Genomic DNA, 54520 nt, shown 5'->3' on the forward strand with positions numbered 1-54520 from the left:
CATCCTTGTCCTATCGAAAAACGGCGCACGTCCTGTGCGCCGCCCTCCGGGTCTACTGTTGACCGGCAAAGCGGCAAAGCAGATCAAAATCTTGGCAACTGCAACTGCAACTGCAACTGCAACTGCAACTGCAACTGCAACTGCAACAACGACGCCGTTCTTGGGTGGGAGCGGCGCGAGCCGCGACCAAACGAAGAGGTTTAACGCCACGTCGCTGTCCGAAGCCCTGCTGAGCAGTGCGGAGCCGGAATGTCTCGGTTCCGGTCATTGCGCTTGCGCTCGTCGCTTCGTTCTGTCGCGGCTTGCGCCGCTCCTACCCCTAAAGGCAGCGCCGCCCAAGCCGACTGCCTGGAGCCGCCGAGCAAGATCAGCCGTGCTGCTTCTGCGCGGCCTCGAATGCGGCCAGTTGTTCCGGGGTGGCGTCCTTCTGATGCTGGGCCTTCCACTGCGCGAACGGCATGCCGTACACGGCCTCGCGGGCTTCGTCCTTGCTCATGGCGATGCCGCGCGCGTCGGCGGCTTCGCGGTACCAGTCGGCCAGGCAGTTGCGGCAGAAGCCGGCCAGGATCATCAGGTCGATGTTCTGCACGTCGCTGCGCTCGTGCATCAGGTGGGCGATCAGGCGCCGGAAGGCGGCGGCCTCGATCGCCAGGGTTTCGTGGTCCTGAGGGGGATGGTCGGGGGGCGGGGTGTGGCTCATGGCGGCGCTCGCGGTGACCCGGCAAAAAACGCGGGTGGGAATAGGGGATAATGCGCGGCCTCGACTCTACCGCAGCGCATCCGACCTCGCATGACGTCCACACCCCATTCGGCGCATCCGGCCCGCATCCTCGACGGCAAGCGCATCGCCGAGGATCTGCTCGACAATCTCAAGGCCCAGGTCGATGCGCGCATCGTCGCGGGCCAGTCGCGGCCGGGTCTGGCGGTGGTGCTGGTCGGCAACGACCCGGCCTCCAGCGTCTACGTGCGCAATAAGCGCCGCGCCGCGCAGAAGGTCGGGATCCGCGCGATCGACTACGACCTGCCGGCCGATACCAGCGACGAGCAGTTGCTGGCCCTGATCGACCGGCTGAACGCCGATCCCGAGGTCCACGGCATCCTGGTGCAACTGCCGCTGCCGGACCGTCGCGACGCCACCGCGCTGATCCACCGCATCGACCCGCGCAAGGACGTCGACGGCTTCCATCCCGAAAACGTCGGCCACCTGGTTCTGCGCCAGTTCGGCCTGCGTCCGTGTACGCCCCGCGGCATCACCACCTTGCTGGGCTATACCGACCGCCCGGTGCGCGGGCAGAGCGCGACCATTGTCGGGGTCAGCAACCACGTCGGCCGGCCGATGGCGTTGGAACTGATGATCGCCGGCTGCACCGTCACCAGCTGCCACAAGTTCACCCCGCCGCAGGTCCTGGAGGCCTCGGTGCGCGGCGCCGACATCCTGGTGGTCGCGGTCGGGCGTCCGCAGCTGATCCCGGGCGAATGGGTCAAGCCGGGCGCGGTGGTCATCGACGTGGGCATCAACCGGCTCGACGACGGCCGCCTGGTCGGCGACGTCGGCTTCGATGCCGCCGCCCAGCGCGCCAGCTGGATCACCCCGGTGCCGGGCGGGGTCGGGCCGATGACGGTCGCGACCCTGATGCAGAACACCCTGGAAGCGGCCGAGGCCGCCGACGCCTGAGCGCCCGCGGCCCAAAGGGTAGGAGCGGCGCAAGCCGCGACCACGCCCTTGCAGGTCGCGGCGCCATCGGCGGTGTCCCCTGAGCCCCTCCGCCTGAATGCCGTCCTGACCGCAGAACGCCCAATTCCATGCGCAGGCGAGCGCCGGAGGCCCGGAACGGGATACAATGGCGCGCTTCATCCTCCCGGGCCCGCCCATGCTGCGCATCCAGGCTGAAGCGCTTACTTACGACGATGTGTCCCTCGTCCCCGCGCATTCGATCGTCCTGCCTAAGGACGTAAACCTCTCGACCCGCCTGACCCGCGACCTGTCGATCCGCCTGCCGATCCTGTCGGCGGCGATGGACACCGTCAGCGAGGCCCGCCTCGCGATCGCGTTGGCCCAGCTCGGCGGCATCAGCATCATCCACAAGAACATGAGCCTGGAAGCCCAGGCCGCGCAGGTCGCCCAGGTCAAGAAGTTCGAGGCCGGGGTGATCCGCGAGCCGTTCACCGTCGGTCCGGAAACGACCATCGGCGAAGTGCTCAAGCTGACCCGCGCGCGCAACATCTCCGGCGTGCCGGTGGTCGACGGCGGCCAGCTGGTCGGGATCGTCACCAGCCGCGACATGCGCTTCGAGACCAAGCTCGACGATCCGGTGCGCCACATCATGACCAAGCGCGACCGCTTGATCACGGTGCAGGAAGGCGCCAGCGACGACGAAGTGCTGCAACTGCTGCACCGTCACCGCATCGAGAAGATCCTGGTGGTCAACGACGGCTTCGAGCTGCGCGGCCTGATCACGGTCAAGGACATCCAGAAGAAGACCGACAACCCCAACGCCGCCAAGGACAGCGCCGAACGGCTGCTGGTCGGCGCGGCGGTCGGCGTCGGCGGCGACACCGAGGCGCGCGTCGAAGCCCTGGCCGCGGCCGGCGTCGACGTGGTCGTGGTCGATACCGCGCACGGCCATTCGCAGGGCGTGCTCGACCGGGTCAAGTGGGTCAAGACCCGTTTCCCGCAGTTGCAGGTGATCGGCGGCAACATCGTCACCGGCGACGCCGCATTGGCGCTCATGGATCACGGCGCGGACGCGGTCAAGGTCGGCGTCGGCCCCGGTTCGATCTGCACCACGCGCGTGGTCGCCGGCGTCGGCGTGCCCCAGGTCACCGCGGTGGCGATGGTCGCCGAGGCCCTGCAGGACCGCATCCCGCTGATCGCCGACGGCGGCATCCGCTATTCGGGCGACATCGGCAAGGCGCTGGTCGCCGGCGCCTCCACGGTCATGGTCGGCGGCCTGTTCGCCGGCACCGAGGAAGCCCCGGGCGATATCGAACTGTTCCAGGGCCGCAGCTACAAGAGCTATCGCGGCATGGGCAGCCTCGGCGCGATGGAGCAGGGCTCCAAGGACCGTTATTTCCAGGACGCCTCCGACGCCGACAAGCTCGTGCCCGAAGGCATCGAAGGCCGCGTGCCGTACCGCGGCCCGCTGCACGGCGTGGTGCACCAGTTGGCCGGCGGTCTGCGCGCGACCATGGGTTACGTCGGCTGCGCGACCATCGAGGACATGCGCAAGAAGCCCAGCTTCGTGCGCATCACCAACGCCGGTGCGCGCGAAAGCCACGTCCACGATGTGCAGATCACCAAGGAACCGCCGAATTATCGAGCGGGTTGAAACCTAGGAACGAGTGAAGAGGAGTGAGGAACCAGTGTCCCGCTCCTCTTCGACCATTCCGAAGCCGCTTTTGCTCCTCTCGTTCCTCACTCCTCTCCATTCGTTGCCGGCTCCATGACTGACATCCATAGCGACAAGATCCTGATCCTCGACTTCGGCGCGCAATACACTCAGCTGATCGCGCGCCGCATCCGCGAACTCGGCGTGTACTGCGAAATCTGGGCCTGGGACCACGATCCGGCGGAAATCGCCGCGTACGGCGCCAAGGGCATCATTCTTTCCGGCGGCCCCGAATCGACCACCGAGCACGGCTCGCCGCGCGCGCCGCAGCAGGTCTTCGACGCCGGCCTGCCGATCCTGGGCATCTGCTACGGCATGCAGACCATGGCCAAGCAGCTCGGCGGCGAAACCGAGGCCGCGGACCAACGCGAATTCGGCCATGCCGAAGTGTCGCTGGTCGCCCACGACCGTTTGTTCGACGGCCTCAAGGATCACCCGGGCTCGCCGCCGCGCCTGGACGTGTGGATGAGCCACGGCGACCACGTCTCGAAGGCGCCGGAAGGCTTCACCGTCACCGCCAAGACCGACCGCATCCCGGTCGCCGCCTTTGCCGACGATGCGCGCCGCTGGTATGGCGTGCAGTTCCACCCCGAGGTCACCCACACCAAGCAGGGCCAGACCCTGCTGCGCCGCTTCGTGGTCGACATCTGCGGCTGCCAGACGCTGTGGACGGCCGCGCACATCATCGAAGACCAGATCGAGCGCGTACGCGCGCTGGTCGGCAGCGACGAGGTCATCCTCGGCCTGTCGGGCGGCGTCGACTCCTCGGTCGTGGCCGCGCTGTTGCACAAGGCGATCGGCGACCAGCTGACCTGCGTCTTCGTCGACACCGGCCTGCTGCGCTACAACGAAGGCGACCAGGTCATGGCGATGTTCGCCGAGCACATGGGCGTCAAGGTCGTGCGGGTCAATGCCGCCGACCGCTACTTCGACAAGCTCGCCGGCGTCAGCGACCCGGAAGCCAAGCGCAAGATCATCGGCAACCTGTTCGTCGAGATCTTCGACGAAGAGTCGAACAAGCTCGCCAACGCCAAGTGGCTGGCGCAGGGCACGATCTACCCCGACGTGATCGAGTCGGCCGGCAGCAAGACCGGCAAGGCCCACGTCATCAAGAGCCACCACAACGTCGGCGGCCTGCCCGAGCACATGAAGCTCGGCCTGGTCGAGCCGCTGCGCGAGCTGTTCAAGGACGAAGTGCGCCGCCTCGGCGTCGAACTCGGCCTGCCGCGCGAGATGGTCTATCGCCATCCGTTCCCGGGCCCGGGCCTGGGCGTGCGCATCCTCGGCGAAGTGAAGCGCGAATACGCCGATCTGCTGGCCAAGGCCGACCACATTTTCATCGACGAACTGCGCAAGGCCGGCCTGTACGACAAGACCAGCCAGGCCTTCGCGGTGTTCCTGCCGGTGAAATCGGTCGGCGTGGTCGGCGACGCGCGCGCCTACGAGTGGGTGATCGCGCTGCGCGCGGTCGAGACCATCGATTTCATGACCGCGCATTGGGCGCACCTGCCGTACGACTTCCTCGGCACGGTCTCCAACCGCATCATCAACGAACTGCGCGGCGTCTCGCGCGTGGTCTACGACATCAGCGGCAAGCCGCCGGCGACGATCGAGTGGGAATGAGCCGTCGCTGAGCACATCGCGGTCTTGTCGCGCACGGCAAGGTCGCGATGCCGTCGCATCGGCCGTGGCATGCGTGGCAACCTCCGCCTTGGTTGGGTAAAGCCAAGGCGAATCGTTCGGAACCGCTGGCGCTGGCCGCGGTTCCCGCGTTTTCCTGTTTGTTCTCAGGGCGCGCTTCGAAAATCGCGCTAGCGAAGTGCCGTGCCGGTGTCTGCCGTTCGGTTCCGCAGCGGCTGTCCGGGCGCGAGCCATCGTGTCGGCGGAGCATCAACCCAAGCTTTCATAGCGCTGCCTTCCGGCCCTGGCGTCGGGACGGGCGCTCCGTGCCCATTCCCGAGTGCGTTTGTGTGATTCGCAACGCGTTTCCGCGGGCCTGACGCCGCTAGGGTGCGAACGGCATCCGGGTATCGGCCCGGAGCCGCCAGGGGACACAAGGATGTCCGCACCCGCTTGGATGGGCTGCCTCATTACCGTCGTGTTTCGCGAAGCCGACGCGCGGCCGGGGTGGTCGTCGCGCCGCCGCGAACCGCCATGTTCCTGTTTTCGGGCGCCGGCGCCGACCAGGCCCGCAGTTGGTCTGTCCGCCATTGAATCTTCGACATCGCCGGTCTGCACGACCGATGCGCATGAGCGTCATCCGACTGCTCAGGGCTTGAAGACTGTTGCGACGAAGCGCGTGCCGCCGTTGGTGCGCGCTCGCTCCGTCGAGGAGCGAGGCGAGCAAGCACTGCGAAATACGAGCTCGCGACGGCGAAACGCCGCATCGCGGGACCGATTGGCTGCGGAAGGAGTCGCGGCGAACCCGCGCTGGACGGCACCCGCCGTCGGCGTCCGAGACGGCGGGGAAGGAGAGCCCCGGTCGTCCCATCACCATAGGAGAAGGCGATGAATAGGAAGTCCCGTACCAAGGTATTGCTGGCTTGCTTCGCGTTCGGCTTGGGTCTCAGTGTCAGCCTCAGCGCGTTCGCGCGGCCCTGCTGCAGCAGCTGCGATCCGGACGATCCGGATTCGCGTTGCTGGGCCATCTGCTCGCCGGGCTGCTGATTCCGGCACCAGGAAGGGGCGGGTTGACCGCCCCTTCCTTCGATCCACGAGGACCGCCGCGGCTCTGTCCGCTGTCCGCTGCCGATGCCGCGCCTCGGCAAGCGAAGCTCTTCACCACAGATCCCCAGAGCCGAGCCCGATGCACTCGCCGGCGCCGCCGACATGCCCGCGACATCGGGTCACATCCGATGGATAACTGCGTCTCGGATCATGACATCGCCACAGTGGCGCCTTCGATTTAGGACAAAGCCAGTCCGGAATGGGGCGTAGCTTCGCCGCATGACGATCTGTCCCGGGGCCTCGATCCAAGCGGCTCACGGGCATCCGTCTGCGCATAGAAGCGGGGTATGTCGAGCCGCCTTTCGCGTTTACGCGTGATCGCTGTCGATTTTGGAGTGCTCGACTCGTCGTTTCTTCAGTGCCGGCCGATCCAGGCAATCGCCGTGGCCGACCTGCACGAGGAACGGCCTTGATAAGGAGAAGTTCGATGTCGAGATATCTGCCGGTGGTGGCGGCCTTGCTGGCCTTGCCGCATCTGATCGCGGCCGCGTCTGCGCGGACCGAATCGGATGCGGCGCGCAGCGAACATGCTATCGAGCTGGAACGGGCCCGCTGCGACGCGCTTTACCGGAAACACCCCGTGGCGGCACCCAGAAAGACCGCGAAGCCGATCGTGGCCGCGCCGCGATCGCTCGGTGCGCACTGAGCGCGCCAGCGCGCTTGCTTCAGGCTGAGGGCCAGGCGCGCATCGCGATGCGCACGACCTGCGCCAGCTGCGCCGTCGTCGCACCGTCGCGTGCCTGGATCGACAGGCCCTGGGTCAGGGCGGTGAGGAACTTGGCCAACGCTGCCGCATCGGTATCGGCCGGCAGGTCGCCCACGCGCATACCGCGCTCGATGCGCAGCAGGAATTGGCTCTCGAGCGCGCTGCGATAGCGCGCGAGCTCTTCGCGCAGTTCGGCCGGCAGGCCGCCGGCCTCGGCCGCGATCAACATGCAGCCGGAGCGCTGTTCGGACTCGACGAAACTCTGCCCGATCGCTTCGAAGAAGGCTTCGAAGGCTTGGCGCGTGCTCATGTTTTCGTCGGCGAGCAAGCGTCCGCCGTTGCAGCGGTAGCCGTCGATGTAGCGGGCGATGGCGGCGCGGAACAATTGTTCCTTGCTGCCGAACGCGGCGTACAGGCTGGGGGCGGCGATGCCCATCGCGGCGGTGAGCTCGCTCAGCGACGTCGCCTCGTAACCCTGGCACCAGAACAAGCGCATCGCCGTTTCCAGGGCCTGCTCGCGGTCGAACACCCGCGGCCGGCCGCGTGGGCGGGGCGCCTGCTTGCAGCTGTCCGAGGCCTCGGCGAGGGGCTCGAGTTTCGCAACGGGTATTTCCATAGCGATCGATAATAAAATCGTTGACCCGGCCGGGGCAAGCGGCCAGAATCTCGCTCGCATTCCTTAGCAATCGCTACATTAAGTTTCCGGCCCGGGGTCGCCACTACCTGTGTGGCGCGAGCCTGCGCCGTGCAGTCGGTTTCGATCCATCCGCAAGCAGCTCACCGGCGCGCCGTCCGACGGCGGCGCGTTCGCCACCACGCCACCAAGAGAATCCCCATGAATCTATCCTTGTACGACATCTCGGTACCCAGCCTATTGCGCGGTCTCGACACGCTCTCGCACTTGCTCGACAAGGGCGCGGCGCATGCGCAGGAGCAGGGCATCGAGGTCGGGCAGTTGCTCGGCGGCCGTCTCGCCCCCGACATGTACACGCTGACCCGCCAGGTGCAGGCGGCCAGCGATGCGGCCAAGTTCGGCGCCGCGCGCCTGGGCGGCATCGCGCCGCCAAGCTTCCCCGATACCGAAACCACCCTGGACGAGCTGCGCGAGCGTATCGCCCGCACCCAGGAGTTCCTGCGCAGCGTGCCGCGCGAGAGCATCGAGGGCCAGGAGCAGCGCGAGGTCGTGATCCGCCCGCCGAACGCGCCGGAGCTCAAGTTCGTCGCCGCCGATTACATCCGTTTCTTCGTGCTGCCGAACTTCTATTTCCACCTGACCACCGCCTACGGGATCCTGCGTCACCAGGGCGTGGCCCTGCGCAAGCCGGACTTCCTCGCCGCCGGCTCGATCTGAGCCGCAGCGGCCCCGCATGCAGGCGCACCGGCACGGCCGGTGCGCCGCCGCGGCGCGTCGGCGATAATCGCCGCTTTCCACGAGCGGGACCCGCGCCGAGTGAGCGAGCTGGCCGACATCGACGAACGCTGGATGCGGCATGCGCTGGCCCTGGCCGAACGCGCCGAGCGCGAAGACGACGAAATCCCGGTCGGGGCGGTGTTGGTCTCGGCCGACGGCGAGGTGCTCGGCGAGGGCTGGAACCGCAACATCGGCAGCCACGACCCCAGCGCGCACGCCGAGATCGTCGCCCTGCGCGAAGGCGGCCGGCGGCTCGCCAATCACCGTCTGATCGGCACGACCCTGTACGTGACCCTGGAGCCTTGCGCGATGTGCGCGATGGCGATGGTGCATGCGCGCGTCGCGCGCGTTGTGTTCGGCGCCGGCGACCCCAAGACCGGCGCGGCCGGCAGCGTGTTCGACCTGTTGACCGATCCGCGCCACAACCATCGCATCGAGGTGCGCGGCGGGGTGCTCGGCGAAGAGGCCGGCGCGCGTCTGACCGCATATTTCCGCCGCAAGCGCGGCAAGCCGATCGCAGGGGCGTAGCTCGCATCCAGCGAGTTTCCGGCGCGGGCGCGTAAACGCCAGTTCGTGCGAGGCCTTCGCTCTCAACGCGCGCCGTCGCGCATCAGCGCCGCTTCTGACGTCCGTTGTCGCGGTCGAATTCGCGCTTCACTTCGGCATCGAGCATGCTCACGCTCATGCGCGCTTCCCGGCCCATGTTGATCGACGCGGCGAGTACCAATAGCACGCCGCACATCGCCAGGCCGGTCGGTACGCCGCGCAGGCGGTAGTCGGTGAACTGGTCGATGCCGATCGCCAGGCTGGTGGCGACGAAGGCGGTCATGGCGCCGTACAGCAACTGCAGGCAGATCAGGATCAGGCGCACGCGTCGGCGGTGCAGGATGATGCGCGCCTCCAGATAATCGCGGGCCTGCTCGTCGACGGTGTCTTCGAGTTGGTTCAGTTGCTGGCGCATGCGGTCGACCACGCGCGCCAGGCGGTTGTTCGAGGACACCAGCAGCGAAGCGGTTGCGGTCAGGAAGAACGCCGGCGTGATCATCGCCGACACCACGGTGTAATGGCTGCTCAGTTGCAGCAGAGGATCGGCCATGACGGGCTCCAGGATCGATGCGCGCGAAGCCCGATGATGCCGCAAGCCGGGCCGCAGCGGTTCATGCGCGCGGCTTGGACCAGCGCTTCATCGCGGTGATGTGGCCGTGGTCCATTTCCTCGTTGACCGCCTCGACCGCCAGCGAGGATTCGCGCGCGAGCAGCAGGCTGGCAGCGAACATCGCCAGCACCCCGAGCGCGGCGAGGATCGTCGGCACCGCGCCGAGCCGGTAGCCGAGGAAGGCGTCGCCGGCCACGCTCAGGCTGGTGCCGACGAAGAAGCTGATCGCGGTGTAGAGCAACTGGCTGCCGCGCAGGATGATCTTGCTGCGCTTCTTCTGGCGCAGGATATGGCGTTCGAGCTGGTCGCGCTCCTCGGCGTCCTCGGTTTCGGCCAGTTCCTTCAGCAGGACCCGGGCGCGGTCGATCACCCGCGCCAGGCGGTTGTTGGCCGACAGCAGTAGCGAGGCGGTCGCGGTCAGGAAGAACGCGGGGGCCAGCATCGCGGTGAGGATCGCGTAGTGGGCGAAAGAGGCGGCGTTCTGGCTCATTGCGGTACGGCAGCGGGGAAGGGGGCTGGGCTATCATGCCGCGACACGGGCACGACGGCGAGGCTATGAGCGACAAGACAGGGCAGGAGCACCGGCTGATCTGGATCGATCTGGAGATGACCGGGCTGGATACCGACCGCGATTCGATCCTGGAAATCGCCACCGTCGTCACCGATGCGCAGCTGCAGGTCCTGGCCGAAGGGCCGGAACTGGCCATCGCCCATTCGCTCGAACGCCTGCAGGCGATGGACGAGTGGAACCGCCACCAGCACGGCAAGTCCGGCCTGTGGAAGCGCGTGCTCGAACAGGGCGTGGCGATGGAAGAGGCCGAAACCCGGACCCTGGAATTCCTCGCCCAGTGGGTGTCGCCGAACACCTCGCCGATTTGCGGCAATTCGATCTGCCAGGATCGCCGCTTCCTGCACCGCTGCATGCCGCGGCTGGAGAAGTACTTCCACTACCGCAACCTCGACGTCAGCACGATCAAGGAGCTGGCGCGGCGCTGGGCCCCGGACGTGCTGGCCGGGTTGAGCAAGGACAGCAAACACACAGCCCTGAGCGACGTCATGGACTCGATCGCCGAGCTCAAGCATTACCGCGCGGCGATGGGCAAGTTGGGCGGATTGGGCTGAGGCTGCCCTGAGGCCACCGCCTCGGGGATCGGCGAAGCGGCTGCGGTCACGCCTTCGGCTTGACCACCGGCTGGGCCACATCGCCGTCGTCGGCGATGGCCTTGGTCAGCACTTCGGTCAGCGGGCGGCCGTCGGCGTCGTGGTGATACACGTGCAGATCGCGCTGCGGGTAGGGGATGTTGAGGCCCTTGCCGATCAGCTCGTTGCGGATGCCCTCGACCAGGTCGCTCTTGGTCCGCATCAGGTTCGCGGTCTTGACCCAGGAGCGCAGCTCCAGGTTGACGCTGCTCTCGGCCAGGGCCGTCACCAACACTTCCGGCGCCGGGTCCTGCAGCACGTTCGGATGCGCGGTGGCCAGGGCCAGCAGGGTTTCCTTGGCGACCTTGAGGTCGTCGTCGTAGCCCACGCCGACGGTCAGGTCGATGCGGCGCTTGGGGTTGGCGGTGAAGTTGATGATCGCCGCGGTGGTGATCAGGCTGTTCGGCAGCACGATCACGCGGTTGTCGATGGTGCGCAGGCGGGTCTGGAACACGCGGATCTGTTCGACCGTGCCCTCGATGCCGGCGGCCTGGACATGGTCGCCGGCCCGGAACGGGCGCAGCACGATCAGCATCACGCCCGAGGCGATGTTGGACAGCGAGTCCTTCAGCGCCAGGCCGATGGCCAGGCCGGCCGCGCCGAGCACGGCGAGCACCGAGGTCATCGGCACGCCGAGCTGCTGCAGGGCCGCGACCGCGACGATCACGATCATCGCCGCGTAGGCGATGTTGCGCAGGAAGCCACGCAGGGTGACTTCCATGTTGGCGCGGGTCATGACCCGCTCCAACGCGCGCGACAGCCACTTGGCCAGCCACAGGCCGATCAGCAGGATCGCCAGGGCGCTGATCAGGACCAGGCCCTTGGTCTGCGCCCAGGCGAGCAGCTTGTCGATGTCGAAGCCGGCCTCAAGTCCCAGCAGGGACTTGGGGACCAGCGCCTGCACCGCGTCCTTTTCCGTCATCGTGCGCTCAGGCCTGGGCCTTGGCTTTCGCCTTGGCCAGGCGCAGCCAGGTGTCGACCACGGTGTCCGGGTTCAGCGACACCGACTCGATGCCCTGATCCATCAGCCATTCGGCCAGGTCGGGGTGATCGCTCGGGCCCTGGCCGCAGATGCCGACGTACTTGCCCTTGGCGCGCGCGGCCGAGATCGCCATCGCCAGCAGCTTCTTGACCGCCGGATCGCGTTCGTCGAACAGGTGGGCGACGATCGCCGAGTCGCGGTCCAGGCCGAGGCTGAGCTGGGTCAGGTCGTTGGAACCGATCGAGAAGCCGTCGAAGATCTCGAGGAACTCGTCGGCCAGCAAGGCGTTCGAGGGCACCTCGCACATCATGATGATCTTCAGGCCATTCTCGCCCTTGCGCAGGCCGTTCTTCTCGAGCACTTCCAGCACGCGACGGCCCTCGTCGAGGGTGCGCACGAACGGGATCATGATCCAGCAGTTGGTCAGGCCCATTTCCTCGCGCACCTTCAACACCGCCTGGCATTCCAGGGCGAAGGCGTCGGAGAAGCTCGGGTCGACGTAGCGGCTCGCGCCGCGGAAGCCGATCATCGGGTTCTCTTCGTGCGGCTCGTAGCGGGTGCCGCCGATCAGGTTGGCGTATTCGTTCGACTTGAAGTCCGACAGGCGCACGATCACCGGATGCGGCGCGAACGACGCGGTGATGGTGGCGATGCCTTCGGCCAGGCGGTCGACGTAGAACTGCACCGGGTCGTTGCCGTAGCCGGCGATCTTGGCGTCGATCTTCTTCTTGGTATCGGCGTCCTGCGAGGCGTATTCGAGCAGCGCCTTGGGATGGATGCCGATGTGGCTGGCGATGATCATCTCCAGGCGCGCCAGACCGACGCCGGCGTTCGGCAGCATCGCGAAATCGAACGCGCGCTCCGGGTTGGCGACGTTCATCATCACCTTGAGCGGCGCCGGCGGCATCTTGTCGAGGTCGGCGACGTGCCGCTCGAAGGGCAGGCTGCCGTCGTAGATGAAACCGGTGTCGCCTTCGGCGCAGCTGACCGTGACGACCTGGCCGTCCTTGATCGCATCCAGGCCGTTGGTGGTGCCGACGACCGCCGGCACGCCGAGTTCGCGGGCGATGATCGCCGCGTGGCAGGTGCGGCCGCCGCGGTTGGTCACGATCGCCGCGGCGCGCTTCATCACCGGCTCCCAATCGGGGTCGGTCATGTCGGCGACGAGCACGTCGCCCGGCTGCACGCGGCTCATGTCGTCGAGGTTGCGCACCACGCGCGCCACGCCGCTGCCGATCTTCTGGCCGATGGCGCGGCCTTCGGTGATGATCTCGCCGCGCTTTTCGAGCTGGTAGCGCTCGATCTGGGTGGCCTTGCCGCGCGACTTCACCGTCTCCGGGCGCGCCTGGACGATGAACAGCTTGCCGCTGACGCCGTCCTTCGCCCACTCCACGTCCATCGGACGGCCGTAATGCTTTTCGATGACCAGCGCCTGCTTGGCGAGCTCGTGCACGTCGGCATCGTTGATCGAGAATGTCGCGCGCAGTTCGGCCGGGGTGTTCTCGGTGCGCACGCGCTCGCCGGGCTGGTCGGAATAGACCATGCGCAGTTGCTTGGCGCCGACCGAGCGGCGCAGGATCGCCGGCTTGCCCTGTTGCAGAGTGGGCTTGTAGACGTAGAACTCGTCGGGGTTGACCGCGCCTTGCACGACCATCTCGCCCAGGCCGTAGCTGGAAGTGATGAAGACCACGTCGCGGAAGCCCGACTCGGTATCGAGGGTGAACAACACGCCGGAGGCGCCGACGTCGGAGCGCACCATCAACTGCACGCCGGCCGACAGGAATACGTCCTCGTGCTTGAAACCGTGGTGCACGCGGTAAGCGATGGCGCGATCGTTGTAGAGGCTGGCGAAGACTTCCTTGACCTTGCGCACCACGTCGTCTTCGCCGGTGACGTTCAGGAAGGTTTCCTGTTGGCCGGCGAAGGACGCGTCGGGAAGGTCTTCGGCGGTGGCCGAGGAGCGCACCGCGACGGCGACGTCGCCGCCGCCGTTCTCGTTACAGAGCTTGCGGTAGGCGGTGCGGATGTCCTGGTCGAGATCGTCCTGCAGCGGCGACTCGATCACCCAGCCGCGGATCTCGGCGCCGGCGGCGTTCAGCGCCGGCACGTCTTCCACGTCCAGCGTCGCCAGCTTGTCGAAGATGCGCTGGTGCAGGTTGTTATGGGCGATGAAGGCCTTGAAGGCTTCCGAGGTGGTGGCGTAGCCGCCGGGCACCGAGACGCCGAGGTTGGCGAGGTTGCCGATCATCTCGCCGAGGGAGGAATTCTTGCCGCCTACGCGGGCGAGATCGTTGAGGCGTAACGCGTGCAGCCAGAGGATGTTCTCGTTCAAGACACACAATCTCCGAGGGGGGAGGACACGTCAGGGGCGCGGCCAAGCGGCTATGATCGCCCGGGCGTCGGGTGCATACAAGCTTGATCCGACGGGCTTTTTCGTATTGGTGCAGCTTCGAGACGGGGTGGGCGATGGCAGGAACAAGACCGGTTTTCTACGTTTCCGACGGTACCGGCATCACCGCCGAGACTATCGGTCACAGTTTGCTGACCCAGTTCACCGAGACCCGGTTCGTCACCGATCGCATCGCTTTCGTGGACAGCGTCGAGCGCGCCCAGGACGCCGCGGCCAAGATCCGCGAGGCCGCCGTGGTCCACGGGGTGCGGCCGGTGGTGATCAATTCCTGCATGGACGGGGAGGTCGGCGCGGCCCTGGCCGAGAGCGGGGCCCTGATGCTGGACGTATTCGCGCCGTTCATCGAACCGCTGGAGCGCGAGCTGCACGAGACCCGCCAGCGCCGGGTCGGCCAGGCCCACGGCATCGCCGACTTCGAGACCTACCACCGCCGCATCAACGCGATGAATTTCGCCCTGACCCACGACGACGGGGCCAGCGTCGACTACGCCGAGGCCGACCTGATCCTGGTGGCGGTGTCGCGGGCCGGCAAGACCCCGACCTGCGTTTATCTGGCGCTGCATTACGGGGTGCGCGCGGCGAACTATCCGCTGACCGAGGAAGACCTCGAGCACGACCGCCTGCCGCCGCGCCTGCGGCCCTACCGCAACAAGCTGTTCGGCCTGACCATCGACCCGGTCCGGCTGCAGCAGATTCGCCAGGAGCGACGGCCGAACTCGCGCTACGCCCAGTTCGAGACCTGCAAGCGCGAGGTCGCTGCGGCCGAGATGATGTTCCGGGCCGAGCGCATCCCGACCCTGAGCACCACCCACACCTCGATCGAGGAAATCTCGAGCAAGGTGCTGACCACCCTGGGCATCCATCGCGAAATGTTCTGATGCCGCCATGCGCCGCGCCGCCATGCGCGGCGCGGATGCGCGCGAGCGAGCGAATACGCGGGGCAGGGCAGGCCCTGAGTGCGATGCGGAGCAGGGAGGGTTGCGAGGCGATGGCTCGCGGATGAATGCATGAACCGGGGCGTAGGACCGCGCGCCGCAGTGGGGTTCGGGGGGCGAATTCCGGAGCGCGTGCTTCGGCGTGTTTCCGGCCCCGTTCGCCTTGGCGAAGAGCCTACAAATTAAGGCTTTTTTGCCATTGCGTCAATCCTGCCGCGCGCTGCGCAAGGCGTGTAGGATCGCGAACATGAGCACCGCCGCCTCCCGCTTCGCGCGCCTTCCCAAACTCAGCCGTTTCGGCTGGTTGATGGGCTTGTACGCGGAGAATCACGATCGTCTTTCGCGCCTGTTTTCTCCGGCCGAGCTCGCACGCGGCGTGTACCTGTCCGACGTCGGCGACGGCCTCGAGCTGCGCCTGGACGTGATCGAGCAACATCGCTATACGACCGAAATGCGCTTGACGTATGCGCTGCAGGACCCCCTGACCGGCGAACCCGACCCTTCCGCGTATCTGCGCCTGTATCACGACGCGCACCAGGTCGAAGCCACCCATTGCTATGTCGGCCGCCGCTGGCAGGACGTCATCGGCATGTACCCGCCGCCGGCGGAGGTGATCGGCCACCGCATGCGCATGAATACTTTTTTAGGAAAGTGGCTCGAGTATCTAGCGGAACGGGGTCATGGCATGGCAACATTGCGCCCGGTCGAACACGACCCCGCGCAGCCCGATCCATTCGGCCCAGGCGACGCGGGACCGGGAAAAAATTTAGCGATGAATGCTTGACGACATCGCTGAACGCCCGCTAAGATGTTCGTCTTTCCAGCACGTGGGGCCATAGCTCAGCTGGGAGAGCGCTACAATGGCATTGTAGAGGTCGCCGGTTCGATCCCGGCTGGCTCCACCACTCTTCGGAACTGAAAGGGTTTCCGGACGAGTTAGCTGCAAGAACAACAAGTTTTGTCCCCATCGTCTAGAGGCCTAGGACATTACCCTTTCACGGTAGCGACCGGGGTTCGAATCCCCGTGGGGACGCCAGATGTAAAGATAAAGCCCTGATTTTTCAGGGCTTTTTTCTTTTTTAATTCGGGATTTTTCGGATCGGTTCCAGCAAAATTGTTTTCGCCTTCCGGCGATTTGCTTTGCTTCTTCTGTTGCCCTCAGTCCAGCGTAGCCAATTCTCGAAACGCCACCTTGCCGCGCGACACTTCGGCCAGCAACAACTTCCCACCGATCGGCTCACCGGGATTGTCGCGTCTAACAGCGTGTACCTGATCCCTTGCTAGGGCCTCCATCTCTGACAGATTGGAGAGGTTCGATACCTTGCGGCCCGGGGCAGGCGCAATTCGGCACGTCACTTCCGTCGTTTCAAACTCGTCCTTCGCCGATTGACGTCGAGCGGCCAAGCAGACGGGTTGCCCGCGCGTGTTGGACCATCCGAGCAAAACAACTTCATGTCCTACTGCGGCCGCTTCCCATTTGTTTGCTTCGGCCATCTGTAGGTAGCCCGCCGTTGCCTCGGCCAACCGCCGGCGCCAAGACTCCAAGAGCGAGTCGAAATCTTGTTCGGGTGTCAGGAAGCAGTTCAAAAACACATGCGCTAGAAAGCTGAGTTCGCCACGACAGGCGATAACCGCGCTGTGGTGTGCAAGGGACACCATCTTGCTTTGTTGGAAACTGTGGTCACCCGCAACGGATCGACTGTTGGTGTCGACGCAAAGCCAGGCGATGCCGTCTCCAACTACCACGTTAAGTAAGCTCATAAGCCCCCCGGTCTGCCTAGTGCATGGACTCTATCGGGGAACCGCGGTGCTCGCCCAGGGGGGCAAGAGGGGGCTCATGCGCGCAACCGGGCCGCAGTGATAGGCTAGAAACGTTTCCGCAAGCCTGGGGTGAGTAAGGCGGGCGGACACGTCCAGACATCTCTACGCGACTATCGCGATCACGGAAGGGGGAAGTCGTGATTCTTGTAACTGCATTTGTTGGGCCGTTCCGCTCTATCAATTCACAGCAGGAAATTGAGATCGACGAGAAGGTGACTGTGCTCGTCGGCATGAACGAAGCTGGCAAGACGGTCTTTCTGAAAGCTCTTGAGAAGGCGCGCGATGCTTTGGGCGCTGAGGACTTTGAGCCGACGGAAGATTATCCGAGAAAGGATCTAACCGCCTACCTAAAGCGGCATGCCAGCACGCCGGATTTAGCGGTCAAATTGGTATACCAACTGACCAATGCGGAGGTTGATGACATCAACCAACAGTTGGGCATTCGGATACCGCACGGTTGGAAGTTTGCCATCGATCATAAGTACGACAATGGGAAGATGATCGATTTGACGATCGATTCGCAGATCGATCAGGCGCCTGCCGTTGCTGCCCTTGCGAAGTTTCCTGGATTGAGCGACCCGGCAGCCTCTGCCGTGAAGACCGCGAAAACCGTGTCAGCCGCAACGGCGAAATTGGCTGCGGTAGAGACGCGGAACGAAGCAGACGAATCATTGCTTCAGCAGCTCAATACGAGAGCAGCGAAGCTGGCTAAAACCAATTGGACAGATGTTCTTTCATTGGAAGTTTGGCGCCTGCTGTCAAAGAAGGTGCCAAGTTTCCTTTACTTCAGCGACTACGACCTCCTCCCTGGCAAGCTGAATTTGAAGGATTTGGCTAATCGAACGGCCGCTGCGAAAGCTGATGCCGCGCAAAAACACCAGGTGAAGCCTCAGCATAAGGCTGTTCTTGCTTTGTTGAGGATGGCTGATGTTGAGGTTTCTGAGTTCTCGGGGAATACCAGCTACGAAGTGCTCAAGTCCAAAGTAGAGGCGGTTTCAATCAGCCTCACGGATCAGGTTCTGGAGTTTTGGAAGCAGAACGAAGACTTAGAGGTTGAGGTCGACATCAGGTCCGACCCGACGGACGAACCACCATTCAATGATGGTCCTAACCTCTATTTGCGAATAAAGAATCGGCGCCATCGTGGAGTAACTACCCCGTTCGACCAGCGAAGCCGCGGTTTTATTTGGTTTTTTAGTTTCCTCGTCTGGTTTGATAGCGTCCAACACCAGCTCAATGCGGCGGGTGAACCTGAAAGTGCTCCGCTGATTCTGCTCTTGGATGAACCAGGACTAGCCCTCCATGCGTTGGCGCAGGCCGATTTCCTGCGCTATATCGATTCGCTGTCTAACCAGCACCAAGTTATCTACACAACGCACTCGCCCTTCATGGTGCATTCGGATCGCTTGGAGCAGGTGCGAGTTGTGGAGGATCGAGCGACCGTTGGAACCGTCATATCCAAGAACATGGCTGGATATGACGATCGAACAATATTTCCGCTTCAGGCAGCACTCGGATGGACCCTTGCTCAGAATCTCTTCATAGGCAAATACAACTTGCTAGTCGAGGGACCTTCTGAGCTGGCCTACTTGAAGGCAATGTCTGCGTTCGTGGAGGCATCAGGCGGGAAAGGGCTGTCTGACAAGATCACGATCGTCCCGGCGGACGGACTTACCAACGTTGCCACCTTTATCCTCCTGCTCGGAGCGAATGGCTTGCAGTTTGCCGTTCTGCACGATTATTCCGGGGGGCCGGAGCAGAAGTTGGAATCGCTTATCCGTAACAAGCTTCTTGAAAAGAAGGCTGTCTTTAATGCATCGCAGTTCCGGGAGGCTGAGAATCCGGGCCAGGACACAGTGCCAAGCGATATAGAGGATCTATTCTCTCCCTCGATCTATTTGGGCTGCTTTAACAAGGCATACGCGAAGGAGCTCAGTAGTCCATTGCTTGAGAGCGAACTTGAGTCGGGAAGTCGAATCGTCCAACGAATCGAACGTGCGCTGCAGAAGCGAGGTGAAAAGGTTCGACCCTCGGGTGGCTTTAATCACTACTTGGTAGCGTCAACCTTCGCCGCCTCGCCGCCTGCTTTGGACGACCAAACACTGAAGCGATTCGCGAATCTGTTTAAGGCGATCAGTTCCGTACTTAAGTGACGGGACGCCACCAGCCCGGATGTTCGTTTTGCCCGGATAGGCGGCTGGATCAGGTCGGCGGCATCGTCCTTAAGTTGCGCCGGATGCGATTCGGGCGCCCTTTTTTACCCGGAAGAATGCAAATAGCTGATTTGTAACGCAATTCAATTCGGGACTTAACGAGGGATCCCCGTGGGGACGCCAAACAACACAGAAGGCCGCCGAAAGGCGGCCTTCTGTGTTTTCGTGCGTGCGACGAACGAATGCCGCCGGCATGCGCGCGTTCGTGGCTGCGCTTTCACGGCCTGTCTTGCATGGCTCGATAAGCGGAGCGCGTAAGGCCGGCGATGTGCATCGACGCATTGTGCGCGGCGCGCGCCTTGTCGATACGGTCGTTGCGCCGCCGCGGGCACTCGCCCGAACAGTCTCTATCGGCCTCGATTGGCCTTGTCGGCTTTAATCGGCAGCGACTTCGGCGTACATGCCGTTGTGCACGGTCTCGATGATGTCGTTATAGCTGCCGGTGGACCACGGCTGTCCCTTGCCCGGCGCATACAAAGTCATCTTGGCCGGAACCACCCGGCTGCCGGCCTGATCGAGCAAGCGATCGAACTCGGTCAGCCCTTCCAGCAATTTCTTGGTCTTGAGCTTGGCCGGATTGCCCTTCTTCGCCAGCACGTCCTGCATGCGCAGGCTCAGCGCCGGCACGGTGCATTCGAGTTCGACCTCGCTGATCCGCCCGTTCTTGACGTATTCGTTTGCCTGTTCGGTGTTCGACACGCCACGGCATTGCGCGCCGGCCGCCAGCTGGTTGACCCGCTTGATCGCTGCGACGAGGGCCGGCTTGGCCTTGGCTTTGTCGACCTTCGGCATGTCCGCCAGGATGCCGTCGGCGAAGCCTTCGTACTGCTGCTCCATGCCGACCGTGTCGGCCAGGTCCTCGAGATCGAAGGCGTTTTCGCTATTGGCGTACAGCGGTTTGGAGTAGGCGTTGAGTTGCTTCGCCGCTTCGAGGTCCTGCCTCAGAGCGACGCGCGCGTAAAGCTCGGCGACCTGCTCGGGCTTCATGGCGATCTTGGGCGCGCGGGTCTTGGCTTTGGCGGCCTTGGACGGCTTGGCGGCGAACGCCGGGTCGAAGGCCGGCGCGAGCACGGCCGGAATCAACAGCGCGGCCAGCAGCGCATTACGGAGAGGGTTGCGGGACATAGGGCGTTCCTTTGCGTGGGAAGAGGGTGGTTTGCCGGTTCAAAGCGACCGGCTGGTCCGGCCGAGGCGGGCATGCGGGCCCGCCGAAGTCATAGGACGAACGACGGCACCCGTTCCAGCACGCCGCCGGCGTAGTCGCGCTGGAACGGCAGGTCCGGGCGATGGGCGTAGCCGATGTAGCAGTCGCAACGCGAGTTCGGACAGCTGCGGGTGCGCAGTTGCGCCGCATAGCTGCCGTCGTAGAGGTTGCCTAGCGGTTCTGCGACGAAGTGGCAGCGCTTGACGTTGCCGTCGCCGTCGACCGAGACCACGTTTTCGCCGGTCAGGCAGGGCGCACCCAGGCTCGGCGCGGGGTCGAGGTTGTAGCGGAAGTGCGGGTCGATGCGTTGCAGGCGCTCGATCTGAGCCTCGTCGTAGTAACCCGGCGGACGCTCGTCGTAGGCGTTGAGCCACAGCGGCGTGTGCGCCGGTAGTTCGGCCCGCAGCGCTTCGATTTCGTCCAGGTGCTCGTGCAGGGCGACCATGCCGACGCTGTGGCGCACGCCGCGGTGCGCGAGTTCGCGGCAGCGGGCGAGGAAGGCCGCTCGCGTGACCTGGGTCGGGTGATAGGTGCACCACAGTGCGAGCGTGCGGGTATCGACGTCGTCGAGCCAACGCATGCCGACGCACAGGTTGGTCTGGATGGCGACTCGGCGCACCTGCGGCAGGTGGCTCAGGCGGGTCATCGCGTCGCGGTAGTGGCGGCGCACCAGGCCTTCGCCCCAGGGGGTGAACAGGATCGACAGGTCCATGCGCTGCTGCGTCGCCCAATCGACGAAACGCGCCAGGTCGTCGGCGTCGCGACGCAGGGCCGCGCGGCTGTCGTAGGTCTTCGCGAACGGGCAGTAGGCGCACTCGTAGTTGCAACTGCTGAGCCGGCCGCGATAGAGCAGGGACAGGTGCATGCGCTCAGCCGAGGCGATAGTCGTGCATGCGCTCGGCGATGCGCGCCGAGGTCAGCCAGGGGCCGATGGTGTCGGAGCGGGCGAGGCCGGCGTCGGTCAGGGCGAGCATCGCTTCGTCGCCATGGGCCAGGTCGAGGTCGAGCAGGTCGCGCAACTGCGGCAGGTCGTCGAGGCAGTCGGCGCCGAAACGGCGGCGGTAGTCGTCGCGGTCCAGGCCCGGGCGGATCAGCAGGGACTGGATGACGTGGCGGCGCCGGCGTTCGTCCTCGTCGAGCTCGATGCCGTAGTCGGCGTAGGCGAACGAGGCCGGGTCGCGGGCCAGGTAGTGGTCGAGGATCTCGGCGACGCTGCGCCGGGCCACGCCATACTCGCTGGAGTAATGCAGGGTGCCGGTGTAGGAGCGCGCACCGCAGCCGACCCCGACCATGCCGTCGCTCTGGCAGCAGTAGACCGGCGCGGCGATGTCGGGCGAATGCGGGGCGCGGAACATGCGCATCGAGACCTGGGTGTAACCGGCCGCGAGCAGATGGTCGCGGCCGGCCTCGTACAGCGCCAGGCGCGTGTCCAGCGGTTCGGGCTGCAGGGCGAACCCGGGCTTGGCGCCGGCCTTGGCCTCGATCCGGCCCAGGCCGGTCAGCGGCCGCACGTACAGCGGATACAGATAGATCTCCTCGGGCTGATGCGCCAGGGCGCTGTCGATCGAGGCGAGAAAACTCGTCACCGTCTGCCCAGCGATGCCGTAGATCAGGTCTAGGTTGAGGATCGGGAAGGCCTGCTCGCGGATAGTCGCGATCGCGCGCTCGACCACCTCGCGCTGCTGCGGCCGCACCAGCGAGCGCACCTCGGCGTCGCTGAAGCTCTGGATGCCCATGCTGACCCGGTCGATGCCGGCTTCGCGGCAGACCCGCAGCTTGTCGGCATCGACGGTTTCCGGCGACACCTCGATGCCGGCCGGCGTGGTCTTCAAGTCGATCGAGGCGTGGCGTTCGACCATAGCGAACACTCTGCGCAACTGGTCGACGTCGAGGTAAGTCGGGGTGCCGCCGCCGAGCGCGAAACGCACGAAACGGTGATCGCCGAGCGCCTGCGCGGTGGCCTGCAGCTGCCGCTCCATCTGGTCGAGATAGGCGTCGACCTTGGCCGGTTCCGGCCGCGCCAGCGCGAACAGATTGCAGAAGCCGCAGCGATAGGAGCAGAACGGGATGTGCAGGTACAGGAACAAGGCATCGCGGCGTTCGCCGGCCCACAACTGCGACAAGGGCTGCGCCGGCTCGATCGGGCGATAGGCGGTCTTGTGCGGGTAGGAATACGAGTACGCCTGGTAGGGCGGCAAGTTGAGCAGGTCGGCGAGGCCGGGCGAAGCAAGGGGAGCGGTCATGGCGTGAGTATGAAATGCGCGTAAGGCACGGTCATCACCACTTCGTGGGCGAGGCGATGGCCGTGGTAGCCGTCCTCGCCGTAGGCGGTGCCGTGGTCGGAGCAGGCGATGACGAAGGCGCGTCCGCGTTCGCGCAAGGCGGCGAACAAGGGCGCGAGCGCGGCGTCGACGTAGCGCAGGGCGGCGCAATGGCTGTCGTAGCCGTCGTGCTCGGCGCCGGCGAGGTAATGGCGATTGGGCTGGTGCAGGGCGGAGACGTTGATGAAGACGAAGCAGCGGGTATCGCTAAGTTCCTCGCTGCGCAGGCGTGCGCAGGCCAGCGCGACCTGGCGCTGGGTGGAGTCCGCCGCGGTGACGCCGAAACCCGGCTCCCAATAGCTCTCGTCGAACAAGCCGGGCAATTGCGAACCGAGCGGGTTGCGCTTGTTGAAGAAGCCGACCCCGCCGACGCAGATCGTGCGATAGCCGGCGTCGTGCAGGCCGGAGACGATGTCGGCGCGGTCGCGGAACACGTAGGTGTGGGCGGCGGTGGTTTCGCTGCCTTCGAAGTCGAGCGCGAACAAGCGCGGATGCGGGCCGGGCGAGGCCGGCGTAGGCAGGAAGCCGGCGAAGAACGCCGCGTGCGCGGCATAGGTGAAGCTGCCCGGCGTGTGCCGGCGCTCCCACCCGCCCGGAGGCAAATGCGGGCCTATCACCGGCAGTTCGCCGCGCTCGAAGCAGGCTTGGGCGGCGTCGTAGCGCAAGGTGTCGAGGGTGATCAGGACCAGGTCGTGATCGCCGACGATGGCGCGCATGTCGGGCAGGGCGTCAGGCATGGGCGAGGACTCGTTGCGGGCCGGTCGTGATGTGCGGCGAGGGCGTCAGCGCCGCCTGATCGTCGTAGGTGCCGCGGCCTTGCCACAGCAAGTTCGGCAGCAGGTCGCCGAAGGAGTTGGCTTCGAGCAGCCAACTGCGGCGGCCGCGCAGGATCAGGTCGAAGCCGATCATGCGGCTGCGCGGGAACACGCCGGCGGCACGCTCGCTCGCGGTTTCCAGCGCCTGCATCGAGTCCGCATCGAGCCAGGCCTCCAGCGCGCCGCGGCGGTTGCCCAAGTGCAGATTGGTTAACGGCCTTCGGCTGACCCGGGCGACGCGTTGCCGCGCCTGGCCGTCGAGGGCGACTACGCGCAGGTCGTAGTGTCCGCCGAGGGCATCGGGCGCGCGCGGCTTCGGTATCCAGCGCTCGGCGTATGCGCCTTGTGCGGCGAGGAGGTCGACAAGGCGGGCGATGTCGCGGGCGGCGGTGTAGCGGCGCGGGCGCAGCGAATTGAACACGCGGACTTGCCCGCCGCTTTCGACCAGTTCGGTCGAGCCGTAGGCGATCTCGCGGCCGGCGCGGTTGCGCCGATACGCCAACACGCCGGCGCCCGAGGATCCGTAGCGCGCCTTGACGAAGGCCTGGTCGCAGCCGGTATCGCGCAAACGTTCGCGCAGGTCTTCGTAGCCGTCGATCGGACCGAGCAGCGGCGGCACCTCGATCCCGGCCGCGATCAGGCGCTGCTGGCAGGCCAGCTTGTCGCTCATGCAGGCGATGTCGTCGGGCGGGTTGAGGTAGGCGGCCTCGGCCGGCAGCGAGCGCAGCAGATCGGCGAAGCCGGCGTACCAGTAATGCTGATAGGCGAGTTCGCCATGTTCGAGCGGTTGCGGCGCTGGGCCGGGCGCGCCAAGCCGATGCCAGCCGCGTTCGATCAGGGCGGCGTGCAGGGCCGGCGCTTCGCCGGGCGATTCCAGCTTGACCATCGCGCCGCGATGGCCGCCGATCGCCTCGGCGGCGCGTTCCGGCGCGCTCAGCAGGTTCTGGTAGTCGACGACTTCGGCCGCAGGCAGGCCGCGCTCGCGCAAGGCCTGCTGCAATCCCTGGACCCGGCGGCTGGCGCGCGGGCCGAACAGCAGCCAGGGGGTGGCGGCCACGTCTTACTCGGCGACTGCGACGTAGCGCTCGCCGTCGTCCTCGTCTTCATGCTCGTCGAGCACCACTTCGCAGGGCAGGCTGGCGAGTTTCTGCTGCCATTCCGGCGAGATGTAGTGGTGGCTCAGGTTGATGCGTTCGATGCCGCCGAGGTTCGGGCTTTCGAACAGGGCCTGCGCACCGACGTCGCCGATGGTGCCCAGCGACAGGTCGAGGGTCTGCAAGCCGCCCAGCCAGGGCTGCGCGGCCAGCCATACGGCGAGTTCGTCGCTGATGCTGGCGTTGCGCAAGCCCAGGTAACGCAGGCGCTCGGGCTGGATCGCGGTGAACAGGCGCTGATAGGTCGCCAGGTCGCCGTCGTAGCCGTAGTTGTCGTCGCCGAGCCACAGTTCGAGGTGGTGCAGCGCGGGCAGCTTGGAGCCGGCGAGGGCGTCGACGATCTTCGACGGCAGGCCGCCGCATTCGATCGCCAGTTCCTGCAGGTGCTCATGCTCGAAGGCCTGCAGCTCCAGACCGCTGGAGCCGCGGATGCGCAGGGATTCCAGCGCCGGATAGGCGGCGAGCAGGGCGTTGTACGAGGTCTGGATGATCCAGGAGATCTCGCAGTCTTCGTACGTCATGTCGCCGACGAACAGCCCCTTGAGCGCGGGCAGTTCGGCGCGGCGTTCGATCAGCAGGTCGAGATAGCCCGACGGGCTTTCGTCGTGGGCTTCGCTCCAGGGGCCGACGACCAGCGCATCGAGCGTGCCCGGGTCGACCTGCGACAGCAGACTGCCGAGCAGATCGCCTTGGCTTTCGGCGCTGTCGTAGTCCTGATGCAGGCGGTAGACGACGTCGCCGCCGGCGGGCGTCTCGCCCATGCTGAAGTTCACGATGCGCTTGCCGCGGTAGATCTGCGAATACTCGCCAATGGCCACGAGTGGCTCCTTGCCTGAATGTGCCGCAAGCATACCCAAGCCCGGGCCGACCGCGTAGCCGCGCGCAGTTTGCGCATCGCGGCGGTCGGCACAGCATCGGCGCATCGATCGGCCCTCATCGCGCGGCGGTGCTGCCGACACAGCGCGCGGCAACAGGCCGTTGCTATGATCGGATCAAATCATGGAGGCGGCGATGGCGAATTTCGGTTTCGGCTCGACTAATCCCGGCGATTTCGGCGCCGGCCCCGATCTGGATGCATTGGCGCGACAGTACTGGAGCGCATGGGGGCAGATGATGCGCGGTGCCGGCGCGCAGCCCTCGCAGCCGTCGGTTCCGGGTTGGAACGAGGCCGTGAACTGGTGGTCGCAACTGGCCAAGGGCGCGAGCCCGCAAGCCGACGAAACCCTGGACCGTTTCAACAGCCAGGCGCGCGGCTGGTTCGGCGAAATCCAGAAGCTGGCGGCGCAGTTCGCCGGCAGCGACGCCTCGGCCGGCGACATCGCCGGGGCCTGGAAACGCGCGCTCGGCGGCAATGCCGCCAATCCCTTCGCCGACGTGTTCGGGGCGATGCGCGGCCCGGGTCAGCAGGATCTGTCGCGTTGGGTCGAGCAGGTCGCGCCGTTTCTGGAGCGCCTGCAAGGCCAGGGCCCATCGATCCTCGGCCTGCCCGCGTTCGGTTTCGCGCGCGAGCATCAGGAGCGCCTGCAGGCGCTGGCTCAGGCGCACGTCGATTACCAGAAGCAAAGCCAGGCCTACAACGCCTTGATGGCCGAAGCCGGCCAGGATGCGTTCTCGCGTTTCGAGGACAAGCTGGCCGAGCGCAGCGAGCCCGGTCGTCAGCTCTCCAGCGCACGCGCGCTGTTCGATCTGTGGATCGATGCGGCCGAGGAAGCCTATGCCCAGATCGCCTTGTCGCCGCGTTTCCGCGACGCGTATGCGGCCCTGGTGAATTCGCAGATGCGACTGCGCGCCGGCGTGCAGAAGGAAGTCGAGCAGGCCAGCGGCGGCTTCGGCATCCCGACCCGCACCGAGATCGACGCCGCGCACCGCAAGATCGCGCAACTCGAACGCGAACTGCGGCGCCTGCGCGATGAAGTGCAGCAGGCGCGGTCCGCCAGCGCGAACGAGGCGCCGCGCCGGGCCGCGGAAGCGCCGCCCGCGCCGGCCCAGCCGGCTGCGAAACCCGCAGCGAAATCAGCGGCGAAGTCGGCCAAGGCCGCGGCGAAGAAAACCGTCAAGCCGCGCCCGGCCCAGGCCGCGGCGGCCGCCGCCAGCAAGTCGGGCGATGTGTCGCCGGGCAAGCCCAAGCCGGCGAAGAAGACCGCGATCGCCCGTCCGCAACCGCCGACCCGGCCCAGCGCCGCCGCCGCGGTGAAGCCGGCCAAGACCACGAAGAAGGCGCGCTGACATGACCTCACCGATCAATTTCAGCGCCGAATCCCTGGCTCAGGAAGCGATGCAGGCGCAGAACAAATTGCGCGCCGGCCTGGACTCGCTGCACCAGGTCGGCAACATCGACTACGGCGCGACCGAGCGCGAGGAAGTCTGGCGCGACGGCAAGGTCGTGTTGTATCGCTTCCGCGGCGACAAGGCGCCGACTGCGAAAGTCCCGCTGCTGATCGCCTACGCCCTGGTCAATCGCCCCTACATGGTCGATCTGCAGGCCGACAAGTCGATCGTGCGCGGTCTGCTCGAACGCGGCGAAGACGTCTACATCCTCGACTGGGGTTATCCGGACCGCTCCGACCGCTATCTCGAACTCGAGGACTACATCCAGCGTTTCCTCGGCGGCGCGGTCGACCACCTGCGCCGCGAGTACCGCATGGACGCGATCAACCTGCTCGGCATCTGCCAGGGCGGCGCGTTCTCGCTGTGCTATTCGGCCTTGAACCCGGGCAAGGTGCGCAACCTGATCACCATGGTCACGCCGGTTGATTTCCATACCGACGACAACATGCTGTCGAACTGGACCCGAGGCCTGGACATCGACCAGTTCGTCGACACGCTCGGCAACGTCCCGGCCGATGTCATGAACTGGTGCTACCTCACCTTGAAGCCGTGGCGTTTGTTCGTGCAGAAGTACGTCGGCCTGATCGACATCCTCGACGACAAGCGCGCGCTCGAGGACTTCCTGCGCATGGAGAAGTGGATCTTCGACTCGCCCGACCAGGCCGGCGAAGCCTTCCGTCAATTCATCAAGCAGTTCTATCAGGGCAACGGCTTCGTCAACGGCGGCATCGACATCGGCGGCCGTGCGGTCGACCTGGCCTATATCGGCATGCCGGTGCTGAACATCTTCGCCGAGCAGGACCATCTGGTACCGCCGGCCGCATCGCGGGCGCTGGCCAAGTTGGTCGGGACCGAGGACTACTCGGAACTGTCGTTCCGCGGCGGCCACATCGGCATCTACGTGTCCGGCCGCGCCCAGCGCGAAGTGCCCCAGGCGATCCACGATTGGCTGGCGCAGCGCTCGCGCTGAATACGCTGCGCCCGGCGTCCTCGCTGCACACGATGCAGCCTGCGAACTGTTTTCTCTGGCGTATCCGATTCTTCTCGCATATCCGAAGCAGGCCCCGAACCGCTCCCTCTCCCGCTGGCGGGAGAGGGCCGGGGTGAGGGCCAGCGAGGCCTGCGCATAGCCCCCAGGATGCATTGCCCCGCTGGGACGTTTAGTCTCGGCAACTCGTCAGTCAGAGAACGCTCATGAGCCGCATCCTGCTTCCCTTGCTGCTGGCCCTGCTTTGCGCCTGCGCCAGCACCGCGCCGACACCCCAGGCTGCAACGACGGCCGCAGCGGCCCCGGCTGCCGCTGCAGCCGCCACCGATTCCAGCCGCTGGGAAATCAACATCCAGGCCTTCGAGCGCGAGGACGCGGTGGTCCGCCGCCGACCCGGCAGCATCGTCTTCGTCGGCAGTTCGTCGATCCGTTACTGGCAAAGCCTGGATACGGATTTCCCCGGCGTGGCCATCATCAACCGCGGCTTCGGCGGTTCGCGCGTCTACGATTCGCTCTACTACGCCGACCGCATCGTCACCCCGTATCAGCCGCGCGCGGTCGTGTTCTATGCCGGCGACAACGACTTGTCGGAAGGCCGCACGCCGACGCAGGTGCGCGACGACTTCGCCGCTTTCGTCGAGCGCGTGCGTGCCGCCGCGCCGCAGGCGCGGTTCGGTTTCATCTCGATCAAGCCCAGCCCCTCGCGCGCGGCCTTGCTGCCGCAGGTGCGCGAAGCGAACGCCCTGGTGCGCGCTTATGCGCAACAAGCCAAGGGCGTGGATTATCTGGACGTCTATACGCCGATGATGCAGGCCTCCGGCGCGCCGCGTCCCGAGCTGTTCCTCGAGGACGCCCTGCACATGAACCGCGGCGGCTACGAAATCTGGACCGAGGTGGTCGGCGCCTGGTTGCGTACGATCTAATGCGCCGCATGGACATCGCCCGCACCCGCTTCCGCATTCCCTTGATCCGCGCCCTGGCCACGGTCGCCTTGCTTGCCGGCCTGGGCGCCGCCCAGGCCGCGCCATCGGCCCAGGCCGAGCGCGAGATCGAGCAGCTGATCCAGGCGCTCGGCAGCTCCGCCTGCCAGTTCGAACGCAACGGCAGCTGGCACGACGCCAAGGCGGCGCAGGCGCATCTGCGCAAGAAGCTGGCCTACCTGCGCAAGCGCGACCTGGCCGATACCGCCGAGCAGTTCATCGAGCGCGCGGCCAGCGAAAGCAGCCTCAGCGGCCAGGCCTACCGGGTCCGCTGCGGCGGCGCGCCGCCGGTCGCCTCGGCCGCCTGGCTCAAGGCTCGCCTCGTTCAGCTGCGCGCCAAGCCGGCGACGACGCCATCACCCTGACGCGCTAGACTGATTCCGGGCCCGCAGGAACCCGGAGCACGCCCGGATGAGCAGTACCACGCGAACGTTCTGCCGCTCGCGCCACGATCGCATGATCGCAGGCGTCTGCGGTGGCATCGCCTTGCGGATGCATTGGAATCCGGTGCTGGTGCGCGGCGCTTTCGTCGTCCTGGCCCTGGCCACCTTCCTGCTGCCGGTCGCGTTGGTGTACCTGATCCTTTGGCTGTTGATGTCGGAAGAGGGCTGCTGACTGGCTGGCCTGTTGCGAATCGCCGGCAGCACGCTCGGCATGCTCTGGACCTCGCCGATCACGGCGCTGGGTCTGCTCGCCGGCGTCGTCGGCATGCCGTTCGGCGCGCGCCTGCGTTTGCGCCGCAGCGATCTGGCCCTGGTGTTCCAGCATTGGCCGTGGGGGCCGGGCGGGGCGATCACCCTGGGCAACGTCATCCTGCACACCGGCGACAGCCTGGATTCGCCGTGCTTCACCTATGCCCACGACGCCGGCCACGGCGACGAGCCGCCGATCCTGCTCGCCGATCACGAGCGCGCCCACGTCTATCAATACATGGTGCTGGGGCTGTTGTTCGTGCCGTTGTATCTGATTTGCGGCGGCATCAGCGTGCGCAATCCGTTCGAGCGCGCCGCCGATCGCTACGCCCAGACCGGCCGCGGTTGGTGGCCTTGGTCGAAGTGAGTCAGGCGAGGAGCGAGTAGGTGCCAAGGCTGCGGGCGACTTCTCTCACTCCTGGTTCCTAGCTATTCGTCCCTACTGCTGAACGCGCCGCCGAGCGTCCTGAAGAGGTGCGCGTCAGATTTCGCTTACGAAAATTTGATCGGCAGGTAACGCCGGCGGCAGTAACTTACGCCCATCGGAGAACAACCAACGGACGAAAGTCCGATGCAATCGCTCCGATACGGAAGGCCCGGACACCCGAGGAAATCTCGAAGGCCCGGGTCTTCTCATTGCGCGTTTGGTCAGTGCGCGCGAGCAACTCAGGTGCGCGGCGACAAGGGCAGCAGCGTCGCCGATTCGCCGCCGGCCGCGCCGTTCGGGCCGAAGCGACGCTCGACGAAGGCGATCGAATCGGCATCGATCAACACCACCGTGCTGCAACGCGTGCCGTAGCGCTCGCCGAGCACGAACGGCGGCGACAGCATGCGTTCGAGTTCCAGCCCCACGCCGGTATCGGGCAGGGCCTCGTCGGGCGCGGGCGTGGAGTCGGCGAGCGCCGACAACAGCATTTCCAATTGGTCGGTGCCCGATTGCGGCACGGTCGATGCCGACGAGTCCAGCCACGACGACAAGGCGCGCGTGGCGTGAGTGCTCTTCGGCCACGGCGCGTCGAAGGCGCCGTTCGACATCGCATGCACGCCGGGCGCGACCGGCCCGGCGACGAAATGCGGATGATTGCTGGCGAACATCAAGGCCTCGCCGTCCCATAGCAGCAGATTGAAACGGCCGAACTCGGCCGCGTCGGGACGCAATGCTTCGAGATAATCGGCGGCGCCGATGCGGTCGCGCACGAACTCGCGCACCAGTCCGCCGCGCGATCGCGGTGCGGCCTCGGGATTGAGCCCGGCGCGCACGTTGGTGACCGCAGCGAAGCGGCCCGCGCTCGACGCCATCAGCCAACTGCCGCCCTGGAGCAGGTCGCGGCCGCCGTAGACCTCGGGACTGTCGGGGTCGGGCCCCGCGGCCGCGGTCGGGCGTTGATGGGCCTCGTCGCGATTGGCGATCAAGGCCAGGCGATAGCGGGGATGGTGTTGCCAGGCGAGGGCGATCAGACACATCGCGCCATTCTAGCCGTGCCCGCGCCGCCGTATTGCTCACGGTCGGCCTCGACGCGCAAGCGGCAAGCGTCGCAGCGCCGCCACGACGAATGGCAGGGGCGTCGGGGCGGGCCTGGCCATATTCTGGCCATCGTCTCATCGGCTGAGACCGCTCCACGTTCTGCTAGCTGGCGCAGAAGGGGAGACGTGTCGATGAATCGTGGTGCCAGGATGTTGCTGCAGTTGTTCGCGCCGGCCTTGGTGATCGCCGCCGGCGGCATCGCGGCCGGTACGGTACTGCTGGAACTGGGCGATACGCCCGCCGGTGCGGCGTTCGCACCGATCGCACGATCGTTGCAGCTCGGCAGCGTATGCGCCGGCTTCACGATGATGATGTATTCATTCTGGCGTCTGTGGCGCTGGGAACGCGGCTTGGAGCCGCAATGCCCTTGTGGCGGTCTGTTGTCGCGGCCCGCGTCCGGCCGTCGTGGCCACACCCGGCGATGCCTGGGCTGTCGTCGAACTCATTCAGAAAACTGATCCCCATGCTCGCAACCGCCGCCGCCATCCGATGCACCGTGACCGCCTGGCAGGCGGCGGCGCGGATGAGCACGGCGGAACGCGCGGAGTCGGTGGCGGAGCCGCAGGAAACCGGCGATGCCGCGGCCGCTTCGATGACCGCGGCGTTCGGCGCCGAGGACGATGCCGGCGAGCCGAACTGAGTCTCGGTCTGGCGTCGCGATTGGTGAGCAAGGCAAGTTCACCCGCCTTCTTTCAAAGGGGAGGCTTCAGTGGAGGTCGTCGTCGCGAACAGACCTGTGCTGTTCCCCTTGATAAAGGGGGGTAGGGGGGCGTTGTCGTTTGACGCACGCGAAAGACGACGGCGAAGCGAAGCCGGTCCCTTGCCACCCGAGCAGCCATCGCGCTCCGCGCCCCTGATCGAACCCGTGTCGGGCTTTGCGGCATCCAACCTCATCAAGACGTGCAGACGCGGAGCGTTTGCCTGGGTATACTGCGCAGCCGCTGCCGGAGTGGCGGAATCGGTAGACGCAGCGGACTCAAAATCCGCCGCCCTTAAAAGCGTGTGGGTTCGAGTCCCACCTCCGGCACCATGAAAAACAAGGGCTTAGCCGCAAGGCTAGGCCCTTTGTTTTTGCCCGCACGTCGCGCATCGACGGCGATGCCTAGGCCGATGCCGATCCGGCTGCAGTGCCGGGCCGACGTGGCCCGCCTGCGAGGTGTATCAGGATCGGCAGGTCGCGGTGCGGCCGTAGCGGTCTTCAGAAGCCGCCGTAGCGCGCCATAGCCGCGGCCACCACGAAGATCGCCGCGATCAGGACCAACTCGAAGCGCACGATGCCGCGCATCTTCGCCACTTCGCCGGCATCCGGCAGATAGCCCGGGTCGAGCGACCAGGCCTTGCGCCAGCGCAGGAAACGCACGGTCGGCAGGATCGACAGCAGGCCGACCAGGACGTAGGCGCCGAGCTTGGCGTGGAACCAGGGGTTGTGCAGATAGAAATCGTGGCCCTTGACGCCGTACCACACGCGCGCCAGGCCGATCAGCAGCAACAGGCCGGCGCAGCCGCCATAGGCGGAGTCGAGACGGGCCAGGCGTTGCAGCACGCCGCCGTCGATGGGGCCGCGCAACAGGATCGATTCGGCGACGAGCATCGACACCAGGGCGAAGATCAGCAGGTGGTGCGAGGCGGCGAGCAACAGGTCGGTCAGCATCGTCTGATCTCCGGGCGGCGGCTGAGAGAGGCAAGAAGCGAACGCGCGAATGCTACCCGGTGCCGGGCGCGCCGGCATGGGCCATCAGCAGCTTGTGTGCGGCGTCACGAGCGGACGATGGCGCGTATGCGCGCCGCTCATCGGCCTGCCGGCGATGCGGTGGTGCGGCGCCGTGTGGAACGGCGCGCTGCGGCTCAAGCCGCTTCGTCGGTTTCCAGCGACTTGTCGACGCGGCGGAACCATTCGCCGTCGCGCGGCACGAACATCGAGCAGGCTTCCATCGGCGCCTTGTAGATGTGCAGGGACACGGCGACCGAGTCGTTACTGGCGTTGCGGATGGTGTGGTACTCGTGCGGCGGGATCAGGCTGCCGGCGCTGCCCGGGCCGGCATGCATGCCGCCGGCGGCGCGGAAACGGAAGTTCTCGCCGTTGCGTTCGAGCAGTTCGAACTGGGTGATTTCGAGCTCGCCGTCCCACACGCCTTCGACGCACCACAGGCCGCTGTGGTCGTGCATCGGCGTGCCCTGGCCTGGGCCCCAGGTCATCGCCACGACGCTGTAGCCAAGTTGCGGGCTGCGGTAGATCTCGCGCCGGGCGTAGTGATCGTCGATCGGATCGAACACGCACTCGGGCAGGTGCACGTCGCGGTCGCGGATCATCTTGCACAGGGTGTTGCGCAAGGCGGCAGTGACGGCGTGTTCGTCGCCGGAAGCGACGGCGTCGTCGATGGCGGCGACCAGTTTGTCGTGGCCGGGGAAGTCGAGGTCGGGCAGGGCGTCGGTGGCGTTCATGCGGTCCATTCTACGTCTGTCCTAGCGTCCCCGCAGCTCAGCCAGGAATCCTGCGATGGCCGGCCCAAAACGGCCGATGTCGACCAGGAAGGCGTCGTGCCCCTGCGGCGATTCCAGCGGCAGGAAGCGCGAATCGGCGCCGCCGGCGCGCAGGCCCTCGGCGATTTCCTGCTGTTGCTGCAAGGGGAACAGGATGTCGGTCTGGACGCCGATCGCCAGGGCTTTTTCGACCCGGATCGCGGCCAGGCCGAGCCGCACCTGTTCATCATTGTCGGCGAGGGGCTGGCCGCAGTAGTCGCCCAGGTCGAACCAGTCCATCGAGCGGCTGAGATACAGATAGCAGTTGGGGTCGAAACGGCGGACGAAGCGGCGGGCGTGGCCTTCGAGGTAGCTTTCGACTTCGAATTCGAGCCCGAACGGTTCGTCGTCGGCGCGGTCCGACTCCAGGCGCACGCGGCCGAAGCGGCCGTCCCATTCCAGCGCCGAGCGATAAGTGATGACGCCGAGCTTGCGCGCCATGCGCATGCCCGACTCCGGGTAATGCTCGTCGTCGTAGCGGCCCTGGTTCCATTGCGGGTCCAGGCGAATCGCCTCGCGTTGCAGCGAGCGGATCGCGATGGAGAACGGCAAGGCGCGGGCGGCGCCGGAGATATTGATGTGGTTGCGCGCCAGGCCCGGGTGACGGATCAGCAGGGCCAGCGCGGTCATGCCGCCCATCGAATTGCCGATCACGCAGGCCAGGTGCTCGATGCCGAGCGCGCGCACGACATGGGCGGCCGCATCGGCGCCGTCTTCGATCGACAGCTCGGGGAATTCGAGGCGGTACAGCTCGCCGGTGACCGGGTCGACCGAAGCCGGGCCGGTCGAGCCCTTGCAACTGCCCAACGAGTTCACGCAGATCACGAACCAGTGGTCGCTGTCGATTGGCTTGCCCGGGCCGAGCATGGCTTCCCACCAGCCCGGTTCCGGATTGCCGGCATTGGCCGCCGCGTGCGCGTCGGGCGACAGGCCGGTGACGATCAGGATGGCGTTGTCGCCGGCGGCGTTGAGCTCGCCCCAGGTTTCGTAGGCGATGCGGGCGCCCTGCAGCGCGCCGCCGCGCTTCATCGGGAACGGCGACGGCAGGTCGATGTGGCGGGTGCCGGGCGGTATGAATTCGGTCATGCCTTGCGCTCGTCTGGCCGGCCGTGGGCCGGTGTCCTTGGGGTCGGAGGGGAAGGGCGGAGCGGGAAGCGGAGGCTGGCGAAGTTCGTTTCGTCCGCTCGCCCGTATCGATCGCCGTGCAGCCTAAACCATTGTTTCGGCGTGCGTGGCAGCATCATCCGTTCTGTCGTCATGCGCCCGTTCCGATGGCGAAACAGGCCTCGTTTCGAGGCCGGATCCGGACGGGCCCGGCCACGATCATTCGACCACGCGATCGACGACGATCTCGACCCTACCGCTGTCGGCCACGCGCGCGGTCGTCGGCGCGGAGGCGAGGTCGCCAGGCTGCGGAATCGCATTGCCCGACGCCGAGATGCGGGCGAGCACCTGCACTTCGGCAAGTTGGGACAGTTTCATGGTCGGCATCGGGCTGTCGCCGTCGTCGAGCCGGACTTCGATCGGGAAATCCTTGGCCGCGTGTTTCTCGACCGCAACCGGCATCGGCGCGCCGCTGGTCTGGCGGGCGAGCACGAACAAACTGGCGTTGGCCGGCAGCTTGGCCGCCAGGGCCGGCGCCAGGCTGACCTTGATCGTGATGCCGGGGCCTGCGCTTGCGGCCGCGGCCGTCTTGGCCGGCGCTTGCATCGGTTCCAGCCCGGCCTCCAGGCGCGCGCCGTTGATCTGTTCGAGCAGGCTCGCGGCGGTGCGGGCATCGACCACGGCGAGCAGCGGCTCCCAGGTCTTCGCCGCTTCGGCCGGTTGTTCGGCCTGGCGCTGGGCGATGCCGAGGAACCAACGCGCACGCTGGTGCATCGGCTGCTGTTGCAAGGCGTGCTGCAGCATGGCCACGGCTTCGGCGTCGAAACGCCGGTCCGGCATCGCCAGCGCGCGCGCCTCGGCGGCTTCGGCGAGCAGGTCGGGGTTGTCGGGGGCTAGCTTGACCGCACGCGCATAGGCATCGCGCGCTTTCGCGCTCAAGCCTTCGGCGGTGTAGGCGCTGGCGAGCAGGCGCCAGCCTTCGATCTGGTTCGGATCGCGTTCCAGCTCGGCTTCGAGCTGGGTCACCGCTTCGGCGAGGGTCTGGGGTGCCTTGACCTGCTGCGGATTGAGCGCGGCCGGCGTGCCGATCGCGAGGTACAGCGCCGCGGTCACCGCCGCCAGCGCCAGGCCGACGCCGGCACCGAGCCACGGCCGCGAGCGCCACAGCGGATACAGGGCGAATCCCAGCGCGAACACGACCAGGGTCGCGCCCGCCACCACGAACATCGTCATCGAGCTCGAACCCATCGCCACGGCCATCACCACTCTTGCTCGTCGTCGTTCGGCGCGGGCGTCGACGCCGCGCTGCGCTGGCGCACGATGCGCGCGACCACGAAGCCGCCGGCCAACAGCAGCAGGGCCGGGCCGAACCACAGCAACCAGGTCTTGGATTCGACCTGCGGCCGGTAGAGCACGAACTCGCCGTAACGCGCGACCAGGAAGTCCTTGATCTGCGCGTCGTTCTTGCCCTGGCGCATCAGCTCCAGGACCTCGCGGCGCAGATCGTGGGCGATCTGGGCGTTGGAATCGGCCAGCGACTGGTTCTGGCACATCACGCAGCGCAGCTCGGCGACGAGGGCATGGAAGCGCCGTTCTTCGCCGCTGTCGTTGAAGCTCAACGGCACCGGGTCGTTGGCGGGCTGCGCCGTCAGTGGAGCGGCAAAGGACAGGGTCAGCAGCAGGGCGAGCGAGAGGGGGCGTGCGATTCGGCGCAGCGAGTGGGTGAGGAAAGCAAATCCCCCCCGGCCCCTCTTTTTCAAAGGGGTGAGGCCCTCATGGGAGGGCGTCGCCACGAACGAACCCACTTCGTTTCCAATCGTTGCGACAAACGAACCCGCGCCGTTCGTCCCTTTGAAAAAGGGGGGCAGGGGGTATTTGCTCTTGCGCCCGAAACTCATCGCGCCTTCTCGACTTCCGCCAGCTTCGGCAGCAACTCGTCGCGGATGGTCGCGTCGGTCAGCGGGCCGACGAACTTCCAGCGCACGATGCCCTTACCGTCGACCAGGAAGGTTTCCGGTGCGCCGTAAATGCCCCAATCGATCGCCGACTTGCCTTCGAAATCGGTGACCACGACCCAGTAGGGATTGCCGAACTGCTCCAGCCAACGCAGGGCGTCGGCGTGTTCGTCCTTCCAGTTGAAGCCGATCACGCGCACGCGCTTGGTCTCGGCGAAACGGGTCAGCACCGGATGTTCGTCGCGACAAGCCGGGCACCAACTGCCCCAGACGTTGAGCAGGTAGGGCTCGCCGCGCAGGTCGTCGGACGAGAGCAGGCGGCCGGCTTCGTGCAGCACCGGCAGCGAGAACGCCGGCGCCGGCTTGCCGATCAGCGGCGACGGCAGCGCCTCGCGGTTCGGCTTGCGGCTCAGCCAAACGCCGGCGGCGAGCAGCACGGCCAACGCAGCGAATACCGCCAACGGCAACCAGCGGCTGTTATTGCCGCGCGGGGTGGGGGTACTCATGCCTGTTCTCCTGCAATGGATCCTGCGACCGCAGCGGACACGGCCGGACGCGGTTCGGGCGAACGTTCGCCTTCCTCGCGTGCATCGGCCTTGACGCGGAAACGCCGGTCGGCCGCTGCGACGAAACCACCGAGCATCATCAGCAAGGCGCCCAGCCAGACCCAGCGCACGAACGGTTTGATGTGCACGCGTACCGCCCAGGCGCCGTCGCCCAGCGATTCACCGAGGGCGACATACAGATCGCGGGTGATGCCGCGTTCGATCGCCGCTTCGGTCATGACCTGGCCGCCGCTGGCGTAGGCGCGTTTTTCCGGGTGCATGACCGCGAGCACTCGCTCGCCGTCGAACACGGTGACGGTGCCGTAGTCGGCTTCGTAGTTGGGCCCGACGCGATGGTCGACGCTGTCGAAGCGGAACGCGTAGCGACCGAGGTCCAGGCTCTTGCCCGGCGTCAGCGCGACTTCGCGCTGTACGCTGAGGCCTTCGACCAGCAGGGCGCCGACCAGGAACACGGCGACGCCGAGATGGGCCAGGGTCATGCCGAGCATCTCGGCGGTGTAGCGGGTGCCGTTGCCGCGCACGCGCGTCCACACGAAGCGCAAAGTGCCGGCCGCGACCCACACCGCGCCGCCGACGCCGGCGGCGACTTTCCACGGCCCCTGCGGCGCGAGGAAATAGGCCGCGATGGCCGCGCCGAGAGCGAGACCGGCCCAGGGCACCAGCATCGCCAAGGGGCGTGAGGGCTGCTCGCGCTGCCAGCGGAACAAGGGGCCGAACGGCAGCAACAACACCAGCGGCGTCATCAGCAACACGAACATCAGCGAGAAATACGGCGGGCCGACCGAGATCTTGCCGAGTTCCAGCGCATCGGCCAGCAAGGGATACAAGGTGCCCAGCAGGACCATCGCGCAGGCGGTGGCGAGCAGCAGATTGTTGGCGAGCAACAAGGTCTCGCGCGAACTGAGCTCGAACGGCTTGCCGCCGTCGTCGTCGCCGGACGGCACGCGCACCGCGTACAGCAGCAGCGAACCGCCGATGACGATGCCGAGGAAGATCAGCACGAACAGGCCGCGCGAAGGATCGGCGGCGAAGGCGTGCACGCTGGTCAGCACGCCGGAACGGACCAGGAAGGTGCCGAGCAGCGACAGCGAGAACGCGGCGATCGCGAGCAACAGGGTCCAGCCGCGGAAGCTGCCGCGCTTTTCGGTGACCGCCTGCGAATGCAGCAGGGCGGCGCCGGCGAGCCAGGGCATGAAGCTGGCGTTCTCGACCGGGTCCCAGAACCACCAGCCGCCCCAGCCGAGTTCGTAATAGGCCCACCACGAACCCAGGGCGATGCCCAGGGTGAGGAAGGCCCAGGCGATATTGGTCCACGGCCGCGTCCAGCGCAGCCAGCGCGCGTCGACCTTGCCGTCGAGCAAGGCGGCGATGGCGAAGGCGAACGGCACCGAGAAGCCGACGTAGCCGATGTACAGCATCGGCGGATGGATGATCAGGCCGGGGTCCTGCAGCAGCGGATTGAGATCGCGGCCTTCGGCGACCGCCGGCAGCAGGCGCGCGAACGGATTGCTGGTGAAGATCAGGAAGGCGAGGAAGCCGACGCTGATCACGCCCATGACCGCTAGCACGCGCGAGATCACCTCGGGCGGCAAGGCCTTGGAGAAGCGCGCGACCGCCGCGGTCCACAGCGCCAGCACTAGCGCCCACAGCAGCAACGAACCCTCGTGCGCGCCCCACACTGCCGAATAGCGATATGCCATCGGCAGCAGCGAATTGCTGTTCTCGGCGACGTAGCGCAGCGAGAAATCCTGGGTGACGAAGGCTTCGGTCAGGATCAGGAAGGCGAAGCCGACCAGGATCAGCTGCGCGTAGGCCGCGGGCCGCGCGATCGCCATCCACGGCGCGATGCCGCGATGCGCGCCGAGCATCGGCAGGCTGGCCTGCACGATGGAGATCAGCAGGGCGAGGATCAGGGCGATCTGGCCGAGTTCAGGCAGCATGGTAGGCGCCCTTGCAGAAGATCAGGGATGGGGCAACAGCAACGGCAAATCTCCCGCGGTCCCCCTTTTTCAAAGGGGGAAGACCAGCGGAGTTATCGAAGCGAGTAGATCCCCGAGAGCCAGTCCGTGCTGTTCCCTCCTTTGAAAAAGGGGGGCAGGGGGGATTTGCTCTCGCTACCGCAACGGTTACTGCGATCAACGCGCCGGCTCCGCGCCGCCGGGGGCGGCGACGTCGTGCTTCTTGTGCGCCGCGCCCATCTTGTCGGCGACTTCCTTCGGCATGTAGGTCTCGTCGTGCTTGGCGAGAATCTCCTCGGCGACGAAGGTGTCGCCCTGCATGCGGCCGGTCGCGACCACCGCCTGCTTCTCGCGGAACAGGTCGGGCAGGATGCCGGTGTAGGCGACCGCCAACTCGGCGTCGCCGTCGGTGACGCGGAATTGCGAATCCAGGGTGCCCTGGGTGCGCTTGAACGAACCCGCCGCGACCATGCCGCCGAGGCGGAAACGCGCTCGCTCGCTGGCTTCGCCGCGCAGGATCTCGCTCGGCGTATACAGATAGGCGACATTGCGCTGCAAGGCGGTGGCGACCAGGGCGGTCGCGGCGCCGGCGGCGGCGACCAGTCCGACTACCCAGAGCAGGCGGCGACGGCGAGTGGGGTTCATCGGCTCAATTCACTTGTCTGGCTACGCGCTGCGCTGCGGGCCGCGCGCGCGCGCGCCAGGCGCAATTCGCGGCGGATCTGCAGCCGGCCGGCGACGAAGTCCCAGCCCAGCACGATGGCGAAAACCGCATACGCGGCGATGATGTATTCCTGGTATTCCATTATCGGCGGCCCTCGCTCGTGGCGCCGGCGAGTTCGGCGACCCAGGCCTTGCCCTGTTCGCGGCGCAGGTTGTCGGCGCGCGCCCGCGTCAGCAGGGCGCCGATGAACCACAGCTTGGTGCCGACGATCATCCAGATCAGCGGCGCCATCATGCTCGCGTCCATGCTCGACTTGCCGAGCAGGCTGATGGTCTGGCCCTGGTGCAGCGAGTTCCACCACACCACCGAATAACGGATCACCGGCAGCAGGGCCACGCCCACGATCGCCAGCAAGGCGGCGGCGCGCGCCGCGGCGCGGCGGTCGTCGATGGCGTTGTACAGGCCGATCACGCCGAGATACAGGAACAGCAGGATCAGCTCGGTGGTCAGGCGCGGGTCCCAGTCCCACCAGGTGCCCCACATCGGCTTGCCCCAGATCGAACCGGTCGCCAGTGTGATCAGGGTGAAGCCGGCGCCGATCGGCGCGCAGGCCATAGCCAGGATCTCGCACAGTTTGATGCGCCAGACCAGGGCGATGGCGGCATAGAACGCCATCAGGGCGAACACCGCCATGCTCATCCAGGCGCTGGGCACGTGGATATAGAGGATGCGGAAGCTGTCCTTCTGTTGGTAGTCGGCCGGCACCAGGAACAGGGCCGAGTACAGGCCCCAGGCCATGACCAGCAGGCCCAGGCCGTAGCCCCAGGGCGCCCAACGCGCGGCGAAGCGGTCGAAGTAGGGCGGCGAGCCGAGTGTGTGGAACCAGCGGACGAGGGGATTCATTCAGTGGTTCGTTCGGGGTCTGGGTCGCGAGCGGCCTGGAGCGGTGGGACGCGGCCAAGCGGCGGCCGCGCAGGATCTGTTCGGTGCGATCAGTTCAATGCGATGCGGATCGCCGCGGCGGCAGCCAGCGGCGCCAGCAACAGGGCGACCACCAGTCCGGCGGCCAGCAACAGCAACGCGCCTACCGGGTCCAATCCCTGGGCCGAGCGAGCCACGCTGCCCGCCCCGAACACCAGCACCGGGACATACAGCGGCAGCGCCAACAAGGCCACAAGGATACCAGAGCGCCGCATCCCGACCGTCAGCGCGGCCACGACCGCGCCGAGCAGACTCAGCAGCGGCGTGCCCAGCGCGAGCGAGGCCAGCAGCACCGGCAATTGCTCGCGCGGCAGGTATAGCAGCTCGCCGAGGAAGGGGGTCGCGACCAGCAGCGGCAGGGCGGTAGTGGCCCAGTGCATGAAGGTGCGCACCGCGACCAGCCAGCCCAGCGGCACCGGCGCCAGCATCCATTGCTCCAGCGAGCCGTCCTCGGCGTCGCCACGGAACAAGGTGTCGAGGGCGAGCAGGCCGGCCAGCAGCGCCGACAGCCACAGCACCCCGCCGGACACCTTCGCCAAGGCCTGCTTCTCGCCGCCCAGGGCCAGGGCGAACAGCACCACCACCAGCAAGGCGAACAGCGCCGGCTGCAGGGCGTCGCCGCGGCGGCGCCAGAGCAGGCGCAGGTCGCGCGCCATCAGGGCGCGGGCCGAGCCGATCAGGCCGGGCGTGGCGGCGGTCAGGCTGGGATTGCGTTGGCGCGCGCTCATGCCGCCTTCTCCATGACCAGCATGCGGGTGCGCACCGGCGGCGCGGCATAGGCGCCGTGGGTGGTGACCAGGGCGGCGCCGCCCTCGCGCAGGTGTGCCTGGACCATCCGATTGACCAGTTCGATGCCTTCCAGGTCGAGATTGGCGTAGGGCTCGTCGAGCAGCCACAGCGGTGCCGGCGCCATCCACAGGCGGGCCAGCGACAGGCGCTTCTTCTGTCCGGCCGACAGCTGGCGGGCGAGGGCATCCTCGTAGCCGGCCAGGCCGACGATGGCCAGGGCGTTCTCGGGCAGTTGGCCGCGCCGGCGCCCCTGCAGGCCGCACAGGAAGTTCAGGTTTTCCATCGCGCTGAGGTCGGCCTTCAGCCCGGGCAGATGGCCGAGGTAAGCGATCGCCCGGGCGCGGCGCGCCGGGTCGGACGGTTCGCCGTCGAGTTCGATCTCGCCCTCGTCGGCCCGCAACAGACCGGCCAGTACCCGCAGCAGCGTGGTCTTGCCGGCGCCGTTGTCGCCCTGCACGAGCAAGGCCTCGCCGGCGTCGACCGCGAAATCGAGCGGCCCGAACACGGGTTCGTCGTTGCGCGCAAAGCGCAGTCCGCGGGCTTGCAACAGCGGCGGGGCAGTACGTTCGTGTGAGGTCATCGGTCGGGTGCGGGCGCCCGGTCGGGTCGCGGAGCGCGCATTTTATGCGAGTCCGCCGCCAATCCCCCATGAGCGAGCGAGGGCGAGGGCGGCCGCGCCGGCCCGGATCGCGCCCGACTCAATCGCCGAGCCAGTCGGTGTATTCCGAGCGCTCGGCATTGGCCGGGCGCGCGATCAGCATGCGCAAGCGCACCGGCTCGCCGCGGCGCCAGGCCAACACCCCGGCCTGGCCGAAATCGCGGGCCAGGGCATGGGCGAGGCTTTCGTCGAGGTCGGCCAACAGCCAGCCCGGCTCGCGCCATTCGCCTGCGCTGTCTTCGGCCCAGGCGGCGTGGCGTTGCACCCCAGCGGCATCCAGGCGCGCCACCAGTCGTTCGTCGGCGGCGCGGTTGGCGCTGTCGGAGTGCGGTTCGGACGCCGGGTTCCAGGCGGTCACGAACATATAGTGAGTCGCCGGCCAGTACGCTTCGAGGTCCCTGGCCGGGCGGCCGACCCGTAAGGGCAGCGCGTCTCCGTCGAGGGCCACCGCATAGTCCGCGGCGGCGTAAGCGACCGCCAGTTCGGCAGCATTGACGACTTGTAGTTCGCGCATGGCGTCAGTGTCCCGAGCCTGGGCGGACAGTGCAATGCCCGTTGATCGGCGGCTGTCCAATGGGTCGGGCGCATATCGATATGTCGACTCGGACGGCTTGCGGCCGGATGCGATCTAACGGCCTGCAACACCGCACCGTTACACTCGATGCCCCGTACGCGATCCGTTCCCGGCCCATGACGCTCGAAACCAAGCTGCCGAAAGTCGGCACCACCATCTTTACCGTGATGTCGCAGCTCGCCCTCGAGCACCAGGCGGTCAATCTGGGTCAGGGCTTTCCCGACTTCGACGTGCCGGCGCGGCTGGTCGAGTCGCTGGCGCGGGCGATGAAGGACGGCAAGAACCAATACGCGCCGATGACCGGCATCCCGGCCCTGCGCCAGGCCATCGCCGCCAAGACCGAGCGCTGCTACGGCCACCGTCCCGACGCCGACAGCGAGATCACCGTGGTGTCCGGCGCCAGCGAGGCGATCTTCGATGCGGTCCAGGCGGTGGTCCGCCCGGGCGAAGAAGTGATCGTGCTCGATCCCTGCTACGACAGCTACGAGCCGGCCATCGACCTGGCCGGCGGCCGCGCCGTGCATGTCCCGCTCGACCCGCAGACCTTCGCCGTCGACTGGGACCGGGTGCGCGCCGCGATCACCCCCAAGACCCGGCTGTTGATGATCAACTCGCCGCACAACCCGTCCGGGGCCATGTTCGATGCGAAGGACATCGCGCGCCTGAGCGAGCTGCTGCGCGAGCACGATATCTGGCTGTTGTCGGACGAAGTCTACGAACACATCGTGTTCGACGGGCTGCGCCACGAGTCGATCCTGCGCTACCCGGAGTTGCGCGCGCGCGCCTTCGTGGTGTCGAGCTTCGGCAAGACCTACCACTGCACCGGCTGGAAGATCGGCTACTGCATCGCGCCGCCGGCGTTGTCGGCCGAGTTGCGCAAGGTCCATCAGTACAACAGCTTCTGCAGCTTCGCCCCGGCGCAGTGGGCTTTCGCCGAGATGATCGAGGCCGAGCCGGAGCACTACCTGGGCCTCGGCGATTTCTACCAGGCCAAGCGCGATCGGTTTCGCGAGCAACTTTCGACCACGCGCCTGAAGCCCCTGCCGGTGCCGGGCGGCTATTTCCAATTGGTCGACTACTCGGCGATCAGCGACCTCGACGACGCGGCCTTCTGCCGTTGGCTGACGATAGAGAAGGGCGTCGCGGCGATTCCGCTGTCGCCGTTCTACGAGTCGCCGCCGGCCGGGCAACGATTGGCGCGCCTGTGTTTCGCGAAGAACGAAGCGACCCTCGACGCGGCGATCGAACGCCTGGCCAGACTTTGAGTCGCAACTCTAGATTGCACTTTTTTCGTCGACCCACTTGCCGAAAGCTTTGACTTCGGTCTAATCTTCGTCTACGAGTGTCGTCAGACACACGTTTAACGGTACTACCGTGCTGTAGGGGAGTTCATGGACAGAACGATGATTACGCGTCGCGCGACTCGCGCGGCCTTACTTTCGCGACCCGGTGCAGAAAGGGCAGGCGTGTTACGCACTGCCACTGCAAAGGTGTCCGCCGTCTCATTTTGGCCGGCTTCGGTCCAGCAAATCCGTTACCAACAATGACCGCGGCGGGGCCAGTCGCGACGCACTGGCGAGTCCAGGCGTGGCTGGCGGCCTCAGCGGCGATTTCGTGCGTCAGTTCAATCAAATAAAGCCGGGGAAAGCGTGAGACATACAACTGCAACCAGCCCTCGTTTGTGGGTCGCGATTTTGCTGGCGATTGCGCTGGCAGGCTGCGCCACTCGACCCGCGCCGGATTTCGGCGGCCGCTGGAAGCCGGTCAACCGGTATTCCGAAGCCCCCAGTGAAATCCCGCTGCACCAGTCCTACGTGTTCTATCCGTCGCCGATGGACGGCACGTTGAAGAACATGCTGACGCGCTGGGCGACCGATTCGAATATGACCCTGGATTACCAGCATTATTCGGACTTCACCCTGCACCAGGCGGTGTCGCTGATCCACACCACCAGCCTGCCCGATGCGGTTTCGCAGCTGAATTCGGCGTATGCCGCGCAAGGCGTGGTCATCGCCCGCGAAGGCGACAAGATCGTGGTCCGCTCGGCCGTCGCCGCGCCGGCGCCGGGTCCCGCCGCGGCGCTGCCCGAGCCGGAGTCGAAGGCCAGCCGTCACGCCAAGACCAAGAGCGAGGCGGCCCCGGCCGAATCGCCCTCCGCGGATGCGGCGCCCTCGTCGGTCTCGACGACGGCGGTCGCGCAAACCGCAGCTCCGACGCCTTAACCATCGAACGGCTAACGCCGACCCGCTTGAGCGATCCGGTCTGCGTGCGCGAGCACGCGCGGTCGCCGGCAACGATTCCATAGTTATGGATGCAACATAAGATGTTCGGAAAAAAGCCCGTAACTCCGCAGATCGAGAACGCCGTCGCCAAGGCGGCCAACTACGAAGTCACCGTCGCCGACATCGCGCGACGCAGCGAACGCCGCGCCTGGATGGTGGCGTTCGCCTCGTTGGTGATGTCGCTGATCCTGGCCGGCGGATATTTCTACTTCCTGCCGCTGAAGGAAAAGGTGCCGTACCTGGTCATGGCCGATGCCTACACCGGCACCTCGACCGTGGCCCGCCTGCGCGACGACTTCGTCAACCCAAGCATCGCCAGCAGCGAGGCGATCAACAAGAGCAACATCTCGCACTTCGTGATGGCGCGCGAGTCCTACGACCACTCGCAGATCGGCGAGCGCGATTGGAGCACGGTGTTCGCGATGGCGGCCCCGCACGTCACCAGCGGCTACTCGCAGCTGTACGGCAACACCAATCCGAACAATCCGATCACCATCTTCGGCAAGGCCAAGACGGTCCGGGTCAAGATCCTCAGCATCCAGCTCAACGGCGAGCAGAACACCGGTCCGAAGCCGAAAGTCGCCACGGTTCGTTTCCAGCGCAGCGTGCTGAACAAGGACACCGGGTCTTCCGAGCCTCTGGACAGCAAGATCGCCACGATCGAGTACCTGTACAAGTCGAACCTCAAGATGGACGAGCGCAATCGCGTGCTCAATCCCTTGGGCTTCCAGGTGACCGGTTACCGCGTCGACAACGACTACGCCGCTTCGCCGCCGATCCAGAGCGAGTATCCGACCACGCCGGGCGCGGCTCCTGCTCCTGCTCCTGCTCCCGCGGCTGCGCCGCAGGGCCAGCTCATGCCCGACGGCACGATGGCGCCGGCTCCCGCTTATCCCGGCGCGGCTCCGGCCGCTCCCGGCGCCGCCCCAGGCTACCCGCCGACGGCACCGGCCCAGCCGGGCCAGCCCGGCGCGCCCGTTCCCCCCAATCCCGCCGCCAATCCGGCAATGACGCCGGCGGCACCCGCACCTGCACCGACTGGCAATGCGAATGGAGTCAGCAACCGATGAACTGCCTGCGTAAACACCGCTTGGCCGCCCTGCTGTTTCTGGCGGTTTCCGGCCTCGCGCTACCTGCCACGGCCCAGGTTATCCAGGAATACGAATACGAAGCCAACCGTATCTATCCGGTACGTACCGGCCTGGGCATCACCACCCAGATCGAGCTGAGCCCGAGCGAGAACATCCTCGACTACAGCACCGGCTTCAGCACCGGCTGGGATCTGAGCCGCCGCGACAACGTCTTCTACATCAAGCCCAAGAACGTCGACGTCGACACCAACATGATGATCCGTACGAGCACGCACTCGTACATCTTCGAGTTGAAGGTCGTCGCCACCGACTGGCGCGTGCTCGAGCAGGCCAAGCAGGCCGGCGTGCAGTACAAGATCAAGTTCGTCTACCCGAACGGCACCGAGTTTTCCGGCGCTCAGGAGACCAAGGTCGAGCCGGTTCCGGAGTTGAACACGACGCTCGACAAGAACCGCGTCTACAACTTCGACTACCAGTATTCGACCCGCAAGAAGCCCTCCTGGCTGGTGCCGACCAACGTCTACGACGACGGCCAGTTCACCTACATCAAGATCAGTGGACTGAAGAGCCTGCCGACCGGCAATTTCCCGGCCGTGTTCGGTCGCGAACGCGAAGGCAGCGAGGATTTCGTGGTCAACACCACGGTCGAGAACAACACGATCGTCGTCCACGGCACCTATCCCTACTTGATCATCCGGCACGGCAACAACGTCGTCGGTCTGCGCAGGAAGAAGCAGAAATGAGCCAGAACATGCCGCCCAACCCGCCTGGCCGCCCCGAGGACAACACGGGCACGTCGCAAGAAGGCAACTACGGCTACGCCGGTGCCAATCCCTATTACGGCCAGCAGGCCAGCGGCCCCGCGCCGGACCTGGATGCCGGTACCCCGACCCTGAAGTCTGCCGAAGCGCAAAAGCTCAACCGTAAGGCGCTGCTGTTCCTCGGCGGCATCGTGCTGTTGTTGATCATCGCCGCGCTGTGGATGTTCAACCGCGCGACTTCCGACGACGACGAGACGAAAAAGGTCAAGGAAGAGGAGATCAGCATCCCGGCGCTGCCCAAGCCGATCGAGGCGCCGTTGCCTCCGCCGGAGCCGATGCCGCCGATGCCGCCCTTGCCGATGGCCGAGCCGATGCCGCCGCCGCAGCCGCAGATGAACCAGCAGCCGCAGGAACAGGTCGAAGCCGGCCCGCGCGGTCCCAGCCTGATGGAACGCCGCATGGGCGAAATGGCCGGGCAGGGCGGTGGTAGCGGTGGACAAAGCCAAGAGGACCGCGTCGCGGCCCAGATCGCCGCGGCCGAAGCCCGCCTCAACCCGAAGGCCGCCGTCGTCGAGCCGCCGAAGGAAGTCGCCTTCGCACAGCCGATCTACAACCCCGATACCTTGCTGGTACGCGGTACGTACATCCGCTGCGTGATGGAAACGCGAATCGTCACGGATCTGCCGGGCTTTACTTCGTGCATCGTCACCGAGCCGACCTACTCGATCAACGGCCGTCGTCTGTTGCTGCCGAAGGGCTCGAAGATCTCCGGTCGCTACCAGAACGACAACATCAACGGCCCGCGCGTTTCGGTCATTTGGGATCGCATCACCACCCCTAACGGCATCGACGTCAACATGGCCAGCCCGGGTATCGACAACCTCGGCGGTGCCGGCCACCCCGGCGATTTCAACGCGCACTGGGGCAGCCGTATCGCCTCGGCGCTGATGATCAGCCTGATCAGCGACGCGTTCAAATACGCAGCGGCCAAGAACGGTCCGGAAAGCACCACGATCACCAATAGCGGCAACGAGATCCAGCAGCCGTACGAGAGCAACACCGCCCGTGCGATGGAGCGCCTGGCCAACCAGGCCCTGGACAAGAGCATCAACCGTCCGCCGACCGTGACCATCAACCAGGGCACGATCGTGAACGTCTATGTCGCCAAGGACGTCGACTTCTCGTCGGTCCTCAGGTGATATCGACCACAGTGGTTAGTTGAGAGAAATGGATACAGACAATTCACCGATCGCCCAGGTATCCAACGCGTTCCTGGAATACCAGTACCAGGTGCTGGGCATCCACGAGTACATGAGCTCGCCGGATGTGACGGAAATCTGTATCAACCGGCCGGGGGAGCTCTATCTGGAGACCCGGTCGGGCTGGAACCGGATCGAAGTGCCGGGCCTGACGTTCGATCGGGCCCGGCAGTTCTGCACCGCGGTCGTCAACGAGAGCAACACCGGCCAGCGCATCACCGATGCCGACCCGGTGGTCTCGTTGACGTTCCCGACCGGCCAGCGCGCCCAGTTCGTGATCCCGCCGGCGTGCGACGCCGGCAAGGTCTCGATCACGATCCGACTGCCGTCCAAGCACAGCAAGACCCTCCAGCAGTACGAGGAGGACGGCTTCTTCGCCCAGGTCGTCGAGCAGACGCACGTGCTGAGCGAGCACGACCGCGAGCTGCTGGAGCTGCGCGCGTCGAGGAACTACGCCGAATTCTTCAAGAAAGCCGTCCAGTACAAGAAGAACGTCGTCGTCGCCGGCGCTACCGGCAGCGGCAAGACCACCTTCATGAAGTCGCTCGTCAACCACATTCCGGCCTACGAACGGCTGGTGACGATCGAGGACGCGCGCGAGCTCTTCATCGAGCAGCCGAATGTGGTGCACTTGCTCTACTCAAAAGGTGGACAAAGCACGAGCAACGTCACGGCCAAGAGTTGCATGGAGGCCTGCCTGCGTATGAAGCCCGACCGGATCATCCTGGCCGAGTTGCGTGGCGACGAATCGTTCTACTTCATTCGTAACTGCGCCTCGGGCCACCCGGGATCGATCACCAGCTGCCACGCCGGCAGCATCACCCAGACCTGGGATCAGCTGGCGTTGATGGTGAAGGCTTCGAACGAGGGTTCGGGATTGGAATTCGCGGTCATCAAGCGTCTGTTGATGATGACCATCGACATCGTCGTGCACATCAAGGCCCACGCCGGGCAGCGCTATATCACGGGTATCGATTTCAATCCGGAACGCGCGCACGCCGAATAGGTGCGCTGCGTTCGGGAAATTCGTGAAAAAGTGACGTAAGTGTGCATAGTCATTGACAATCCTGGCTCCAACATGAATCATTGCGGCGTCGTTCCAACTGCTAGCAACCCATTCATTTTTGGTCTGTTTACAGGGGGTCGGCGCCAAGGTCGGCAGGGGGGGATCAAGGAATGTTGCCCGGAATTGAGCTGATGAACTGCCCGGGCTTGGCAGTTCCACATGAAGTGATGCACCACGTCGTGCGCGTGGAGTCGTCTTTTAATCCCTACGCCATCGGCGTCGTGGGTGGCCGCCTTGTGCGCCAGCCCAAGAATCTCCCCGAAGCGATCGCCACCGTGCGCATGCTCGAGCGCCGCGGCTACAACTTTTCGCTCGGTGTCGCCCAGGTCAACCGCTACAACCTCGGCAAGTACGGCCTGGACTCCTACGAGAAAGCCTTCGAGGCCTGTCCGAACCTGCAGGCCGGCTCGCGCATCCTGGCCGAGTGCTACAGCCGCTCCAACAACGACTGGGGCAAATCTTTCAGCTGTTACTACTCCGGCAACTTCGTCACCGGTTTCCGGCACGGTTACGTGCAGAAGATCTATGCCTCGATCAACCGCGCCGCGAGCGAAGTCTCCGATGGTCAGGCCATCGCGGTGATCAGCAAATCGCCGCGTGCCGAGCCCGTTGGGGCGAGCGTCGCCGCGGCCGCCAAGCCGGTCTACGCGCCAGGCCGGCAGTCCGGCCCCCAGCGCCTGGCCACCGCCTTGGCGACTTCGCAGCCGGCCCCGGCCCCGCCGCCGATGGCCGCGTCGATGCCCCAGTTGCCGTTATCTGCTACACCAATGCCAGTTTCTTCACCGCCTCCGGCCCAGCCCGTTTCGATGGGTATGGCCGCACTGACCCTGCAAGCGTCTCAACCGGTGAGAGTCATGCCGATGAACGCCGCCGCGGGGCCAGCCGCTGCCGCTGCTCCGGCCAAGGAGCCGTCGCCGGGAGACCAGGCCTTCGTTTTCTGACCACCGATCCACCAGCGCCAAACCCTTAGCTCCAATTCCCTAGCTCCACCCCTAGACCCACGATTCTTCTCCACCACCTTTGTCCACTCGCGAACTAGAAGGGATCTCTTCATGAACAACACCATTCTCAAGAACTTTGTCTCTGCCTTCGGCATGGCGGCTCTCTTCGTCAGCATGCTGGTCCTGCCGGAACTGGCATTCGCTCAGCCGGGCGGCGGCGCCAATGCCGAAGAGCGCGTCAGCGGCTTCATCAACAACCTGAACTCGTTGCTCAATATCGCTTCGATCGCGGTCGTGACCATCGCCGTGATCTTCGCCGGCTACCAGATCGCGTTCGCTCACAAGCGCATCGCCGACGTCGCTCCGGTCCTGATCGGTGGCTTCCTGATCGGCGCGGCCGCCCAGCTGGCCAACATGGTGATCCCGGATGACGTCGGCCAGAACGTGATGGTGATGACGGCCCTGTCCTCGTATGCATAAGAACGCGCTGTTTCGCGGCTGTACGCGTCCGCCGATGTTCCTCGGCGTTCCGTACATTCCCTTCGCCTTCGGCGCCGGGACCTCGATGCTGCTGACGTTCTATATCGATATGTGGTGCATCTTGTTGCTGCCGGTGGTGATTTTCATCATGCGGCAGATGACCCGGCGAGATGAGCTGATCTTCCGCTTGCTGGGTCTGCGCTTCCAGTTCCGCGCTCGCGTGCGGAACCTGGAGCACCACCAGGGCATGTGGGTGTTCACGCCGAACCTGTATCGCAGCCCCAGCGACAAGAAAGCGAAAAAATGAAGTCCCGGACGTCATTGCGGCTAGCCCGCAATGACGTCCGGCTTTGCCGGCAGCCGTTCGCGGCCGGCTGTTAGCCGAGTTCGCTGTCAGCCGAGTTCCTCGAGCGATTCAGCCGTCCCAGCCGTCCAGCCTCAAACAGCCGCTACATCCACCCCAGAAGGCACGTACTCACCCTATGTTGACGCCCGACGCTCCCATCAGCGAGTTCATCCCGCTGTCCACCCATGTATCGCCGACGGTGCTGAAGACGACCGGGGGCGACTTCCTGTTGGTGTGGCATTTGGGTGGGTTGCCTTTCGTCGGGCGCGAGGAGTGGGAGCTGGAGCACCGCCACAACACCTTCAACCGGATGCTGCAGACCCTGCGCGCGCCGGACTTCGTCAACGTGGCGTTCTGGGTGCACGACATCCGTCGTCGTCGCCGCGTCAACACCAAGAACCAGTTCGACCAGGTCTTCAACCAGGAATTGTCGGACGGCTACTTCGCGTCGTTGTCCAGTCAGAAGCTCATGCAGAACGAGCTGTACCTGACGATGATTTACCGCCCGATCGTGTCGGGCAAGCGCTTCGTCGAGAAGTCGACGAACGTCGAGCAGCTGAAGGAAGAGCAAGACCAGGCGATCGGCAAGCTCATGGAGCTGGCCAGCAACGTCGAGGCGGTCCTGAAGGACTACGCGCCGTACCGGCTGGGCATGTACGAAGCCAAGAACGGCCTGGTGTTCTCCGAGGCGCTGGAGTTCTTCGGCTACCTGCTCAACCGCATCGACGAGCCGGTGCCGGTGTTGCCGGCCCCGGTCTATAACTACCTGCCGGTCAGCCGGCACATGTTCTCGAACAAGTCCGGCGACTTCGTCATCAATACGCCGAACGGCGTGAATCATTTCGGTGCGATCCTCAACATCAAGGAATACACCGACGCCACGTACCCGGGCATCCTCAATGGCCTGAAGTACCTGGACTTCGAATACGTCGTGACGCATTCGTTCAGCCCGATGGGACGCCAGGACGCGCTGAAGGCGCTGGACCGCACCAAGGGCATGATGATTTCGTCCGGCGACAAAGCGGTCAGCCAGATCATCGAACTCGACATGGCGATGGACCAGCTCGCCTCGGGCAACTTCGTGCTCGGCGAGTATCACTTCACCTTTACGGTGTACGCCGACAGCCAGGAAAAACTCGCCCAGCACCTGGCCATGTCGCGCGCCGAGTTGTCCAACGCCGGCTTCATTTCGGCCAAGGAAGACCTGGCCGTGGCGTCCTCGTTCTACGCCCAGTTCCCGGGCAACTGGAAGTACCGCACGCGCCTGGCCAATGTCAGCTCGCTGAACTTCCTCGGCCTGTCGCCGCTGCATAACTTCGCCACCGGCAAGAAAGAGAACAATCCTTGGGGCGACTGCGTCACCACCTTGCAGACGACCAACGGCCAGCCGTATTACTTCAATTTCCACGCGACCCATCCGGCCGAAAACTCGCTCGGCGAGAAGGCCATCGCCAATACCATGGTGATCGGTAAGTCGGGTACCGGTAAGACCGCGCTGATCAACTTCCTGTTGAGCCAGGTGCAGAAGCTCAAGCCGGTGCCGACGATCTTCTTCTTCGACAAGGATCGCGGCGCCGAGATCTTCGTGCGCGCCTGCGGCGGCAATTATCTCGCCCTCGAGAACGGTCAGCCCACCGGCTTCAATCCGTTCCAGTGCGAAAACAACGAAACCAATACCCAGTTCCTCTCGGATCTGATCAAGGTGCTGGCCGGCAAGACCGTGTATTCGGCACGCGAGGAAGAGGACATTTTCCGCGCGGTCGAGAACATCCTCGACACGCCGCCGCACCTGCGCAGCATGACCAACCTGCAGAAGAGCCTGCCCAACATGGGCGACGACGGTCTGTATGCGCGCCTGCGCAAGTGGACCGCGGGCAATTCGCTGGGGTGGGTGTTCGACAACCCGGTCGATACGGTCAACCTCGAGAAAGCCAGCATCATCGGCTTCGACTACACCGACGTGATCGACAACCCCGAAGTGCGCGTGCCGGTGATCAACTACCTGCTGCACCGCCTCGAAGAGCTGATCGACGGCCGTCCGCTGATCTACGTCATGGACGAATTCTGGAAGATCCTCGACGGCAGCGGCGGCCTCAAGGAATTCGCCAAGAACAAGCAGAAGACCATCCGTAAACAAAACGGCATGGGCATCTTCGCGACCCAGAGCCCGGAAGACGCGCTGGCCAGCGACATCTCGGCATCGCTGATCGAACAGACCGCGACGCTGATCCTGCTGCCGAACCCGAACGCCAGCCGCGAAGACTACATCGAGGGCCTCAAGCTCACCGATGCCGAGTACCAGGTCGTGAAGGGCCTCGACGAACGTTCGCGCTGCTTCCTGGTCAAGCAAGGCCACTCGGCGGTCGTCTGCCAGCTCAACCTGCGCGGCATGGACGACGCCTTGGCGGTCATTTCCGCTTCGACCGACAACATCGACATCATGCACCAGGTGCTCGAGAAGGCGGCCCACAAGAAGGGCATTACTCAGAACGATCTCGTTCCCGCCGATTGGCTGCAGGACTTTTTCGACAACCGCAAGGGTTCGGGCAAGGGTCCGGCCAAGAAGGCGGTTTCCGATTCCGCCGCGGCCTGAGCCTGGCGAACCGCTTATTCAGCAGTATCTGACGTCAACCATCAGATCAGGAGAAGGAAGATGAAATCGAACATTGCCAAGCAGGCGCGCACTAAGAAGCTGGCTGTCTGCGCACTGGCGTTCAGTAGCGTGATGGCGGCCGGAAGCGTGAATGCGCAATGGGTGGTTACCGATCCTGGTCACACCATACAGAACGTCGTCCAGCAGATCCTCGTCTCGGGCGAGCGTGCCGGCGAATTCGTGAAAGAGTTGGACGAGTGGAAGAAGCAGTACGAACACTTCCAGCAGCAGCTCATCAAGTTCCAGAGCTTTCTGAATAATCCGATCGCCTTGCCGAATTCGGAGCCCTGGGTCGAGTTGAACAAGACCGAGGTCGTCAAGCAGAAGTGCGGCGATGCCGGCGGCAGCCTGCTGGGCCGGCTGATGGACAGCGTCGGCTTACAGCTCAACGGCGATCTGGCCAAGCAGCAGTTGCAGGTGTGCGTAAACATCGAAAGCGCCAAGGTCGACAAGTTCAACTACACCGTCAAGTTCGCTCGCGACTCGGTGCCGCAGATGCAGAGCCTGCTCGGCAAGATCCAGGGACAGCGCGGGACCAGCAGCAGCCAGGGCAACATCCAGGGCGTGGACAGCGAATCGATGCGCCTGGCGAACGACCTGGACATCAAGTACCAGTCCTGGCAGGCGCAAATGAAGACCTACGATGCCTACATCGCCGCGATGATGGACAAGCAGAACACGTTGGCGACGCGCGCGCTCAAGGGCCAGGCGAACCCCCTGGGTCAGGCCATCAGCACCGCGGCCATGGCGGGCGCGCTGCAGTAAGTCGGGCTCATGGATCACTGATCGGCAATGCCAGTGGCAACTATCGGATCGGGAGAGGGAAGATGAAAACGAATGCCAAGCAGGCGTACAAGAAGAACCTTGCGGTTGGCGTCCTGGCGCTGAGCTGTGTCATGACGGCCGGCAGCGTCA

56 protein-coding genes, 3 tRNA genes and 1 pseudogene (1 of these 60 cut by a window edge) are annotated in these 54520 nt (G+C 65.7%); 33 read left to right on the top strand and 27 right to left on the bottom strand.

Annotation, left to right across the window (positions count from 1 at the left end; translation table 11 throughout):
* Nucleotides 1-367: 367 nt before the first annotated feature.
* Nucleotides 368-700, bottom strand: coding sequence for a DUF1244 domain-containing protein (locus ACTJJK_RS15590; protein WP_057917781.1), 333 nt, complete (start codon nucleotides 698-700; stop codon nucleotides 368-370).
* A gap of 90 nt (nucleotides 701-790) precedes the next feature.
* On the opposite strand from ACTJJK_RS15590, the gene folD reads away from it, so the two are divergent.
* From folD to ACTJJK_RS15610, 4 genes are all read left to right on the top strand, one after another.
* The gene (gene folD / locus ACTJJK_RS15595; protein WP_031370693.1) at nucleotides 791-1675 is read left to right on the top strand and encodes a bifunctional methylenetetrahydrofolate dehydrogenase/methenyltetrahydrofolate cyclohydrolase FolD; all 885 of its coding nucleotides are present in this window, start codon (nucleotides 791-793) and stop codon (nucleotides 1673-1675) included.
* A 196-nt stretch (nucleotides 1676-1871) separates the two neighbouring features.
* Nucleotides 1872-3329, top strand: coding sequence for an IMP dehydrogenase (gene guaB / locus ACTJJK_RS15600; protein WP_031370694.1), 1458 nt, complete (start codon nucleotides 1872-1874; stop codon nucleotides 3327-3329).
* 114 nt (nucleotides 3330-3443) lie between these two features.
* Nucleotides 3444-5012: a glutamine-hydrolyzing GMP synthase gene (gene guaA / locus ACTJJK_RS15605; protein WP_031370695.1), complete on the top strand. Its 1569-nt coding sequence runs from the start codon at nucleotides 3444-3446 to the stop codon at nucleotides 5010-5012.
* Nucleotides 5013-6543: 1531 nt separating this feature from the next.
* A complete protein-coding gene (locus tag ACTJJK_RS15610; RefSeq protein WP_031370696.1) occupies nucleotides 6544-6762 on the top strand; it encodes a hypothetical protein in 219 nt (72 codons plus the stop codon).
* Nucleotides 6763-6781: 19 nt separating this feature from the next.
* On the opposite strand, the gene ACTJJK_RS15615 is transcribed toward ACTJJK_RS15610, so the two are convergent.
* Nucleotides 6782-7438: a TetR/AcrR family transcriptional regulator gene (locus ACTJJK_RS15615; RefSeq protein WP_440730658.1), complete on the bottom strand. Its 657-nt coding sequence runs from the start codon at nucleotides 7436-7438 to the stop codon at nucleotides 6782-6784.
* Nucleotides 7439-7657: 219 nt separating this feature from the next.
* Between ACTJJK_RS15615 and ACTJJK_RS15620 the strand changes: the two genes are divergently transcribed.
* Both ACTJJK_RS15620 and tadA read left to right on the top strand, forming a co-directional pair.
* Complete coding sequence (locus tag ACTJJK_RS15620) at nucleotides 7658-8173, top strand: DUF1993 domain-containing protein (RefSeq protein ID WP_031370698.1); 516 nt, start codon at nucleotides 7658-7660, stop codon at nucleotides 8171-8173.
* A 99-nt stretch (nucleotides 8174-8272) separates the two neighbouring features.
* Entirely contained in the window at nucleotides 8273-8761 is a 489-nt protein-coding gene (gene tadA, locus ACTJJK_RS15625) for a tRNA adenosine(34) deaminase TadA (RefSeq protein ID WP_031370699.1), read from the top strand.
* An 82-nt stretch (nucleotides 8762-8843) separates the two neighbouring features.
* Here the strand turns inward: tadA and ACTJJK_RS15630 are convergent, their stop codons facing one another.
* Together ACTJJK_RS15630 and ACTJJK_RS15635 are read right to left on the bottom strand one after the other, a co-directional pair.
* Nucleotides 8844-9329, bottom strand: a complete 486-nt coding sequence (locus ACTJJK_RS15630; RefSeq protein ID WP_051884431.1) for a DUF2721 domain-containing protein — start codon at nucleotides 9327-9329, stop codon at nucleotides 8844-8846.
* Between the two features lie 61 nt (nucleotides 9330-9390).
* On the bottom strand, nucleotides 9391-9879 hold the full coding sequence (locus ACTJJK_RS15635) for a DUF2721 domain-containing protein (protein WP_051884433.1): 489 nt from the start codon (nucleotides 9877-9879) through the stop codon (nucleotides 9391-9393).
* A 65-nt stretch (nucleotides 9880-9944) separates the two neighbouring features.
* On the opposite strand from ACTJJK_RS15635, the gene orn reads away from it, so the two are divergent.
* A complete protein-coding gene (orn, locus tag ACTJJK_RS15640; protein WP_440730659.1) occupies nucleotides 9945-10511 on the top strand; it encodes an oligoribonuclease in 567 nt (188 codons plus the stop codon).
* A 46-nt stretch (nucleotides 10512-10557) separates the two neighbouring features.
* Here orn and ACTJJK_RS15645 read toward each other — a convergent pair whose 3' ends face one another.
* Nucleotides 10558-11511, bottom strand: coding sequence for a mechanosensitive ion channel family protein (locus ACTJJK_RS15645; protein WP_051884435.1), 954 nt, complete (start codon nucleotides 11509-11511; stop codon nucleotides 10558-10560).
* Nucleotides 11512-11518: 7 nt separating this feature from the next.
* Nucleotides 11519-13903 carry a phosphoenolpyruvate synthase gene (gene ppsA, locus ACTJJK_RS15650; protein WP_223619571.1) on the bottom strand — a complete coding sequence of 795 codons (2385 nt, stop codon included), beginning with the start codon at nucleotides 13901-13903 and terminating at the stop codon, nucleotides 11519-11521.
* A 134-nt stretch (nucleotides 13904-14037) separates the two neighbouring features.
* On the opposite strand from ppsA, the gene ppsR reads away from it, so the two are divergent.
* The 4 genes from ppsR (at nucleotide 14038) to ACTJJK_RS15670 (ending at nucleotide 15952) form a co-directional block, all read left to right on the top strand.
* Nucleotides 14038-14859 carry a posphoenolpyruvate synthetase regulatory kinase/phosphorylase PpsR gene (ppsR, locus tag ACTJJK_RS15655; RefSeq protein ID WP_031370705.1) on the top strand — a complete coding sequence of 274 codons (822 nt, stop codon included), beginning with the start codon at nucleotides 14038-14040 and terminating at the stop codon, nucleotides 14857-14859.
* Nucleotides 14860-15163: 304 nt separating this feature from the next.
* On the top strand, nucleotides 15164-15700 hold the full coding sequence (locus ACTJJK_RS15660) for a DUF1249 domain-containing protein (RefSeq protein WP_051884437.1): 537 nt from the start codon (nucleotides 15164-15166) through the stop codon (nucleotides 15698-15700).
* Nucleotides 15701-15745: 45 nt separating this feature from the next.
* Nucleotides 15746-15821 (top strand) — tRNA-Ala (locus tag ACTJJK_RS15665).
* Nucleotides 15822-15876: 55 nt separating this feature from the next.
* Nucleotides 15877-15952: transfer RNA gene (locus tag ACTJJK_RS15670), tRNA-Glu, on the top strand.
* 122 nt (nucleotides 15953-16074) lie between these two features.
* Here ACTJJK_RS15670 and ACTJJK_RS15675 read toward each other — a convergent pair.
* A complete protein-coding gene (locus ACTJJK_RS15675; protein ID WP_440730660.1) occupies nucleotides 16075-16677 on the bottom strand; it encodes a hypothetical protein in 603 nt (200 codons plus the stop codon).
* Nucleotides 16678-16874: 197 nt separating this feature from the next.
* Here ACTJJK_RS15675 and ACTJJK_RS15680 point away from each other — a divergent pair, with 197 nt between their 5' ends.
* Complete coding sequence (locus ACTJJK_RS15680; protein WP_440730661.1) at nucleotides 16875-18890, top strand: AAA family ATPase; 2016 nt, start codon at nucleotides 16875-16877, stop codon at nucleotides 18888-18890.
* 435 nt (nucleotides 18891-19325) lie between these two features.
* Here ACTJJK_RS15680 and ACTJJK_RS15685 read toward each other — a convergent pair whose 3' ends face one another.
* The 6 genes from ACTJJK_RS15685 to ACTJJK_RS15710 all read right to left on the bottom strand — a co-directional run bounded on the left by ACTJJK_RS15685 (nucleotide 19326) and on the right by ACTJJK_RS15710 (nucleotide 25262).
* Nucleotides 19326-20075, bottom strand: a complete 750-nt coding sequence (locus ACTJJK_RS15685; RefSeq protein ID WP_440730662.1) for a hypothetical protein — start codon at nucleotides 20073-20075, stop codon at nucleotides 19326-19328.
* 89 nt (nucleotides 20076-20164) lie between these two features.
* Nucleotides 20165-21019: an STM4011 family radical SAM protein gene (locus tag ACTJJK_RS15690; RefSeq protein WP_440730663.1), complete on the bottom strand. Its 855-nt coding sequence runs from the start codon at nucleotides 21017-21019 to the stop codon at nucleotides 20165-20167.
* Nucleotides 21020-21023: 4 nt separating this feature from the next.
* Nucleotides 21024-22397: an STM4012 family radical SAM protein gene (locus ACTJJK_RS15695; RefSeq protein WP_440730664.1), complete on the bottom strand. Its 1374-nt coding sequence runs from the start codon at nucleotides 22395-22397 to the stop codon at nucleotides 21024-21026.
* The gene (locus ACTJJK_RS15700) at nucleotides 22394-23212 is read right to left on the bottom strand and encodes an STM4013/SEN3800 family hydrolase (RefSeq protein ID WP_440730665.1); all 819 of its coding nucleotides are present in this window, start codon (nucleotides 23210-23212) and stop codon (nucleotides 22394-22396) included. The genes ACTJJK_RS15695 and ACTJJK_RS15700 overlap by 4 nt, the downstream gene beginning before the upstream one ends.
* On the bottom strand, nucleotides 23205-24326 hold the full coding sequence (locus ACTJJK_RS15705) for an STM4014 family protein (RefSeq protein WP_440730683.1): 1122 nt from the start codon (nucleotides 24324-24326) through the stop codon (nucleotides 23205-23207). Before ACTJJK_RS15705 ends, ACTJJK_RS15700 begins: the two co-directional genes overlap by 8 nt.
* A 24-nt stretch (nucleotides 24327-24350) precedes the next feature.
* Nucleotides 24351-25262, bottom strand: coding sequence for an STM4015 family protein (locus ACTJJK_RS15710; protein ID WP_223619578.1), 912 nt, complete (start codon nucleotides 25260-25262; stop codon nucleotides 24351-24353).
* 193 nt (nucleotides 25263-25455) lie between these two features.
* Between ACTJJK_RS15710 and phaE the strand changes: the two genes are divergently transcribed.
* The 6 genes from phaE (at nucleotide 25456) to ACTJJK_RS15740 (ending at nucleotide 29799) form a co-directional block, all read left to right on the top strand.
* The gene (gene phaE / locus ACTJJK_RS15715; RefSeq protein WP_440730666.1) at nucleotides 25456-26670 is read left to right on the top strand and encodes a class III poly(R)-hydroxyalkanoic acid synthase subunit PhaE; all 1215 of its coding nucleotides are present in this window, start codon (nucleotides 25456-25458) and stop codon (nucleotides 26668-26670) included.
* A 1-nt stretch (nucleotide 26671) separates the two neighbouring features.
* Nucleotides 26672-27742, top strand: a complete 1071-nt coding sequence (locus tag ACTJJK_RS15720; protein ID WP_031370714.1) for a class III poly(R)-hydroxyalkanoic acid synthase subunit PhaC — start codon at nucleotides 26672-26674, stop codon at nucleotides 27740-27742.
* 224 nt (nucleotides 27743-27966) lie between these two features.
* Entirely contained in the window at nucleotides 27967-28683 is a 717-nt protein-coding gene (locus ACTJJK_RS15725) for an SGNH/GDSL hydrolase family protein (RefSeq protein ID WP_031370715.1), read from the top strand.
* Between the two features lie 8 nt (nucleotides 28684-28691).
* Entirely contained in the window at nucleotides 28692-29105 is a 414-nt protein-coding gene (locus tag ACTJJK_RS15730) for a DUF5329 domain-containing protein (protein WP_051884479.1), read from the top strand.
* 46 nt (nucleotides 29106-29151) lie between these two features.
* Complete coding sequence (locus ACTJJK_RS15735) at nucleotides 29152-29355, top strand: PspC domain-containing protein (RefSeq protein ID WP_031370717.1); 204 nt, start codon at nucleotides 29152-29154, stop codon at nucleotides 29353-29355.
* A gap of 39 nt (nucleotides 29356-29394) precedes the next feature.
* Nucleotides 29395-29799, top strand: a complete 405-nt coding sequence (locus ACTJJK_RS15740; protein ID WP_223619621.1) for a hypothetical protein — start codon at nucleotides 29395-29397, stop codon at nucleotides 29797-29799.
* A gap of 299 nt (nucleotides 29800-30098) precedes the next feature.
* Here the strand turns inward: ACTJJK_RS15740 and ACTJJK_RS15745 are convergent, their stop codons facing one another.
* Entirely contained in the window at nucleotides 30099-30896 is a 798-nt protein-coding gene (locus tag ACTJJK_RS15745; protein ID WP_440730667.1) for an NRDE family protein, read from the bottom strand.
* 192 nt (nucleotides 30897-31088) lie between these two features.
* On the opposite strand from ACTJJK_RS15745, the gene ACTJJK_RS15750 reads away from it, so the two are divergent.
* The 3 genes from ACTJJK_RS15750 (at nucleotide 31089) to ACTJJK_RS15760 (ending at nucleotide 31987) form a co-directional block, all read left to right on the top strand.
* On the top strand, nucleotides 31089-31415 hold the full coding sequence (locus tag ACTJJK_RS15750) for a hypothetical protein (RefSeq protein WP_152566087.1): 327 nt from the start codon (nucleotides 31089-31091) through the stop codon (nucleotides 31413-31415).
* A gap of 5 nt (nucleotides 31416-31420) precedes the next feature.
* Complete coding sequence (locus ACTJJK_RS15755) at nucleotides 31421-31597, top strand: hypothetical protein (protein WP_408953538.1); 177 nt, start codon at nucleotides 31421-31423, stop codon at nucleotides 31595-31597.
* 303 nt (nucleotides 31598-31900) lie between these two features.
* Nucleotides 31901-31987 (top strand) — tRNA-Leu (locus ACTJJK_RS15760).
* Between the two features lie 168 nt (nucleotides 31988-32155).
* Here the strand turns inward: ACTJJK_RS15760 and ACTJJK_RS15765 are convergent.
* From ACTJJK_RS15765 to ACTJJK_RS15825, 13 genes are all read right to left on the bottom strand, one after another.
* Entirely contained in the window at nucleotides 32156-32608 is a 453-nt protein-coding gene (locus ACTJJK_RS15765) for a DUF2214 family protein (protein WP_440730668.1), read from the bottom strand.
* Between the two features lie 194 nt (nucleotides 32609-32802).
* Entirely contained in the window at nucleotides 32803-33399 is a 597-nt protein-coding gene (locus ACTJJK_RS15770; RefSeq protein ID WP_031370722.1) for a cysteine dioxygenase family protein, read from the bottom strand.
* A 21-nt stretch (nucleotides 33400-33420) separates the two neighbouring features.
* Nucleotides 33421-34563, bottom strand: coding sequence for a homoserine O-acetyltransferase MetX (gene metX, locus ACTJJK_RS15775; RefSeq protein ID WP_031370723.1), 1143 nt, complete (start codon nucleotides 34561-34563; stop codon nucleotides 33421-33423).
* A gap of 237 nt (nucleotides 34564-34800) precedes the next feature.
* Nucleotides 34801-35814 carry a tetratricopeptide repeat protein gene (locus ACTJJK_RS15780; RefSeq protein ID WP_223619622.1) on the bottom strand — a complete coding sequence of 338 codons (1014 nt, stop codon included), beginning with the start codon at nucleotides 35812-35814 and terminating at the stop codon, nucleotides 34801-34803.
* Nucleotides 35815-35840: 26 nt separating this feature from the next.
* Nucleotides 35841-36287 carry a cytochrome c-type biogenesis protein CcmH gene (locus tag ACTJJK_RS15785; protein ID WP_031370725.1) on the bottom strand — a complete coding sequence of 149 codons (447 nt, stop codon included), beginning with the start codon at nucleotides 36285-36287 and terminating at the stop codon, nucleotides 35841-35843.
* A gap of 188 nt (nucleotides 36288-36475) precedes the next feature.
* Complete coding sequence (locus ACTJJK_RS15790) at nucleotides 36476-37042, bottom strand: DsbE family thiol:disulfide interchange protein (RefSeq protein ID WP_440730669.1); 567 nt, start codon at nucleotides 37040-37042, stop codon at nucleotides 36476-36478.
* Nucleotides 37039-39042 (bottom strand): heme lyase CcmF/NrfE family subunit, encoded by a 2004-nt coding sequence (locus ACTJJK_RS15795; protein ID WP_440730670.1) that lies wholly within the window; start codon nucleotides 39040-39042, stop codon nucleotides 37039-37041. The genes ACTJJK_RS15790 and ACTJJK_RS15795 overlap by 4 nt, the downstream gene beginning before the upstream one ends.
* A gap of 195 nt (nucleotides 39043-39237) precedes the next feature.
* Nucleotides 39238-39705 (bottom strand): cytochrome c maturation protein CcmE, encoded by a 468-nt coding sequence (gene ccmE / locus ACTJJK_RS15800; RefSeq protein ID WP_031370728.1) that lies wholly within the window; start codon nucleotides 39703-39705, stop codon nucleotides 39238-39240.
* Nucleotides 39702-39866 (bottom strand): heme exporter protein CcmD, encoded by a 165-nt coding sequence (ccmD, locus tag ACTJJK_RS15805; protein WP_223619585.1) that lies wholly within the window; start codon nucleotides 39864-39866, stop codon nucleotides 39702-39704. Before ccmD ends, ccmE begins: the two co-directional genes overlap by 4 nt.
* A complete protein-coding gene (gene ccmC / locus ACTJJK_RS15810; RefSeq protein ID WP_031370730.1) occupies nucleotides 39866-40627 on the bottom strand; it encodes a heme ABC transporter permease CcmC in 762 nt (253 codons plus the stop codon). The genes ccmD and ccmC overlap by 1 nt, the downstream gene beginning before the upstream one ends.
* A gap of 89 nt (nucleotides 40628-40716) precedes the next feature.
* Nucleotides 40717-41433 carry a heme exporter protein CcmB gene (ccmB, locus tag ACTJJK_RS15815; protein WP_036148003.1) on the bottom strand — a complete coding sequence of 239 codons (717 nt, stop codon included), beginning with the start codon at nucleotides 41431-41433 and terminating at the stop codon, nucleotides 40717-40719.
* On the bottom strand, nucleotides 41430-42074 hold the full coding sequence (ccmA, locus tag ACTJJK_RS15820) for a heme ABC exporter ATP-binding protein CcmA (protein WP_031370732.1): 645 nt from the start codon (nucleotides 42072-42074) through the stop codon (nucleotides 41430-41432). Before ccmA ends, ccmB begins: the two co-directional genes overlap by 4 nt.
* A 118-nt stretch (nucleotides 42075-42192) precedes the next feature.
* On the bottom strand, nucleotides 42193-42666 hold the full coding sequence (locus ACTJJK_RS15825) for a DUF3293 domain-containing protein (RefSeq protein WP_051884444.1): 474 nt from the start codon (nucleotides 42664-42666) through the stop codon (nucleotides 42193-42195).
* Nucleotides 42667-42842: 176 nt separating this feature from the next.
* On the opposite strand from ACTJJK_RS15825, the gene ACTJJK_RS15830 reads away from it, so the two are divergent.
* The 12 genes and pseudogenes from ACTJJK_RS15830 to ACTJJK_RS15885 form a co-directional block, all read left to right on the top strand.
* Nucleotides 42843-43991, top strand: a complete 1149-nt coding sequence (locus ACTJJK_RS15830) for a pyridoxal phosphate-dependent aminotransferase (RefSeq protein ID WP_440730671.1) — start codon at nucleotides 42843-42845, stop codon at nucleotides 43989-43991.
* Nucleotides 43992-44405: 414 nt separating this feature from the next.
* Nucleotides 44406-44768, top strand: a pseudogene (locus tag ACTJJK_RS15835) (hypothetical protein); the annotation flags it as partial.
* Between the two features lie 281 nt (nucleotides 44769-45049).
* Nucleotides 45050-46078 (top strand): virB8 family protein, encoded by a 1029-nt coding sequence (locus ACTJJK_RS15840; protein WP_440730672.1) that lies wholly within the window; start codon nucleotides 45050-45052, stop codon nucleotides 46076-46078.
* The gene (locus ACTJJK_RS15845) at nucleotides 46075-46842 is read left to right on the top strand and encodes a TrbG/VirB9 family P-type conjugative transfer protein (protein WP_031370737.1); all 768 of its coding nucleotides are present in this window, start codon (nucleotides 46075-46077) and stop codon (nucleotides 46840-46842) included. The genes ACTJJK_RS15840 and ACTJJK_RS15845 overlap by 4 nt, the downstream gene beginning before the upstream one ends.
* A complete protein-coding gene (locus tag ACTJJK_RS15850) occupies nucleotides 46839-48059 on the top strand; it encodes a TrbI/VirB10 family protein (protein ID WP_031370738.1) in 1221 nt (406 codons plus the stop codon). The genes ACTJJK_RS15845 and ACTJJK_RS15850 overlap by 4 nt, the downstream gene beginning before the upstream one ends.
* Nucleotides 48060-48087: 28 nt before the next feature.
* Entirely contained in the window at nucleotides 48088-49125 is a 1038-nt protein-coding gene (gene virB11, locus ACTJJK_RS15855) for a P-type DNA transfer ATPase VirB11 (protein WP_031370739.1), read from the top strand.
* Nucleotides 49126-49307: 182 nt separating this feature from the next.
* Nucleotides 49308-50126, top strand: a complete 819-nt coding sequence (locus ACTJJK_RS15860) for a lytic transglycosylase domain-containing protein (RefSeq protein WP_440730684.1) — start codon at nucleotides 49308-49310, stop codon at nucleotides 50124-50126.
* Nucleotides 50127-50237: 111 nt separating this feature from the next.
* A complete protein-coding gene (locus ACTJJK_RS15865; RefSeq protein WP_440730673.1) occupies nucleotides 50238-50606 on the top strand; it encodes a TrbC/VirB2 family protein in 369 nt (122 codons plus the stop codon).
* On the top strand, nucleotides 50599-50913 hold the full coding sequence (locus ACTJJK_RS15870) for a type IV secretion system protein VirB3 (RefSeq protein WP_081930610.1): 315 nt from the start codon (nucleotides 50599-50601) through the stop codon (nucleotides 50911-50913). The genes ACTJJK_RS15865 and ACTJJK_RS15870 overlap by 8 nt, the downstream gene beginning before the upstream one ends.
* A gap of 175 nt (nucleotides 50914-51088) precedes the next feature.
* On the top strand, nucleotides 51089-53545 hold the full coding sequence (locus ACTJJK_RS15875) for a VirB4 family type IV secretion/conjugal transfer ATPase (protein ID WP_031370743.1): 2457 nt from the start codon (nucleotides 51089-51091) through the stop codon (nucleotides 53543-53545).
* Nucleotides 53546-53605: 60 nt separating this feature from the next.
* Complete coding sequence (locus ACTJJK_RS15880; RefSeq protein ID WP_031370744.1) at nucleotides 53606-54370, top strand: hypothetical protein; 765 nt, start codon at nucleotides 53606-53608, stop codon at nucleotides 54368-54370.
* Between the two features lie 62 nt (nucleotides 54371-54432).
* A protein-coding gene (locus ACTJJK_RS15885) for a hypothetical protein (RefSeq protein ID WP_440730674.1) crosses the window boundary here: on the top strand, nucleotides 54433-54520 show its 5' portion. 680 nt of this gene lie beyond the right edge of the window; 88 of the gene's 768 nt are visible here — the first part of the coding sequence; the start codon lies at nucleotides 54433-54435; its stop codon lies beyond the right edge, outside the window.

The organism is Lysobacter sp. 22409, assembly GCF_052045105.1.
Taxonomy (GTDB): Bacteria; Pseudomonadota; Gammaproteobacteria; order Xanthomonadales; family Xanthomonadaceae; genus Lysobacter; species Lysobacter antibioticus_B.

What these genes read in the sequence shown, in the direction of transcription:
- ACTJJK_RS15590 (WP_057917781.1), bottom strand. Translation starts at nt 700, where the DNA reads ATGAGCCACACCCCGCCCCCCGACCATCCCCCTCAGGACCACGAAACC.
- folD (WP_031370693.1), top strand. Translation starts at nt 791, where the DNA reads ATGACGTCCACACCCCATTCGGCGCATCCGGCCCGCATCCTCGACGGC.
- guaB (WP_031370694.1), top strand. Translation starts at nt 1,872, where the DNA reads ATGCTGCGCATCCAGGCTGAAGCGCTTACTTACGACGATGTGTCCCTC.
- guaA (WP_031370695.1), top strand. Translation starts at nt 3,444, where the DNA reads ATGACTGACATCCATAGCGACAAGATCCTGATCCTCGACTTCGGCGCG.
- ACTJJK_RS15610 (WP_031370696.1), top strand. Translation starts at nt 6,544, where the DNA reads ATGTCGAGATATCTGCCGGTGGTGGCGGCCTTGCTGGCCTTGCCGCAT.
- ACTJJK_RS15615 (WP_440730658.1), bottom strand. Translation starts at nt 7,438, where the DNA reads ATGGAAATACCCGTTGCGAAACTCGAGCCCCTCGCCGAGGCCTCGGAC.
- ACTJJK_RS15620 (WP_031370698.1), top strand. Translation starts at nt 7,658, where the DNA reads ATGAATCTATCCTTGTACGACATCTCGGTACCCAGCCTATTGCGCGGT.
- ACTJJK_RS15630 (WP_051884431.1), bottom strand. Translation starts at nt 9,329, where the DNA reads ATGGCCGATCCTCTGCTGCAACTGAGCAGCCATTACACCGTGGTGTCG.
- ACTJJK_RS15635 (WP_051884433.1), bottom strand. Translation starts at nt 9,879, where the DNA reads ATGAGCCAGAACGCCGCCTCTTTCGCCCACTACGCGATCCTCACCGCG.
- orn (WP_440730659.1), top strand. Translation starts at nt 9,945, where the DNA reads ATGAGCGACAAGACAGGGCAGGAGCACCGGCTGATCTGGATCGATCTG.
- ACTJJK_RS15645 (WP_051884435.1), bottom strand. Translation starts at nt 11,511, where the DNA reads ATGACGGAAAAGGACGCGGTGCAGGCGCTGGTCCCCAAGTCCCTGCTG.
- ppsR (WP_031370705.1), top strand. Translation starts at nt 14,038, where the DNA reads ATGGCAGGAACAAGACCGGTTTTCTACGTTTCCGACGGTACCGGCATC.
- ACTJJK_RS15660 (WP_051884437.1), top strand. Translation starts at nt 15,164, where the DNA reads ATGAGCACCGCCGCCTCCCGCTTCGCGCGCCTTCCCAAACTCAGCCGT.
- ACTJJK_RS15675 (WP_440730660.1), bottom strand. Translation starts at nt 16,677, where the DNA reads ATGAGCTTACTTAACGTGGTAGTTGGAGACGGCATCGCCTGGCTTTGC.
- ACTJJK_RS15685 (WP_440730662.1), bottom strand. Translation starts at nt 20,075, where the DNA reads ATGTCCCGCAACCCTCTCCGTAATGCGCTGCTGGCCGCGCTGTTGATT.
- ACTJJK_RS15690 (WP_440730663.1), bottom strand. Translation starts at nt 21,019, where the DNA reads ATGCACCTGTCCCTGCTCTATCGCGGCCGGCTCAGCAGTTGCAACTAC.
- ACTJJK_RS15695 (WP_440730664.1), bottom strand. Translation starts at nt 22,397, where the DNA reads ATGACCGCTCCCCTTGCTTCGCCCGGCCTCGCCGACCTGCTCAACTTG.
- ACTJJK_RS15700 (WP_440730665.1), bottom strand. Translation starts at nt 23,212, where the DNA reads ATGCCTGACGCCCTGCCCGACATGCGCGCCATCGTCGGCGATCACGAC.
- phaE (WP_440730666.1), top strand. Translation starts at nt 25,456, where the DNA reads ATGGCGAATTTCGGTTTCGGCTCGACTAATCCCGGCGATTTCGGCGCC.
- ACTJJK_RS15720 (WP_031370714.1), top strand. Translation starts at nt 26,672, where the DNA reads ATGACCTCACCGATCAATTTCAGCGCCGAATCCCTGGCTCAGGAAGCG.
- ACTJJK_RS15725 (WP_031370715.1), top strand. Translation starts at nt 27,967, where the DNA reads ATGAGCCGCATCCTGCTTCCCTTGCTGCTGGCCCTGCTTTGCGCCTGC.
- ACTJJK_RS15730 (WP_051884479.1), top strand. Translation starts at nt 28,692, where the DNA reads ATGGACATCGCCCGCACCCGCTTCCGCATTCCCTTGATCCGCGCCCTG.
- ACTJJK_RS15735 (WP_031370717.1), top strand. Translation starts at nt 29,152, where the DNA reads ATGAGCAGTACCACGCGAACGTTCTGCCGCTCGCGCCACGATCGCATG.
- ACTJJK_RS15740 (WP_223619621.1), top strand. Translation starts at nt 29,395, where the DNA reads ATGCTCTGGACCTCGCCGATCACGGCGCTGGGTCTGCTCGCCGGCGTC.
- ACTJJK_RS15745 (WP_440730667.1), bottom strand. Translation starts at nt 30,896, where the DNA reads ATGTGTCTGATCGCCCTCGCCTGGCAACACCATCCCCGCTATCGCCTG.
- ACTJJK_RS15750 (WP_152566087.1), top strand. Translation starts at nt 31,089, where the DNA reads ATGAATCGTGGTGCCAGGATGTTGCTGCAGTTGTTCGCGCCGGCCTTG.
- ACTJJK_RS15755 (WP_408953538.1), top strand. Translation starts at nt 31,421, where the DNA reads ATGCTCGCAACCGCCGCCGCCATCCGATGCACCGTGACCGCCTGGCAG.
- ACTJJK_RS15765 (WP_440730668.1), bottom strand. Translation starts at nt 32,608, where the DNA reads ATGCTGACCGACCTGTTGCTCGCCGCCTCGCACCACCTGCTGATCTTC.
- ACTJJK_RS15770 (WP_031370722.1), bottom strand. Translation starts at nt 33,399, where the DNA reads ATGAACGCCACCGACGCCCTGCCCGACCTCGACTTCCCCGGCCACGAC.
- metX (WP_031370723.1), bottom strand. Translation starts at nt 34,563, where the DNA reads ATGACCGAATTCATACCGCCCGGCACCCGCCACATCGACCTGCCGTCG.
- ACTJJK_RS15780 (WP_223619622.1), bottom strand. Translation starts at nt 35,814, where the DNA reads ATGACGATGTTCGTGGTGGCGGGCGCGACCCTGGTCGTGTTCGCGCTG.
- ACTJJK_RS15790 (WP_440730669.1), bottom strand. Translation starts at nt 37,042, where the DNA reads ATGAGTACCCCCACCCCGCGCGGCAATAACAGCCGCTGGTTGCCGTTG.
- ACTJJK_RS15795 (WP_440730670.1), bottom strand. Translation starts at nt 39,042, where the DNA reads ATGCTGCCTGAACTCGGCCAGATCGCCCTGATCCTCGCCCTGCTGATC.
- ccmE (WP_031370728.1), bottom strand. Translation starts at nt 39,705, where the DNA reads ATGAACCCCACTCGCCGTCGCCGCCTGCTCTGGGTAGTCGGACTGGTC.
- ccmD (WP_223619585.1), bottom strand. Translation starts at nt 39,866, where the DNA reads ATGGAATACCAGGAATACATCATCGCCGCGTATGCGGTTTTCGCCATC.
- ccmC (WP_031370730.1), bottom strand. Translation starts at nt 40,627, where the DNA reads ATGAATCCCCTCGTCCGCTGGTTCCACACACTCGGCTCGCCGCCCTAC.
- ccmB (WP_036148003.1), bottom strand. Translation starts at nt 41,433, where the DNA reads ATGAGCGCGCGCCAACGCAATCCCAGCCTGACCGCCGCCACGCCCGGC.
- ccmA (WP_031370732.1), bottom strand. Translation starts at nt 42,074, where the DNA reads ATGACCTCACACGAACGTACTGCCCCGCCGCTGTTGCAAGCCCGCGGA.
- ACTJJK_RS15825 (WP_051884444.1), bottom strand. Translation starts at nt 42,666, where the DNA reads ATGCGCGAACTACAAGTCGTCAATGCTGCCGAACTGGCGGTCGCTTAC.
- ACTJJK_RS15830 (WP_440730671.1), top strand. Translation starts at nt 42,843, where the DNA reads ATGACGCTCGAAACCAAGCTGCCGAAAGTCGGCACCACCATCTTTACC.
- ACTJJK_RS15840 (WP_440730672.1), top strand. Translation starts at nt 45,050, where the DNA reads ATGTTCGGAAAAAAGCCCGTAACTCCGCAGATCGAGAACGCCGTCGCC.
- ACTJJK_RS15845 (WP_031370737.1), top strand. Translation starts at nt 46,075, where the DNA reads ATGAACTGCCTGCGTAAACACCGCTTGGCCGCCCTGCTGTTTCTGGCG.
- ACTJJK_RS15850 (WP_031370738.1), top strand. Translation starts at nt 46,839, where the DNA reads ATGAGCCAGAACATGCCGCCCAACCCGCCTGGCCGCCCCGAGGACAAC.
- virB11 (WP_031370739.1), top strand. Translation starts at nt 48,088, where the DNA reads ATGGATACAGACAATTCACCGATCGCCCAGGTATCCAACGCGTTCCTG.
- ACTJJK_RS15865 (WP_440730673.1), top strand. Translation starts at nt 50,238, where the DNA reads ATGAACAACACCATTCTCAAGAACTTTGTCTCTGCCTTCGGCATGGCG.
- ACTJJK_RS15870 (WP_081930610.1), top strand. Translation starts at nt 50,599, where the DNA reads ATGCATAAGAACGCGCTGTTTCGCGGCTGTACGCGTCCGCCGATGTTC.
- ACTJJK_RS15875 (WP_031370743.1), top strand. Translation starts at nt 51,089, where the DNA reads ATGTTGACGCCCGACGCTCCCATCAGCGAGTTCATCCCGCTGTCCACC.
- ACTJJK_RS15880 (WP_031370744.1), top strand. Translation starts at nt 53,606, where the DNA reads ATGAAATCGAACATTGCCAAGCAGGCGCGCACTAAGAAGCTGGCTGTC.